Source organism: Chitinophaga rhizosphaerae (assembly GCF_003958645.1).
GTDB classification, from domain to species: Bacteria; Bacteroidota; Bacteroidia; order Chitinophagales; family Chitinophagaceae; genus Chitinophaga; species Chitinophaga rhizosphaerae.
Genome location: NZ_RXLO01000018.1, coordinates 1 through 57,671, shown reverse-complemented (window position 1 = coordinate 57,671; position 57,671 = coordinate 1). Strand labels below are relative to the sequence as shown.

52 protein-coding genes and 1 riboswitch (1 of these 53 running past the window's edge) are annotated in these 57,671 nt (G+C 55.7%); of the genes, 23 read left to right on the top strand and 29 right to left on the bottom strand.

Annotated elements, in window-relative coordinates:
- The 3 genes in view from EJ361_RS24730 to EJ361_RS24720 are tightly spaced (at most 45 nt apart) and all read right to left on the bottom strand, a layout consistent with a single transcriptional unit that may run on beyond the window.
- Window positions 1–706, bottom strand: partial view of a BamA/TamA family outer membrane protein gene (locus tag EJ361_RS24730; protein WP_126249261.1) — the 5' portion only. It extends 440 nt beyond the left edge of the window; only the first 706 of its 1,146 coding nucleotides appear in the window; it begins with the start codon at window positions 704–706; its stop codon lies beyond the left edge, outside the window.
- 45 nt (window positions 707–751) lie between these two features.
- On the bottom strand, window positions 752–1,231 hold the full coding sequence (locus EJ361_RS24725) for a hypothetical protein (RefSeq protein WP_126249260.1): 480 nt from the start codon (window positions 1,229–1,231) through the stop codon (window positions 752–754).
- Window positions 1,228–1,464, bottom strand: coding sequence for a hypothetical protein (locus EJ361_RS24720; RefSeq protein ID WP_126249259.1), 237 nt, complete (start codon window positions 1,462–1,464; stop codon window positions 1,228–1,230). The genes EJ361_RS24725 and EJ361_RS24720 overlap by 4 nt, the downstream gene beginning before the upstream one ends.
- Between EJ361_RS24720 and EJ361_RS24715 the strand changes: the two genes are divergently transcribed.
- Window positions 1,465–1,719, top strand: a complete 255-nt coding sequence (locus EJ361_RS24715; protein WP_126249258.1) for a hypothetical protein — start codon at window positions 1,465–1,467, stop codon at window positions 1,717–1,719.
- On the opposite strand, the gene EJ361_RS24710 is transcribed toward EJ361_RS24715, so the two are convergent.
- The 5 genes from EJ361_RS24710 to EJ361_RS24690 all read right to left on the bottom strand — a co-directional run bounded on the left by EJ361_RS24710 (window position 1,689) and on the right by EJ361_RS24690 (window position 5,841).
- Window positions 1,689–2,171: a hypothetical protein gene (locus tag EJ361_RS24710; RefSeq protein ID WP_126249257.1), complete on the bottom strand. Its 483-nt coding sequence runs from the start codon at window positions 2,169–2,171 to the stop codon at window positions 1,689–1,691. The two genes, EJ361_RS24715 and EJ361_RS24710, sit on opposite strands and share 31 nt — an antisense overlap.
- A 161-nt stretch (window positions 2,172–2,332) precedes the next feature.
- Window positions 2,333–2,767 carry a hypothetical protein gene (locus tag EJ361_RS24705; protein ID WP_126249256.1) on the bottom strand — a complete coding sequence of 145 codons (435 nt, stop codon included), beginning with the start codon at window positions 2,765–2,767 and terminating at the stop codon, window positions 2,333–2,335.
- 285 nt (window positions 2,768–3,052) lie between these two features.
- Window positions 3,053–3,739 carry an NUDIX hydrolase gene (locus EJ361_RS24700; protein WP_240646732.1) on the bottom strand — a complete coding sequence of 229 codons (687 nt, stop codon included), beginning with the start codon at window positions 3,737–3,739 and terminating at the stop codon, window positions 3,053–3,055.
- 72 nt (window positions 3,740–3,811) lie between these two features.
- Window positions 3,812–4,195 (bottom strand): hypothetical protein, encoded by a 384-nt coding sequence (locus tag EJ361_RS24695; protein ID WP_126249254.1) that lies wholly within the window; start codon window positions 4,193–4,195, stop codon window positions 3,812–3,814.
- 23 nt (window positions 4,196–4,218) lie between these two features.
- Complete coding sequence (locus EJ361_RS24690; RefSeq protein ID WP_126249253.1) at window positions 4,219–5,841, bottom strand: M20/M25/M40 family metallo-hydrolase; 1,623 nt, start codon at window positions 5,839–5,841, stop codon at window positions 4,219–4,221.
- A 160-nt stretch (window positions 5,842–6,001) separates the two neighbouring features.
- Between EJ361_RS24690 and gcvT the strand changes: the two genes are divergently transcribed.
- From gcvT to EJ361_RS24675, 3 genes are all read left to right on the top strand, one after another.
- Window positions 6,002–7,090: a glycine cleavage system aminomethyltransferase GcvT gene (gene gcvT, locus EJ361_RS24685; RefSeq protein WP_126249252.1), complete on the top strand. Its 1,089-nt coding sequence runs from the start codon at window positions 6,002–6,004 to the stop codon at window positions 7,088–7,090.
- An 87-nt stretch (window positions 7,091–7,177) separates the two neighbouring features.
- Window positions 7,178–7,651, top strand: coding sequence for an SRPBCC family protein (locus EJ361_RS24680; RefSeq protein ID WP_126249251.1), 474 nt, complete (start codon window positions 7,178–7,180; stop codon window positions 7,649–7,651).
- 14 nt (window positions 7,652–7,665) lie between these two features.
- On the top strand, window positions 7,666–8,391 hold the full coding sequence (locus tag EJ361_RS24675) for a 2-phosphosulfolactate phosphatase (protein WP_126249250.1): 726 nt from the start codon (window positions 7,666–7,668) through the stop codon (window positions 8,389–8,391).
- A 79-nt stretch (window positions 8,392–8,470) separates the two neighbouring features.
- On the opposite strand, the gene EJ361_RS24670 is transcribed toward EJ361_RS24675, so the two are convergent.
- On the bottom strand, window positions 8,471–8,917 hold the full coding sequence (locus tag EJ361_RS24670; RefSeq protein ID WP_126249249.1) for a DoxX family protein: 447 nt from the start codon (window positions 8,915–8,917) through the stop codon (window positions 8,471–8,473).
- A gap of 274 nt (window positions 8,918–9,191) precedes the next feature.
- Between EJ361_RS24670 and EJ361_RS24665 the strand changes: the two genes are divergently transcribed.
- Window positions 9,192–12,926, top strand: coding sequence for a DEAD/DEAH box helicase (locus tag EJ361_RS24665; protein WP_126249248.1), 3,735 nt, complete (start codon window positions 9,192–9,194; stop codon window positions 12,924–12,926).
- On the opposite strand, the gene EJ361_RS24660 is transcribed toward EJ361_RS24665, so the two are convergent.
- Both EJ361_RS24660 and EJ361_RS24655 read right to left on the bottom strand, forming a co-directional pair.
- On the bottom strand, window positions 12,919–13,617 hold the full coding sequence (locus EJ361_RS24660) for a response regulator transcription factor (protein WP_126249247.1): 699 nt from the start codon (window positions 13,615–13,617) through the stop codon (window positions 12,919–12,921). The genes EJ361_RS24665 and EJ361_RS24660 overlap by 8 nt on opposite strands.
- Window positions 13,614–15,101: a sensor histidine kinase gene (locus EJ361_RS24655; protein ID WP_126249246.1), complete on the bottom strand. Its 1,488-nt coding sequence runs from the start codon at window positions 15,099–15,101 to the stop codon at window positions 13,614–13,616. Before EJ361_RS24655 ends, EJ361_RS24660 begins: the two co-directional genes overlap by 4 nt.
- Window positions 15,102–15,221: 120 nt before the next feature.
- On the opposite strand from EJ361_RS24655, the gene EJ361_RS24650 reads away from it, so the two are divergent.
- A complete protein-coding gene (locus EJ361_RS24650; RefSeq protein ID WP_126249245.1) occupies window positions 15,222–16,076 on the top strand; it encodes a hypothetical protein in 855 nt (284 codons plus the stop codon).
- Window positions 16,077–16,107: 31 nt separating this feature from the next.
- A complete protein-coding gene (locus EJ361_RS24645) occupies window positions 16,108–18,834 on the top strand; it encodes an outer membrane beta-barrel protein (RefSeq protein ID WP_126249244.1) in 2,727 nt (908 codons plus the stop codon).
- Between the two features lie 64 nt (window positions 18,835–18,898).
- Here the strand turns inward: EJ361_RS24645 and EJ361_RS24640 are convergent, their stop codons facing one another.
- Window positions 18,899–19,219 (bottom strand): hypothetical protein, encoded by a 321-nt coding sequence (locus EJ361_RS24640; protein WP_205687108.1) that lies wholly within the window; start codon window positions 19,217–19,219, stop codon window positions 18,899–18,901.
- Between the two features lie 221 nt (window positions 19,220–19,440).
- Here EJ361_RS24640 and EJ361_RS24635 point away from each other — a divergent pair, with 221 nt between their 5' ends.
- Window positions 19,441–20,334 carry a hydroxypyruvate isomerase family protein gene (locus EJ361_RS24635; protein ID WP_126249243.1) on the top strand — a complete coding sequence of 298 codons (894 nt, stop codon included), beginning with the start codon at window positions 19,441–19,443 and terminating at the stop codon, window positions 20,332–20,334.
- A gap of 5 nt (window positions 20,335–20,339) precedes the next feature.
- Here EJ361_RS24635 and EJ361_RS24630 read toward each other — a convergent pair whose 3' ends face one another.
- The 3 genes from EJ361_RS24630 to mqnC all read right to left on the bottom strand — a co-directional run bounded on the left by EJ361_RS24630 (window position 20,340) and on the right by mqnC (window position 22,989).
- Complete coding sequence (locus EJ361_RS24630) at window positions 20,340–20,891, bottom strand: GNAT family N-acetyltransferase (RefSeq protein WP_126249242.1); 552 nt, start codon at window positions 20,889–20,891, stop codon at window positions 20,340–20,342.
- A gap of 105 nt (window positions 20,892–20,996) precedes the next feature.
- Window positions 20,997–21,647: a hypothetical protein gene (locus tag EJ361_RS24625; protein ID WP_126249241.1), complete on the bottom strand. Its 651-nt coding sequence runs from the start codon at window positions 21,645–21,647 to the stop codon at window positions 20,997–20,999.
- A gap of 217 nt (window positions 21,648–21,864) precedes the next feature.
- Window positions 21,865–22,989 (bottom strand): cyclic dehypoxanthinyl futalosine synthase, encoded by a 1,125-nt coding sequence (gene mqnC / locus EJ361_RS24620; protein WP_126249240.1) that lies wholly within the window; start codon window positions 22,987–22,989, stop codon window positions 21,865–21,867.
- Between the two features lie 134 nt (window positions 22,990–23,123).
- On the opposite strand from mqnC, the gene EJ361_RS24615 reads away from it, so the two are divergent.
- From EJ361_RS24615 to EJ361_RS24600, 4 genes are all read left to right on the top strand, one after another.
- Entirely contained in the window at window positions 23,124–24,344 is a 1,221-nt protein-coding gene (locus tag EJ361_RS24615) for an aspartyl protease family protein (protein ID WP_126249239.1), read from the top strand.
- A gap of 80 nt (window positions 24,345–24,424) precedes the next feature.
- Entirely contained in the window at window positions 24,425–25,663 is a 1,239-nt protein-coding gene (locus EJ361_RS24610) for a M16 family metallopeptidase (RefSeq protein WP_126249238.1), read from the top strand.
- Window positions 25,664–25,667: 4 nt separating this feature from the next.
- Window positions 25,668–26,951: a M16 family metallopeptidase gene (locus EJ361_RS24605; RefSeq protein WP_126249237.1), complete on the top strand. Its 1,284-nt coding sequence runs from the start codon at window positions 25,668–25,670 to the stop codon at window positions 26,949–26,951.
- A gap of 66 nt (window positions 26,952–27,017) precedes the next feature.
- Window positions 27,018–27,371: a phage holin family protein gene (locus EJ361_RS24600; protein ID WP_126249236.1), complete on the top strand. Its 354-nt coding sequence runs from the start codon at window positions 27,018–27,020 to the stop codon at window positions 27,369–27,371.
- A 3-nt stretch (window positions 27,372–27,374) separates the two neighbouring features.
- On the opposite strand, the gene EJ361_RS24595 is transcribed toward EJ361_RS24600, so the two are convergent.
- Both EJ361_RS24595 and EJ361_RS24590 read right to left on the bottom strand, forming a co-directional pair.
- Window positions 27,375–28,949 carry an N-acyl-D-amino-acid deacylase family protein gene (locus EJ361_RS24595; protein ID WP_126249235.1) on the bottom strand — a complete coding sequence of 525 codons (1,575 nt, stop codon included), beginning with the start codon at window positions 28,947–28,949 and terminating at the stop codon, window positions 27,375–27,377.
- A gap of 10 nt (window positions 28,950–28,959) precedes the next feature.
- The gene (locus tag EJ361_RS24590; RefSeq protein WP_126249234.1) at window positions 28,960–29,388 is read right to left on the bottom strand and encodes a YybH family protein; all 429 of its coding nucleotides are present in this window, start codon (window positions 29,386–29,388) and stop codon (window positions 28,960–28,962) included.
- 418 nt (window positions 29,389–29,806) lie between these two features.
- On the opposite strand from EJ361_RS24590, the gene EJ361_RS24585 reads away from it, so the two are divergent.
- The 10 genes from EJ361_RS24585 to EJ361_RS24540 all read left to right on the top strand — a co-directional run bounded on the left by EJ361_RS24585 (window position 29,807) and on the right by EJ361_RS24540 (window position 46,827).
- Window positions 29,807–31,000, top strand: coding sequence for a DegT/DnrJ/EryC1/StrS family aminotransferase (locus EJ361_RS24585; protein WP_126249233.1), 1,194 nt, complete (start codon window positions 29,807–29,809; stop codon window positions 30,998–31,000).
- Window positions 31,001–31,015: 15 nt separating this feature from the next.
- Window positions 31,016–31,753, top strand: coding sequence for a 3-deoxy-manno-octulosonate cytidylyltransferase (gene kdsB, locus EJ361_RS24580; protein WP_126249232.1), 738 nt, complete (start codon window positions 31,016–31,018; stop codon window positions 31,751–31,753).
- A gap of 23 nt (window positions 31,754–31,776) precedes the next feature.
- Window positions 31,777–32,853 carry an iron-containing alcohol dehydrogenase family protein gene (locus tag EJ361_RS24575; RefSeq protein ID WP_126249231.1) on the top strand — a complete coding sequence of 359 codons (1,077 nt, stop codon included), beginning with the start codon at window positions 31,777–31,779 and terminating at the stop codon, window positions 32,851–32,853.
- A 76-nt stretch (window positions 32,854–32,929) separates the two neighbouring features.
- Window positions 32,930–33,427 (top strand): hypothetical protein, encoded by a 498-nt coding sequence (locus EJ361_RS24570; RefSeq protein ID WP_126249230.1) that lies wholly within the window; start codon window positions 32,930–32,932, stop codon window positions 33,425–33,427.
- A 44-nt stretch (window positions 33,428–33,471) separates the two neighbouring features.
- Window positions 33,472–33,852, top strand: a complete 381-nt coding sequence (locus EJ361_RS24565; RefSeq protein ID WP_126249229.1) for a group III truncated hemoglobin — start codon at window positions 33,472–33,474, stop codon at window positions 33,850–33,852.
- 334 nt (window positions 33,853–34,186) lie between these two features.
- On the top strand, window positions 34,187–34,699 hold the full coding sequence (locus EJ361_RS24560; protein WP_126249228.1) for a DUF4402 domain-containing protein: 513 nt from the start codon (window positions 34,187–34,189) through the stop codon (window positions 34,697–34,699).
- Window positions 34,700–34,826: 127 nt separating this feature from the next.
- Window positions 34,827–35,645 (top strand): fimbrial biogenesis chaperone, encoded by an 819-nt coding sequence (locus tag EJ361_RS24555; RefSeq protein ID WP_126249227.1) that lies wholly within the window; start codon window positions 34,827–34,829, stop codon window positions 35,643–35,645.
- A 45-nt stretch (window positions 35,646–35,690) separates the two neighbouring features.
- Window positions 35,691–43,655, top strand: coding sequence for a hypothetical protein (locus EJ361_RS24550; RefSeq protein WP_126249226.1), 7,965 nt, complete (start codon window positions 35,691–35,693; stop codon window positions 43,653–43,655).
- 5 nt (window positions 43,656–43,660) lie between these two features.
- On the top strand, window positions 43,661–44,182 hold the full coding sequence (locus EJ361_RS24545) for a DUF4402 domain-containing protein (protein ID WP_164714415.1): 522 nt from the start codon (window positions 43,661–43,663) through the stop codon (window positions 44,180–44,182).
- Window positions 44,179–46,827, top strand: a complete 2,649-nt coding sequence (locus tag EJ361_RS24540) for a hypothetical protein (protein ID WP_126249224.1) — start codon at window positions 44,179–44,181, stop codon at window positions 46,825–46,827. Before EJ361_RS24545 ends, EJ361_RS24540 begins: the two co-directional genes overlap by 4 nt.
- Here EJ361_RS24540 and EJ361_RS24535 read toward each other — a convergent pair.
- The 9 genes from EJ361_RS24535 to thiS all read right to left on the bottom strand — a co-directional run bounded on the left by EJ361_RS24535 (window position 46,824) and on the right by thiS (window position 55,036).
- A complete protein-coding gene (locus tag EJ361_RS24535; RefSeq protein WP_126249223.1) occupies window positions 46,824–48,035 on the bottom strand; it encodes an MFS transporter in 1,212 nt (403 codons plus the stop codon). The two genes, EJ361_RS24540 and EJ361_RS24535, sit on opposite strands and share 4 nt — an antisense overlap.
- A 69-nt stretch (window positions 48,036–48,104) precedes the next feature.
- On the bottom strand, window positions 48,105–49,223 hold the full coding sequence (thiH, locus tag EJ361_RS24530) for a 2-iminoacetate synthase ThiH (RefSeq protein WP_126249222.1): 1,119 nt from the start codon (window positions 49,221–49,223) through the stop codon (window positions 48,105–48,107).
- Between the two features lie 3 nt (window positions 49,224–49,226).
- On the bottom strand, window positions 49,227–50,021 hold the full coding sequence (locus EJ361_RS24525; protein WP_126249221.1) for a thiazole synthase: 795 nt from the start codon (window positions 50,019–50,021) through the stop codon (window positions 49,227–49,229).
- The gene (locus EJ361_RS24520; protein WP_126249262.1) at window positions 50,006–50,620 is read right to left on the bottom strand and encodes a thiamine phosphate synthase; all 615 of its coding nucleotides are present in this window, start codon (window positions 50,618–50,620) and stop codon (window positions 50,006–50,008) included. Before EJ361_RS24520 ends, EJ361_RS24525 begins: the two co-directional genes overlap by 16 nt.
- A gap of 125 nt (window positions 50,621–50,745) precedes the next feature.
- Window positions 50,746–51,513, bottom strand: a complete 768-nt coding sequence (locus EJ361_RS24515; RefSeq protein WP_126249220.1) for a hydroxymethylpyrimidine/phosphomethylpyrimidine kinase — start codon at window positions 51,511–51,513, stop codon at window positions 50,746–50,748.
- Window positions 51,498–51,833 carry a hypothetical protein gene (locus tag EJ361_RS24510; protein WP_126249219.1) on the bottom strand — a complete coding sequence of 112 codons (336 nt, stop codon included), beginning with the start codon at window positions 51,831–51,833 and terminating at the stop codon, window positions 51,498–51,500. The genes EJ361_RS24515 and EJ361_RS24510 overlap by 16 nt, the downstream gene beginning before the upstream one ends.
- On the bottom strand, window positions 51,830–52,501 hold the full coding sequence (locus tag EJ361_RS24505) for a thiamine phosphate synthase (RefSeq protein WP_126249218.1): 672 nt from the start codon (window positions 52,499–52,501) through the stop codon (window positions 51,830–51,832). Before EJ361_RS24505 ends, EJ361_RS24510 begins: the two co-directional genes overlap by 4 nt.
- A complete protein-coding gene (gene thiC / locus EJ361_RS24500; RefSeq protein ID WP_126249217.1) occupies window positions 52,498–54,309 on the bottom strand; it encodes a phosphomethylpyrimidine synthase ThiC in 1,812 nt (603 codons plus the stop codon). Before thiC ends, EJ361_RS24505 begins: the two co-directional genes overlap by 4 nt.
- A gap of 523 nt (window positions 54,310–54,832) precedes the next feature.
- Window positions 54,833–55,036: a sulfur carrier protein ThiS gene (thiS, locus tag EJ361_RS24495; RefSeq protein ID WP_126249216.1), complete on the bottom strand. Its 204-nt coding sequence runs from the start codon at window positions 55,034–55,036 to the stop codon at window positions 54,833–54,835.
- Between the two features lie 50 nt (window positions 55,037–55,086).
- A riboswitch (TPP riboswitch) is annotated at window positions 55,087–55,188 on the bottom strand.
- Window positions 55,189–55,351: 163 nt separating this feature from the next.
- Here thiS and EJ361_RS24490 point away from each other — a divergent pair.
- Window positions 55,352–55,840: a lipocalin family protein gene (locus tag EJ361_RS24490; RefSeq protein ID WP_126249215.1), complete on the top strand. Its 489-nt coding sequence runs from the start codon at window positions 55,352–55,354 to the stop codon at window positions 55,838–55,840.
- Window positions 55,841–56,157: 317 nt separating this feature from the next.
- On the opposite strand, the gene EJ361_RS24485 is transcribed toward EJ361_RS24490, so the two are convergent.
- From EJ361_RS24485 to EJ361_RS24475, 3 genes are all read right to left on the bottom strand, one after another.
- Window positions 56,158–56,436: a hypothetical protein gene (locus EJ361_RS24485; protein WP_164714413.1), complete on the bottom strand. Its 279-nt coding sequence runs from the start codon at window positions 56,434–56,436 to the stop codon at window positions 56,158–56,160.
- Between the two features lie 8 nt (window positions 56,437–56,444).
- The gene (locus EJ361_RS24480) at window positions 56,445–57,284 is read right to left on the bottom strand and encodes a sterol desaturase family protein (RefSeq protein ID WP_126249213.1); all 840 of its coding nucleotides are present in this window, start codon (window positions 57,282–57,284) and stop codon (window positions 56,445–56,447) included.
- 293 nt (window positions 57,285–57,577) lie between these two features.
- Window positions 57,578–57,671 (bottom strand): IS3 family transposase (locus EJ361_RS24475; RefSeq protein WP_164714262.1); only part of this gene is annotated, 94 nt, incomplete at its 5' end.

Below are 57,671 nucleotides of genomic sequence, written 5' to 3'. Positions count from 1 at the left end.
AGTGGCTGGCCTTGCCTTCGAGGCGCCAGAGGCTCCGGGTGCTGATGAATTCCGGCGCCCAGGAGATGTTCATGCGAACGAAGGAACCTTTGGTCGTATAATTCTGGTTATCGCGGTTGTCGAATATCGCGGTAGCGCCGATGAATGTATAATAGCCGCCTTCTTTGTCGATCAGGTTCGACGCCGGGTACACGCCCTTCGGGTCGTCGGAATCGTAGGTGTCGTGCTGGAACAGCAAAGACATCCCGGCGTAGAAGTGCCGGGAAACGCGGCGTTCCGCTTCGGCAGACACTTTATACCGCCGGTTGCCGACAAGGCTGCGGTTATCGTAATGGGTGGTATCGCCGATCCCGAAGAAATACAGCGGGAAATCGTGGTACCGGAAGTTGGTGCGGATGTGCCAAAGGTTGTCGCGCGTCCAGTTTTCGAAGCGGAGATCGAGTTTGAACTGGCTGTTGGTCGTAAAGGTGGAAAGGAGGCTGGCGGTGGAGTTGCGGGTAGCGGGTGCCGGGTCCTTTTTATCGCCATAATAGCTGTAAAGCGCCACTACGCCAAATTCCAGGCCTTTTTCGGGGGAATAACCCAGGATGGGGACCGGCAGGAAGGATCGTCTTCTTGCGGCCAGCAGCGAATCTATCGGGGCATCCTGGGCCTGGAGGCCGGAGGCCAGTAAGCACAATGTCAGGGCAGAAACAACTTTACGCATAAGCCCGCAAGATGCAAAAAAATCGGACACCGCGGCGCAATTGCGTTATTGTTGGGGAACAGCGCTTTTTTTGCCGCGAATGAACCCGGCGATGATGTTGACGAGGAATGCCACTTGCCCAAGAACGAAAATGAGGGCCACCGCCAAAGTGAGCAAATTGGCGGATTTCATGCGCCCGAAATCGGCTTCCGGTGAGGATGGATAGTAACTCATCTGGAAATCCGTCGAATGAAGGTATAGCAATACCGGGATCATCCCCAAACTAAGCAGATGGAGGTATTTCAATACGGTCCACTGCCGGAAATTCCGCGTCAAAAAATAGATGACCGCGGCGAAAGCAAAAGGAACCGACAGTAGCATACACATGTGGGGAATTGCGATCACGTAATAGGTGTCGTGCAAGTGGATGTCGATCGAGTTGTTGATATCCCACGGAAATAGCGCTGCCGTAGCCAGGCCCAGCGCCAGCAGGATGAGGATAACCTCCGGCCGGAGGAACCCCCGGATAATATTCGGCTTTTTCATGCAATTGTTTTTTTACCCCGGATGAAACCGGCAATAATATTTACCACAAACGCCAACTGACCCCCAAAAACGAAAATCGCCGCAGGCAAAATCAAAACATCCACCACTGCCTGGGAAAATTCCCACCGATGCCGGCTGGCCGTATCAGGAAGAACAAGGGTTGCTTCCGGCAGATTGCCCACTGTTACCGCCCAATGAAACATCCACACCGGGAAAATAATCAAACTCGCCACATGAAAATAATGCAAAGCGCGCCACTGCCGGAAACCCCGCGTGAAATAATATGCCGCGGCAAACACAAACAACGCCAAAGGCTACAGCAGCGTGGGTTCTGGCCAGATGCCGAAGTAATCGTTTCCCAAGGCGGCATTGATACTATAAATAATCATCCAGCAAACGATCATCAACGCGATCAAACCCTCCGGCCGCAACAAGCGCCGGAAAGAGAAACGAACTTTCATGCATTGAATGTAACGTCTTTCACATAAGTTGCCGCCAGTTTCACCACATAAATTATCTGTCCGATGACGAACGCCGCAAAAACAGCTACCAGCATCGCATTCAGCAACTGCTTGTAAAAATCCGTTCCTGCAATGTAGAACGAAGGATTCCCCGTAAAATACCCCACACGATAAATTGACGCGATCTTATACGTGATTAACGGCGCCGCCAGCACGCTCACGAAACACACATACGGCAACATCCTCTTTTCCTGGTACCGCCGCGCCAGCCAGAACGCCCCCGCGAAACCCAGCGCCACCATTGAAAACGGCGCATACCAGCTGTCGAAAACGATCGTGGTCACATAATCGGAGGTATCTCCCCGGAGGCGGAGCCCGTGGCTTTCGAGGCTCCAGTGTTTCACCTGGAGAAGGGCCGCCAGTAAGGAAAGTAGCGCCTCCGGGCGGAGGAGCCTTCGATGCAACTTCAAACTATACATGCTGAAAAATTTTTCTGCCGCGCATACATCCGGCAGCCAGGTAACTGCCCGGACGGAGATACCGGGGGATTTGGTGCAGGCGTTTCATAGGCATCGCGAAAATAGGGAAACACGATTGCCCGAACGTTCCTCCAACCCCCAAAGTTTGCACAGTGGAAAAATCATGCGGCCGACTTCGCACCCACAAACACCCCGATCGAAATATGCGCGAAGAAGGCAAGATGCCCCGCCAGCAGGAAGTACTCGGAAAAACACTGCAAAGCATGGGAAAGCGGGCGCATGTTAACACCCGGCACATCGCCGGAAACTTCGATCGTCCACATCGCCACGGCAAAAAAGTACATCGACGCTACATGGACGTGCGACAGCCAGGGCCAGCACAACAACCGGGAAACCAGCCTGTAAATGATCGCTTCCCCGATCAGCACCACGATCATATAAACATATACGTGTGGCCAGTACCAGTGAGTGCCCCAATCGGTGATAAACGCTTCCCGCGAAGCGAAAAAATTTCCCCAGGTGAAACAAGCCAGGGCCAGCAGTAAAAATTGTATGTGCGGACGGAAAAGGAACGGAAGGTTGCGAGCGGTATGCATGAATAGGGATTTTGATCGAATGATATTAAAGTTCGGGATAAAAAGCGTTTTCAAAAGTGAGCGCCGTCATAACCCGGGATGATTCGGGACGTTAAATTATCCGGACCTTCCGTGTCTTTAATGGCCTCATCACGGCAAACACACCCATTTCGGTGAATGCTCCCCAAACCCGCTGCCGGCAAGGGATTTCGTCTATTTGGGTGAATTATACACAAAACAACGGTATTTCGATAAATCCTGATTTTTAATTTGTGTATATGCGCATTTAAATTGATTATAAGCAAATTATGAGAAAATCTCCACCGGCGCCCCGCTTTCCTTCAATTCCCGGAATTTATCGCGGTTGAAGCTGTATAATTGAGCCGGGCGACCCTGTAATGGGTGCTTCAGTTTCTCCGGACGGGCAGCCAGCAACCCGAGCCCGTTGATCTTTTTCTGGAAATTCCGGCGGTCGACCGACCGGTCGTATACCCATTCGTACAACTTCTCCAATTCCGAAACCGGGAACTTTTCGTCGAGCATCTCGAACGCCAGCGGTTCGGTATGCAACCGCACCCGCAAGTGTTCGATGGCTGCCGCCACGATCTCGGCATGGTCGAACGCCGTGACGGGCAACTCGCGGACCGGGTACCACTTCGCTTCTTTCGTCCCCATTCCCAGCACGATCTTGCTGGCCGAATGGCGGATAAGCGCCAGGTGCGCCACGCAAAGCACGCGGCCGCGGGGATCGCGGTCCGGGTGGCCCCAGGTGCTCATTTGTTCGAGGTAATTGGCCTTCAGGCCGGTTTCATCTTTCAATTCGCGGTGCACGCAAGCCTCCAAAGGCTCATCGTTATGAACGAATCCGCCCGGCAAGCCCCATTTAAATATATGCGGCGGGATGGTCCGCTTGGTAAGGAGCACCATCATGCCTTCTTTGGATGAGTACCGGAGTACGACGGCCTCCGCCGTCACACGGATGTGTTGATGCATGGTCAGGGATTAGGATATTCTAAGGATTAATAAGTCGGCTACTGTCTGTTACTGTTGTCTCCAGGGATGATATTACTGTCCGGCCACGTATTGCTGTACCTGCGCCGTGCCCTTGTGAAGGTTCACGAAAAAGGGATTCTTCTGCGGATCGAAAACGATGATCGCGTTGGATTCCCATGCATTTTGCGCGGAGGGCAGCACGATCTCCACCTGCAGGCCGTTGGCCCGGCGAAACATCAAACTGTCTTTCTCGATGAATTTGGCGGCAAAACCTTTCCCTTCCAGGAATTGAACGATACTGTCTTTGGCGATCTTCACCACACTGTCCTGCATCGGATGCTGGCGCAGCACGTAACATTTCTCCCCGATCACCTGGTAATTGGAGGTGTCCGTCCGCTCACGAACGGGGTTACACGCAATTGCCAGCAGGGCCGCGGCCATAATTAAATAACGCATGGCGCAAGTTATAAATAAAGGATTTAAAATTGGATGTCAAATACTTTCTCTTCGGCCCCGCGTTTCACCTTCACCGAGGTTTTATCGCCTTTCTTGAAAGTGCCCAGCGCTTTGGTATAGCTCATGGCATCGGTCACGGCGTAATTCCCCAGCCGAACGATCACGTCTCCCGCTTCAACGCCCGCGGCCTTGGCGGGTTTCCCATCCCGGACGGATTCCACTTTCGCGCCGCCCCTGAACGTATAGTCGAGCATAACGCCCAAAGTTACCGTGAAGCCGGTTCCAGACATCGGCGGCGGATCACTGGTTTGGGAGAACGCCAGTTTCGGGCGGCCGTTCGTTTTTTCGATGATGCGGTAGACGAGTTTCACGATGGTCAGTTCTCCGGCGAAATTGATTTTTTCGGTATCGTCGCCGGGTTTATGGTAATCGCCATGGGTGCCGGTGAAGAAAAACAGCACGGGCACGTTTTTCAGGTAGAACGAAGCATGATCGGAAGGCCCCAGCCCGGAGGAGTCATAACTCACCTTCAGTCCTTTCGGGACCACGTCCGGCACCACTTCGCCCCAAACGGGGGAAGTGCCGTATCCGCCGATCTGCAACCCTTTTTCCGCAGAAAGCCGGCCCACCATGTCCATATTCAGCATGAAATTCACCTGTTGCATGGGCACGGGCCCTTTTCCCGCGAAATATTTACTGCCGAAGAGCCCCAGCTCTTCGCCCGAAAAGGCGACGAAGGCGTAATTGGCATTTTTGAGTTTGGATTCTTTCAGCAACCGCGCCACTTCCAGCAGCGCGGCGGTCCCGGAGGCATTGTCGTCTGCCCCGTTATGCACCGCTTTTTCGTTGGGTGCGAGGGAGTTATGGTCTTCCCCGTATCCCAGGTGGTCGAAATGTGCGCCGATGACCACCGTGACGGGGGCGCCATTGTCGATAAAGCCGACCACGTTGGTTCCCGTGCGTTTGAACGGCACCAGGTCCGCCTGCAGCTCGATCTGGAATCCGTTGGCATCGTCGGCCGAGAGGGTTTTGCTCCCTTCCTCCCCTACCCATATCGCCGGGATGGCGAGGGTTTCGTGGGGAAGGTCGAGCCAGTTGGCGACCGTTTGCAGCTCTTCGCCGCCGTTGAAGAACACGATGCCGGTGGCGCCGCTTTCTTTGGCTTCCCTGGTCTTTTTAATATAGAAATCCAGCGGTGCGCCATGGGGGTTTATCTCATCTTTCGCATCTTTTACATTGATGAGCCAGACATTGTCTACTTCGTTCACACCGGGCAATACTTCGCCTTTGGCGCTTTTTTCCGCGCTGAACGGGAGCGGCACGAATTGTTCGCCGGCCTTCAGTGGCTGGCTGTTGATGGAAAGGCGCGCCTGCGGCCCGGATTCCAGTCCTTCGCGAACGAGGAACGGCTGGAGGAAACCGTCGGTCCCTTTCGGGCTGAGCCCGATCGCCTGCATTTGGCCGGCGATATAGGCGGCGGCGAGCTGTTCGCCCGGGGTGCCGGTGCGGCGGCCTTCGAGCTTGTCGGAGGCGAGATAGGCTACATGCGCCTGGAGATTGCCGAGCGTTTTCTTGTCGGCTTTTTTCTGGGGGTATGCCGTGAGGGCCATACCCGCCAGGGGCAGGATGAGATAAAGCTTTTTCACTCCGGGGGTATTTTGGGGCAAAAATAAGACGAATAGCCGGGATGAACTGATTATTTATCACGGGATTGTCTGACGGGAAGCCTCCGATTGTCCAATCCATAAATTATGTACTAAATTTGCCCGGCCCGAAAGCCGGTTACAACAAAAAATGAATAAACACATGAAAAACACGCCATTTACGCACAAACACATTGCGCTGGGAGCCAAGATGGCCCCGTTTGCGGGATACAACATGCCCATTTCCTATTCGGGTATCAACGATGAACATGCCGCCGTGCGCAACAGTGTAGGCGTATTTGACGTCAGCCACATGGGCGAATTCATCCTCAAGGGCGACAATGCGCTCGACCTTATCCAGCGCGTAACGAGCAACGATGCGTCGAAGCTCACTGCCGGCAAGGCGCAGTATTCCTGCCTGCCGAACAACGAAGGCGGGATCGTGGACGACCTCCTCGTGTATTGCATCGAAGAGAACAAGACCTATATGCTGGTGGTGAACGCGAGCAATATCGGGAAAGACTGGAACTGGATCAGCCAGTTCAATACCAATAATGTAGACATGCAGGACATTTCCGACAAAACCTGCCTGCTGGCCATCCAGGGCCCTAACGCCACGAGTGTGCTGCAGACTTTGACGGACGTAGACATCGTCAACATGAAATATTACACCTTCGCGAAGGGGACCTTCGCCGGGGTAGGCAACGTGCTCATCAGCGCCACCGGCTATACCGGCGCAGGCGGTGTTGAAATCTATTTCGAAGACAAAGACGGCGCGGCAGACAAGATCTGGGACGCGATTTTCGAAGCAGGCGCATCCAAAGGCATCAAGCCCGTGGGCCTCGGCGCGCGCGACACGCTCCGCCTCGAAATGGGTTTCTGCCTCTACGGGAACGATATCGACGACCGAACCAGCCCCATGGAAGCCGGTTTGGGATGGATCACCAAGTTCACCAAAGACTTCCCTTCCCGCGCGATCTTCGAAAAACAGAAAGCGGAAGGCATCCAGCAAAAACTGGTAGGTTTTGAAATGGTGGACAAAGGCATCCCCCGCCACGACTACGAAATCAGGGACGCGGAAGGCAACGTGATCGGACGGGTTACCTCCGGCACCCAATCTCCCTCCCTCCAGAAGGCCGTTGGCCTCGGATATGTAAAAACTGCGTTTGCAGCATTGGATTCCGATATCTATATTGCCGTGCGCGATAAACTGCTGAAGGCAAAAGTGGTGAAAGTGCCCTTCCTCGGATAATTCCGCGGAGCGCATACCAATTCTGCCCGGCGCAGCGTTACAGCAGCACACCCACGACGACCATATCTTTTAAACTGTATAACCGCTATGCCAAGTATTCATCTGACCACGGTCATTCATGCACCGTTGCAAAGGGTTTTCGACCTGAGCCGGAGCATCACCCTGCATAAACGAAGTATGTCGCACCTGAAAGAGGAAGCCATACGAGGGCGGACCAACGGGCTGATCGAGTACGACGAAACCGTGACCTGGCGCGCCCGGCACCTGGGTAAAAACAGGGAGCTGACCACCCGGATCACCGCCATGAACAAACATGGGCATTTTACCGACGAAATGGAAAAAGGCGATTTCACCCACATGAAACACGACCATTTCTTCAGGGAAATCGATAACGGAACGGTGATGATCGACGTTTTCGAGTTTGGCGTACCTTACGGCGTTTTCGGGAAATGGCTCGAAAAACTGTACCTGCGGAAATACATGTGCCGGCTGCTGGAATTACGCAATCAAATCATCAAGGAATACGCAGAGAGCGAAAAGTGGCGTGTGATCCTTGATTAATATATAAAGAAAGAATGAGCGAGATTAACAAACCCAGGCTGGAAGTATGCCTGTCTCCCGCACTGCTGCACCTGTTCGACGTAAAGAACAGCATCGTGGTGATCATCGACGTACTGCGGGCCACCTCTACCATCTGTACCGCGCTCCATAACGGCGCCGCCAAAGTGATCCCCGTGGCTACGGTGGAAGAATGCGTGAACATCGGCCGCCAGCTCAACGCCATTACCGCCGGAGAGCGCGACGGCAAGATCGCGGACGGGCTGCTGCACGGCAATTCCCCTTTCGAATACCCGGCAGCGTTCATCGAAGGAAAGGTGCTGGTGCTGACTACCACCAACGGTACCAAGCTGCTGCACATGGCCAAAGACGCCGTGCAGATCATCACCGGATCGTTCCCGAACATTTCTTCCGTATGCGAATACCTCATCTCACAGGGTCAGAACGTGATTTTGGGGTGCGCGGCGTGGAAAGACCGGGTAAATATGGAAGACACGCTGTTCGCCGGTGCGGTGGTAAGCCGTATCAAGGAGCATTTCGACGTCAACTGCGATTCCGCACTGGCCGCCGAAACCCTGTACCACAGCGCGAAGAGCGATCTTTTCGGGTTCATGAAAAAAGCTTCGCACTTCCAGCGGCTGGCCCGTTACGGCCTGGAGGAAGACATCCGCTTCTGCCTCACGCCCGATGGCGCCAATGTGCTGCCCATTCTGTACAATGGCGAGTTGGTGAAAGAGAAATAATTGCAGCTACGCATACACGTAAAAGGGTGAGTTTCACAATGAAAACTCACCCTTTTTTCCTTTGTTCCGGTGATGGGTTTTAAGCCAGCGCGCCGGATGATTTCTTTTGTTTCAGTACATTGTCTACCGACCATGCACCTCCGCCGCCAAGGGCAAACGCCAGGGTGATGAGGAGGGCGAAGAGCGGAGAGGCTACATCCACCATCCCGTTACCCGTATTGGCTTTGAGGATCACAGCCACGACCATCGTGATCACGAGCGACCAGGATGCCCAGCGGGTGAAAAGACCGAGCGCCAGGAGCAATCCGCCGGCGAATTCGGCTATGGTAGCGAGCAGCCCGAAAAAAGTGGGTGCGAACGAAATGCCGAGGAAGTTCATGGCTCCGCCGATCATGGCCCACAATTGCGCGCCACCGGCCAGCTTCTGCCAACCAAAGTAGAAGAACAGTACGCCCACGCCAACGCGGAGAATGGTAAGGCCGAGGTCCTGGCCTTTTGAATTGCTGATAGAAAGGGTGTTTCCCATAGAAAGATTTTATACAAAAGTACAGCAGGAGCCCCCCGGGACTCAATGGATATTTTTCCATTTGAGGTGTACATTTTTTTGCGGGAGCGGCAGGATTTAGGACCCGTTTCAGCGATTCTTATTGAATTTTTTTGCTTACTTTTGTGGATTGCCTTTTTTTGAGCCGTCATTGTATGGAATAACGAAGAAAAACAGAAGAATCGAGTGAAGATCCCGACAGCGCCAAATGTCATAAAACCCCGGCTCAAACAAAAGAAGGCATCACAAGGAAAGCATGTCGCTACCCCATTTATTAAAATATGTATATAATAACGGCACCGACGAGGTGATCCGAAGGGGGAAACGCATATTCGCAACTGGCGGCGTAGAGCTGCTCGAAGGCGATCCCGTACTGCGCTCGGCCTCGTTCCGGGTGAAGAGCGACACACATGCGAATTTCTATAAGGTTACCATCAGCAAATACAACGAACCGGCTACAATGAGCGTGCGATGCCAATGCCCCTATAACCTGGGAGACATTTGCCGCCACGAAGCCGCCGCCCTTTTCCAGCTGCAGGAAATGCTGGACAGGAACCATTTCGATGCGTTCGACACGCAATACGACCAGCAACATACGCTGATCAAGATGAAGTCGATCGATCTCAAAACCATCAAACTCCTTACTTCCAATACCATCATCTCCGAGGCAGACCGCATCCTGCGCAAAACGCAGGCCGTCATCAAATCCGCCAAAGACGAGAAGGTGGAAGCCGAACTGCGGACCGACGGGAAGAAATATCCCCTCATCCTCCAGCGGAACGAAGAACGCAATTTCGACACGCATTGTACCTGCGACGAGCATGAGCATCCGCTTTGCGTCCACAAAACTGCGCTGTTCCTGCAGCTCCTCACCGCCCACGGGCCCTTCTATTTCGATACGCTCCGCAACTGGGACAAAGAGAAGAACAAACTCCTCTCCTCCTACGGCTACTCGCTCAGCGACGATCTCGAAGGCAAATTCGCGTTCTCTTACATGAACGGGAAACCCTTCCTGCGCGTGCTCGACCCCACCATCAAAAAAGTGGAGACCGTTGCCGCCGCCAAAACTGAATCGGCCCCGGAACCGGAAGAAACTCTCACCGTTGCACGCCGACTGGGCGTGGTGCTGAATGCCAACGACAAACTGTTCCCCTATTTCCAGATGGAACTGGTGAGCGGAGACGCGAACGAAGATGAAACGGAATTCGTGTCGCTGGTAAACCGCATCGACCTCGGCAAATACGTCGACTTTTACCTTTTCAAAGAGAAAGACCGCGATCTCATTTCGCCCATCCGCAAGCTCCAGCACACCGAAGTCAACAAGTTCCTCAACAAGAACTCCCCCTTCGCCGGCATCTGGGAAAACATCATGCACGAAAGCGAAAGCGGCCTGCCCATGGAAACCATGGAGCTGATCGTGGAATACCTCCAGCCCAAACTCGCCAAGCTGTTCCCGCTGCTGACCGACCACAGGCTCGTGTTCCTCCTGCGCGACGGGCAGTTGTTCAAAACCAAGAACCTGCAACAAATCCAGGTATCCGGATATCCGCTCAAACCTTACTTCAAAGCCGGCAACGGCGGCGATCATGTGGAAGTAACCGCCTGGGTAGACATCGACGGCGAAGCCGTGAACGTATCGGCCAACCAGTGGGCCAGCCCGCTGTTGTTCCTGTACAACGGCACCCTGCACTACTTCAACAATCCGAAAGATTCCATCCACCTCCTCCAATACCAGGAGCATAACGCCGTGCGCGTGCCTACCAACGAATGGCAGGATTTCCTCAAGGAATCCATCCTCCCGCTGGGAAAGGAATACGCCGTTCAGTACGATGCCTCGCTGCTGGCCGAAGTGGACGACGTGATCCCGGAAAACCGCGTCTACCTGAAAGAAATGGGCGAAACCTTCGTGATCCAGCCCGCGTTCTCCTATCATGGGCACGATGTGGAGTGGAACGAGGAAACCCGCATCACCGTCCAGGAAGGTAATAAAGTACTGGTGATCCACCGGAACAAGGAAGCGGAAGATAATTTCGTAAACAGCATCCGCGCGCTGCACACCAACTTCTCCGTCAACAGCAATTACAACTATTTCTTCCTCCGCGCAAAAGAAGCCCTGAAGAACAACTGGTTCTTCCTCTTCTTCGACGCGCTGAAGGAAATGGACGTACGCGTTTTCGGCTTCGAGCAACTGCGGAACTTCCGATTCTCGGCGCAGAAACCCGTCACCAACCTGCAGATCAGCTCCGGCATCGACTGGTTCGACGCGCAGATCGAAGTGGTGTATGGCGATCAGAAAGTCGGGATACGCGACATCAAGCGCGCGCTCGCCAACAAACAGAATTACGTGCAGCTGGCAGACGGCTCCCTGGGCCTGCTGCCGGAAGAATGGCTGAAAAAATATTCCCTACTTTTCAAGATAGGGGAAGAAAAAGATAAAGGCGCCGGCCTCAAACTGAGCAAATACAACTTCTCGGTGATCGACGAACTGTACGAGTTCATCGACGACGAGGCCATCCTTGTAGAGCTCGACGAAAAGCGGCGCAAACTGCTCCAGTTCGACGAGATCCGCAGCGTAGACCTGCCCGGCAATCTCAACGCCAACCTGCGGCCTTACCAGGAAAGCGGCTTCCAGTGGCTCAATTACCTCGACGAAGTGAAGTGGGGCGGGATTTTGGCAGACGATATGGGTCTTGGTAAAACCGTGCAGGCGCTTACGTTCATCCAGCATTACAAGAACGTGCACGAACAATGCACCATGCTGGTGGTTTGCCCCACCACGCTGATCTACAACTGGGAGAACGAGATCCGGAAATTTACACCGGGCATTACCTATCACATCCATCACGGCCCGCAACGCCTCCGCATTCCGGAGGAACTGGGCGCCTTCGACGTCATCATCACCACCTACGGCACCCTGCGCAGCGATGTGCAACTGCTCATGAAGATCGATTTCGACTACGTGATACTCGATGAATCGCAGGCGATCAAAAACCCGCAGTCGAAGGTGACCAAAGCCGCACAGCTGCTCAACACCCGCAACCGCATCGCGCTGTCGGGCACGCCCATGCAAAACAATACCTTCGATATCTACGCCCAGATGAACTTCCTCAACCCGGGGATGCTCGGCAGCGTAGACTTCTTCCGTAACGAATTCGCCACGCCGATAGACAAGTTCCAGGACGAGGAAAGGAAAGAGCACCTGAAAAAGCTCATCTATCCCTTCATCCTCCGCAGAACGAAAGAACAGGTGGCCAAAGACCTGCCGGAGAAAATCGAGACCGTCATCTTCTGCGAAATGGACCCGGAACAGCGCCATATCTACGACGCTTACCGCAACTCCTACCGCTCCAAAATCCTGGGCGTCATCGAAGACCAGGGGATGGAACGCAGCCAGCTCACGATTTTGCAGGGCCTCATGAAGCTCCGCCAGATCTGCGACTCGCCCGCCATCCTCAACGAAGCGGAAAAATACCCCAACCACTCCGTAAAGCTGCATGAGCTCACGCGCGAAATCTCTGAAAACATCAGTAACCACAAAGTGCTGGTATTCAGTCAATTCCTCGGCATGCTCGGCCTCATTAAAGACCGCCTCGCCCATCAGAAGATCCCGTATGAATATTTCGACGGCTCCACCAGCACAATGGACCGCGAAAAAGCCATCCAGAACTTCCAGAACAACGAGGAATGCCGCGTGTTCCTCATTTCCCTCAAAGCCGGTGGCGTAGGTCTCAACCTCACCGCGGCCGACTACGTTTACATTGTTGACCCCTGGTGGAACCCCGCGGTGGAACAACAGGCCATCGACCGGACGCACCGTATCGGGCAGACGAAGAACATCTTCGCCTACCGCATGATCTGTAAAGACACCGTGGAGGAAAAAATCCTGGAACTGCAGGAGCGGAAGAAATCGCTGGTGAAAGACATCATCGCCGACGATTCCGGCTTCATCAAAAAACTCACGAAAGAAGACGTGCTCTACCTCTTCAGCTAATCAACTTATATCCCACCCCGCGAATATTGACGATCTGGATCTTCGGATCGTCTTTCAGATACCTGCGCAGTTTTGTGATGAAAACGTCCATGCTGCGGGCGTTGAAGAAGTTATCGTCGCCCCAGAGGTCGAGCAGTACGGGCCGGCGCTCCATGACCTGGTTTCTGTGCCGGCAAAGGCGCAGCAGTACTTCGGACTCGCGGTGCGAGAGGTACTCCGTGTACCCGTTTCGCGTGAGTGTCTGCCTGTAGGGCTGGAAAAGGAACTGGCCGATGAGGATTTCGTCTTCGGATGGCGGAGGCGGCGCCGCATGTCCGCCGAAACGGGCCAGCAGCGAGCGTATGCGGACGATGAGCTCGTCCATGCTGAAGGGTTTTTTCAGATAATCGTTCCCGCCGGATTCAAATCCCTTTACCACATCCGCGGTTTGCGATTTGGCGGTGAGGAAGATGATGGGTACGTGCTTGTCAGTTTTCCGGATTTCGGTGGTGAGCGAGAAACCGTCGAGGTTGGGCATCATGACGTCCATCACGATGGCATCCGGCTTGTGCTGGCGGAACAGGCGGAGGCCTTCCACGCCGTCTGCCGCGCAGATCATCATAAAACCGCGGGTTTCGAGGCTGTCTTTCACGATCTGGGCGAGTTGCCATTCGTCTTCGATGAGTAATATGACGGGTTGGGATGGGCTCATGCTGCGGGGATTTCCAGTTGAAATTCGCTGCCCTTGTCGGGCTCGCTTTTTACTTTGATGCTGCCGCCGTGTTTTTCGGCGATCTTCTTCACATAACTCAATCCAAGCCCGAAACCTTTCACGTTATGCAGGTTACCGGACGGTACGCGGAAGAATTTATCGAAAATGCTGTTGTGATAGCTGTGCGGAATGCCGATGCCATTGTCTTTCACCGAAATGCGCACCCATCCCGGCCGGCGGGCCACATGCACGGAAATCTCCGCCGGATCGTTGGAGTATTTGATGGCATTGTCGACGAGGTTGTTGATGGCGTGGGAAAGATGGGTGGGATCGGCGAGCACGAGCGGATCGGCGAGCAAGGTATAGCTGAAATCGATTTTTTTACCGGATTTGAGGCGGTGGTTGGAAATGATGTCGGCGATGATATCGTTGAGGTCCACCATTTCGGGTTGGAGCGTCACATCTTCTTTTTCTTCCGCGGCGATGTGGAGCACTTTTTCGACGAGGTCGCCCAGGCGCTGGAGCTCCTGCCGGGAAATGCGGAGGTAATTGGCGGTTTTCTGCGGATCGGCGAGGGCGTTGAACCGTTCGAGCGCCTCCACGGCCGCGGATACCGTGGCGATGGGGGTTTTCAGCTCGTGGGTCATGTTATTGATGAAATCGTTGCGGACTTCCGAGAGTCTTTTTTGCCGGAGGATCGTGCGGAGCATATACAGGAACGAACCCACCGTCAGCAGCAGCAAAACGCCCGTAGCGGCGAGGCTGCCGGTCATCCGGCCGAGAATATGCGGCATGGGGCTCGCGAAATTCGCCGTCACAAAGATGTTGTTGATGGGATTGAAGGGGATGACGGTGGTGCGGAACGGCGATTTGGGGAGGGATTGAAAGGTTTCGTGGCTGAGTGCGAGCGTATCCAGTTGGAAGCCGGTGTTGATCCCCCGGTTCCCGAGCTCTATCCGGTATAGGCTGTCTAACTGATTGATCGTAAGCGAAGTACGATAAAAATCCCTTCTCACCAGCACTTCCGAAATTTTCCGCGACAGCGTGTCCGTCAGCTGCCGGAGTTGGGTGTCGCGGCGTACCATGTGCGGTTCCACATTTTCTCCTGTCGGCGGCCCGAACTCGTCGGCCGGAAAAACCGGGCGCGCGGGGGCCGCAAGGAAGTACGCGTTTTTGACCACGGCGCCGGAGGCTGCGGCGGCGGAATCCAGGTCGCTCACGATGCGGGTAACCTGGCCCATGGGCGAGGTGCTGTCTGCCATGGTGGAGGTGAACGTCAGGTTGAATTTGGACAGGCCGAGCACTTTGCCGGCGTCGCCGAACTGTTTGTGAAAAACAGCCGTGCGGAGGGCGTCGTTGATATCGCGCTGGAATTCCTGCAGGCGGATCTGGTACGCCTGGTACAGCCAGTACCCCTGGAGGGCGAGGATGCCGAGGATGCAGGCGGTCATGAGCACGAGTATGTTTCTGATGCGGTTGCGCATGATGTAAAGCTATTCAATCTGATCCAACAGCCGCGAGACGCTTAACACTAATTAACAAACGTTATGAGTGGTTAACCATTTTCACCGCCCGGCTGCGTCATCTTTACGGAAAAAAAAGCCATGAAAACGTACCTGATTCTTTGTGCCGGACTGTTGACAGCCGCTGCCGTGCGGGCGCAGCAGCCGTCTGGCGTGATCGAATATGAAGTGAACTCCAAGCTCGAGAAGGGCCAGTTCAGGATGGTGATGCGCGGGCCAGACGGATCTGTGACCACGAGCGACACGCCTCCGCCCGACATGCCGAACCTTATTACTTTCAGCCAGACGTTCACCTTCGCAGGGGGAATGGGCCGGCTGGAAACGGAGAATGGCGGTAACGTGATGCGGAAAATGACATTGGGCCTCCCTGCAGGCGGCGGGCCTCCGGGCGGTGCTTCCTTTTCGGCTGGTGTAGCCGGGGCGACGGCGGCTGCCGGGCCGGTTGGCCGGTCATCATCACTGCGCCCCCCTGTCACCAACGCAACGTATATTGACTTGCTAAACAAGCGGTATTTATCGGTGCTCACGCAAAATAAAGATAGCGGGGTGGCCGGGGTTTGGTATTCGGAAGAAGATTACAAACCTGCCGCGGAAATAAAAACTTCCGGGAGAACGAAGACCATCGCGGGATTCCGCTGCCAGCGGGCTACGGCCGTTGTGGGAGAAGAATCTTTCGTGATCTGGTATACGACCGATATCCCGATGCTGTTTTCGCCGGTGAACGGGGTATGGCCGCCGCAGGGCGTAGTGCTGGCGCTGGAAAGCGAGAAGCGCTCGTATACGGCGAAGAAAGTGGAGCTTAAACCCGTACCCGACGCGCCGATGTTGCCCGCAGGCGCTGAAAAGCTAACGGCGGTGCAGATGAAGGAGAAACAAAGAAGTATCCTGGAAGCGTTTCAAAACGAACAACTGAAAAAATTACAGGAAGCGGAATAATTAACCCATTAGAAAAGACACAGCGCCCCTCATGAAGAAGATCCGGCAGATATGCCTGTTGACCATATGGCTGGTGCTCGGGATTGCCACCGCATCCCGCGCCCAGCTCCGCGAATTCCGCGTAACCGGCCGCATTACCGACCAGGCTACCCGCGAAGCGCTCCCTAATGCCCCCGTGGCCCTGCTGGGCAAGGATTCCGTGACGGCCGCCCATGCCGTGACGGATTCCCTCGGGCGGTTTACCCTTACGGCTACCCAGCGGGGCTACCTGCGCCTGGTGATCGCTTATATGGGTTACACGCAATATACCCGTGAGCTCCAGGTGTCGGACACCGTCACTTCCATTTCCGCAGGAACCATTGCCATGGCGCCGAAAGGCATCAACCTCGCGCGGATCGATGTGGAAGGGTTCCGCCAACCGATCACGTTGAAAGAAGATACCATCGAATACAACGCCAGCTCGTTCAAAACAAAGGAAAACGCCGTGGTGGAAGATCTGCTGAAGAAATTGCCGGGCATCACCGTAGAGCGCGACGGCACCATCAAAGCCGGCGGAGAAACGGTCTCGAAAGTGTTGGTGGACGGAAAACCGTTCTTCGGGAACGACCCTAAAATGGCCACGCGCAACCTCCCCGCGGATATCCTGGAAAAAGTACAGCTCATCGACCAGAAAAGCGAACAGGCGCAGTTTACGGGCATCCCCGACGGTCAAACCCAAAAGGTGCTCAACTTCACCGTGAAGGAAAACAAGCGCAGAGGGTTTTTCGGGCGGGCAACGGCGGGATACGGCACCGGTGCGCGGTTCTCCGGCAACGCCAATATCAACGCTTTCCGGAAAGAAAAACAGTACTCCTTCATCGGCAGCGCCAACAACACCAACGGCACCAGCAATCCGGAAGGCGGATTGGGCAATATGGGCGGGGCATCGGGCATCTCGCGGAACTGGTTCGGCGGCCTCCAGTACAACAACAGCACCTCACAGAAACTTAAAGTCAACGGCAGTTACCACGTCAACGACGGGCGAACGGAAACGGAAACCACCGGCAGCCGGCAGCATATTTTCAGGAAAGATTCATCCAGCTACGTCCAGGACGCGAATAATGGCCTCAATTCGGCCACCACACACAATATGAATATGCGGCTGGAAGGCGAGATCGATTCGTTCTACTCGTTCATAATAACACCGAACGTCGTGTATTCCAACAACGATAGTTATTCCCAACGCTTCAGCACTACGCTCAATAATGACCGCGACACGGTCAATACCAACCGCAGCAGCGCGATATCTTCGTCCAAAACGCCCAACATTTCCACCCATGCCCTGCTTCGCCGGAAGTTCAGGAAAAAGGGACGGACGCTCAGCGCCAATCTCACCTTTAATTACAATAACAGCGCCGTCACCAATTTCAACGAAGCCTACACCCGGTTTTCGCTGAACGGGCAGTCGCGGCTGGATACGATCGACCAGAAAGTGCAATCCGAAAATTCATCGCGGCAATACAACATCCGGCTCGCTTATACCGAGCCCGTTTTCCGCAACCGGTTACTGGAAATCAATTATTCGTACAATAACGGCCTGAACTCGTCTGACCGCTACACCTGGGACCGTAGCAAGCCCGGCGGGGAATACGATCAGCTGAACGACAGCCTCACCAATCATTTCAACAACATCACCGAGTACCACCAGGCGGGCCTCAACCTGCGGACGGATAAGCTGAAATACAACTATACCATCGGCTTCAACGTGCAGCGGAACCTGCTGGAAAGCCGCAACCTGACGAAAGGGGAAACGATCGCGCAGACTACCACCAACTTCTCGCCGACGGCGCAATTCGCCTATAATTTTTCGCAGCACAAGCGGTTTAAAATGACGTACCGGGGCAATACCTCCCAGCCTTCGCTCGACCAGTTGCAGCCCGTTCCCGATCTCTCGAACCCGCTGCTGATCCGGCTGGGGAACCCCGACCTGAAACCTTTTTTTCAAAACATGGTCAACATTTCCTACAATACGTTTAACAAGGAGAATTACCGGAGCTGGTTTTTGGGGTTGTCGGGGATGGTCAACCTCAACAAAATCGTGAACGGGACTACGCTGCGCCAGGACGGCGTGCAGGTGACGCAACCGGTGAATATGAACGGGAGTTACAACCTGAATGCGTTTTCGGTGGTTGGCCTGCCGTTGGACAAATCCCAGAAAGCGGCCTTCAACTTCACCACGGAAGCGGGCTACCGCCGCGATCCCAGCCTGGTGAACGGTGCGAAGAATTTCGCCAACAACCTGACTTTGGGGCAAGTGGTAAACTTCAACTATTCGATGCCGGACAAATTTTTTATGGGAACGGAAGCCAGGATAACGTTCAACGACGCGAGTTTTTCCGCGAACCCGCAGAACAATGCCAAATATTTCAATTACGATCTCAGCCTGGATGCGGCGGTTACCCTGCCCTGGGATGTGGTGGTGAACGCGCAAACGCTGTATACCGCTACTACCGGCCGTGGAGAAGGGTTTGACCAGCAGTTTACCCGTATTAACGCGTCTATCGCCAAAACATTCCTGCCCCGGCGCCAGGGTGTGCTGCGGTTGCATGTGTACGATCTGCTGAACCAAAGCGTGAGCGTTAACCGGACGGTGGCCGACAACTATATCGAAGACACCCGGAATATGGTGCTCCGCCGCTATTTTATGCTTTCCTTCACCTGGATTTTCAACCGGTTCGGCGGGAAAAACGGCGCACCCCCGCCCCCTATCATCCGCTGACGGCCGGGAAAAAAGCCTGCCGGGATGCCGGACTCCGTCCGGGTAGACGCTGGCTGGTCGGCCCTTAGGCTCGTCTGGCGCCTTTCAAATCGTTAACGACACGTTTCTTGCCTTGCGCTGCCCAGTGGTTCGAAAGGTAAACCACGAGCCGCGCGATGGTGAAGGTCGGGATGAAATCCAGGCCGGGGAACAGCTCTTCGATGAAATTGAAGGCGCCGCCGAAAAGGCCTACCGGGCCACCGAACAGGCGGTAGAACACCACCGCCGAAATAGGCGCCCAGATCACATCGCTCACCTCCCCCAGCAAAGGCACCGCATAGCTGGCCAGGCCTATCAGGTCCATCACCACGCAAACGATCAGGCTGGGAGTAGATTTTCTTTCCATACGCACGGGTTTATATCTATATAATCAAATTACCCGCCAAAAAGTTACATGGCAGGGCGCCATCATCCCCCAATTTCCTCCAAAACCCTTGACCATGCTGCATGTATATACGAATGCGACTGGTCATTTGGATGCGCACCGCCGTGCTTTCGCAGCCCGTTCAAAACTTGCATTCCGTCGGAAAAAGCCATATTTTCATGTCCGGTAAAATCATCCACGTTATGACATCACCTTCATCCCGCAGAGATGCGATCAAAAAAGTAGCGACTATGGCACTGGCCGGCACAGCCCTTTCCTCCCTCAGCGAACGTGTTTCCGCACACGAAAGCGCCGTGGGTACCGCCCTCAAAGGCAAAGTGAACCACTCCGTTTGCGCCTGGTGTTACGGCGGCATTCCGCTGGAAACCCTCAGCCAGGCGGCCCGCGACATGGGCATCAAAAGCATCGAGATCATTTCGCCCGAACAGTTCGAAACCATCAAGAAGTACGACCTCACCTGCGCGATGGTGGGCTCCATTTCCAAAGACTGGGGCATTTCCCGGGGCTGGAACCGGAAAGAGCATCATGCGCCGCTGGCGGAGTTTTACCGCGACCTGATCGATAAAACGGCGGCAGCCGGGTTCACCAATCTCATCTGCTTCTCCGGCAACCGCGCCGGCCTTAGCGACGAGCAGGGGATCATCAATTGCGCCGAAGGCCTCAAACAGGTGATCGGCTACGCAGAAAAGAAAAAAGTGACGCTGGTGATGGAACTGCTCAACAGCAAGGTGGACCATAAAGATTACCAGTGCGATCATACCAGTTGGGGAGTGGAGCTTTGCAAGGCCGTGGGGTCGGATCGCTTCAAGCTGCTCTATGACATCTACCACATGCAGATCATGGAGGGCGACGTAATCCGCACGATCCGTGAAAACCAGCAATTCATCGCACATTACCATACCGGCGGCGTGCCGGGGCGCAACGAAATCGACGAAACCCAGGAACTTTTCTACCCCGCCATCATGCAGGCCATAGTGGACACCGGTTTTAAAGGTTTCGTGGCGCAGGAGTTTGTGCCCAAGCGGCCCGACAAGCTGGCGTCTCTCCGCCAGGGTGTTCAGATTTGTGACGTGTAAGGAGGTCAGGTGCGGGATTTCTGCCAGTCGTGGCGCAACATCCCCATCACCACCATGTCTACATATTGCCCATGCAGCTTGGCGCTCTCCCGGAGAATGCCTTCGCGCGTAAAGCCCAGTTTAATGGGTATTTGCGCGCTTTTTTCGTTTTGGAGGACGAAGCGGACTTCCAGCTTGTTGAGCCGGAGGGTCGAGAAAGCGTATTCCACCAAACCGCGGCAGGCTTCCGTGACGATGCCTTTTCCCTGGTGGACGTTGCCGAGCCAGTATCCTATTTCGGCTTTCTGGAGGATGTGGTCCCAGCCATGAAGGTCGATCACGCCGCAAAGCGCGTCGTTGTACCATATCCCGAAAGCGACGGCTTCCTGCCCGTCTGCTTTTTGAAGCATCAGTTCGATGAACCGGAGGGAATGTTCTTCGGAAGTATTGTAATCGACCCAGGGCAGAAAGCGCCGGAGCGTTTTGCGGGAATCATGGATCAGCCGGAACAGGGCCGGCGCATCTTCCGTTTGCAGCTGGCGCAGCCGGATTTCGGTGTTGACAGGTATCTCTAGCATATGGTCGGGCAGGTAAACATAATAAAACCCTGCTAAAACACCAACAGGCAACCTACCCGGAGGCAAGTCACCTGTTGATTTGATTATGACGGTACTGTACTACACTTAATTTCTGCCGATCAGCTGCTGCCGGGTCATATCAGCCACAACCTTGTTGGTGTACACCACTGCCATCCGCTCGGCGGACGCGGGGTCGAAGGTTTCTGTCTGGATAGAGTAGAGCAGTTGCTTGTCGCTGATGCTATACAGGTTCGATTCGAGGAAGTAGCGGGTGTTGGTGGTGTAATAGCCGGGATCGTATACCCTGCCGTACATCCAGTTGTAATATCCCCACCAGCGGCCGTAAAATGGGCTACCGAACGGACCGTAAAAGTTATTGCCGGGTACGTAGCTCTTTTCTTTCGATTTATCCAGCATCACGATCGTAAGTACCTTGTCGATATCGCCTTTCCGGAGTTTGTTCAGCGCCTGTTCTTCCTTCAGCCCCCTGAATGCTTTGGGCCCGAATTCATCGTATGCGGAAACTGCCTGGTATCCCTGCTTTTTGAGTGCCAGTACCATTTCTTTTTCCATTTGTCCACGCAATCTCCCTTCGCGGTCGTTCACGAGGCCGAGCACCATGATTTTCTGGTCTTTCTGCAATGAGGTTTCCGGTTCCTTCCACGAAGAGGTCACTTTCGTGCTGGAACAGGCTCCGAGGAACAACACCAGTCCGGTCAATATCCCTGTGGTCAAAAGTTTCATCTTGATCTTCATCGTATTGGTGTTTTTATACCTGTTAGACGTTGGATGAGGTCCAAATGATACACGCGATATCCCGATTTAACATTCTTTTCACCGAACTGTTAAGGTATTGCAAATGCTTGCCATACAAGGATTTGACACAATAAAAATGCATGTATTGCGTTGATGGTTTCCCAAATGCAAACTGCCGGCGCGATGGCCGGCAGTTGCTATATTCCTTTCGATACGATTAGTAAGTGATGACCTGTTCCTGGATGGATTCGGGGATGTCGCGGTATTCGTAGAGCTGGTTGCGGAGCTGCGGTTCGAAGCCGGCTTCGCGGATGGCGTCTTGCATGGATTTGTAGGTGAACCGGTGCGGGGCGCCGGCGGCGCTCACTACGTTTTCTTCGATCATGATCGACCCGAAATCGTTGGCGCCGGCATGGAGGCACAATTGCGCAACCTGTTTGCCTACGGTGAGCCAGGAAGCCTGGATGTTTTTGATATTGGGCAGCATGATGCGGCACATGGCGATCATACGGATGTATTCTTCTGCGGTGGACGTGTTGTGGACGCCGCGGATGCGCGCCAGCAGGGTGTCTACGTCCTGGAACGTCCAGGGGATGAAGGCGGTGAAGCCGTAGTGCCCTTGGGGCTTTTCGGACTGTACCTGCCGGATGTCTACCAGGTGCTCGAACCTTTCGGGCAGGGTTTCCACGTGGCCGAACATCATGGTGGCGGAGGATGCGATGTTGAGTTTATGTGCTGCGCGCATCACATCGAGCCACTCTGCGGCGCCGCATTTGCCTTTGGAGATGAGCCGGCGGACGCGGTCGTTGAGGATTTCGGCGCCAGCGCCGGGCAGGGAGTCCATCCCTGCTTCCTTCAGCGCGCGGAGCACTTCGATATGCGTGCTTTTTTCGAGCTTGGTGATGTGCGCCACTTCCGGGGGCCCGAGGGTGTGGAGGCGGAGGTGGGGATACAGCTGTTTGAGCTGGCGGAAGAGGTCTACATAGAATTTCAGCCCCAGTTCCGGGTGGTGGCCGCCCTGCAGGAGGAGCTGGTCGCCGCCGTATTTGAAGGTTTCTTCTATTTTGACTTTATATTCTTCAATATCAGTGATATAGGCTTCTTTATGCCCGGGGATCCGGTAGAAGTTGCAGAACTTGCAATTGGCGGTGCATACGTTCGTGGTATTCACGTTCCGGTCTATCTGCCAGGTCACCTTGCCGGAGGGTACCTGTTGCTTCCTCAGTTCATTGGCGATTTCCATCAATTCGGCCAGGGGCGCGTTCTGGAACATGAAAACGCCTTCTTCCGCCGTGAGAAATTCAAACTGCTGTGCTTTCCTGTATAAATCCTGTAATTGCATCTTGTCAGCAAAGGTAGGGTATCCCCATAAATTATTTTGCCGCTTGTAAGATTTCGGAGCGCGGGGTATCGGAGGAAATGTTAAATTTAAGTGGGAGAGACGGGTGCGGTCGCCCGTCTGTTCCGCAAACTAATATGGGAGCCAAATCCATTTTTCACGTTATCATCCTGATCCTGAGCCTGCTGTATGCCCCGTGTGAAACCTGTGCACAGGGGACCGAAGTCGCCCACAACGAGCCGGAAGCCCGGCTCATCACCCGCTTTCCTTTCAAACAGTTCTACGGAGGCGTTGTGGTCGTATACGCCCGCCTCAACGATCATCCGGACACCCTCCAGTTTTTGCTGGACACCGGCAGCGCCGGCATTTCGCTGGACACGGCCACCTGCGTGCGCCTCGGCCTGAAAGTAACCCCGTCGGACAAAGTGGTCCGCGGCCTCGCCGCCAGCAAGAACATTTCCTACGCGGCGGATAACACCCTTCACCTGCCGGGCCTCAGCGTAGACAGTCTCGATTTTCATATCAATGATTACGAACTGATCAGCCAGGTATATGGCATCCAGATAGACGGCATCATCGGCTACAGCCTCCTCCACCGCTACATCATGCAGGTGGATTATGACAAGGAGGAAATCGCCATGTGGTCTAACGGCGCGTTCAAATATCCCCGCGGCGGACAGGTCCTCAAGCCCAACCTGACCTTCATTCCCGTTGTGAGCGCCCCGCTCCGCAGCGGCAAGCGTAACGTGAACCACCGGTATTATTTCGATACCGGCGCCGGGATGTGCCTGCTGCTCACCACGCAGTTCGTGAAAGACAGCTCCCTGCTCGTGAGGCGCAAGGTCAAAGTGATCCCTACGGAAGCACAGGGCCTCGGCGGGAAAATGCAGATGTACATCACCACCATGAACGAATTCCGCGTCGGGAATTATACTTTCCGGAATGTGCCCACCTACCTGTTCGACGATATCACCAACATCACCTCCTACCCTTCGCTGGCGGGGATGATCGGCAATGATCTACTGCGGCGCTTCAATCTTACCCTCAATTACGCCAGGAAAGAAATCCATCTCATCCCCAACACCCACTTCCGCGACCATTTCGATTATTCCTACACCGGCCTCATCATTTACCTGATCGATAACCGGATCGAGGTGACGGACGTGATCCGCAATTCGCCGGCGGAAAAAGCCGGCTTCAAGGTGGGAGACGTGATCCTGGCCATCAATAACAATTTCTCCACCAATCTCCAGCTCTACCGCGACATTCTCAAGAACATCGGTACCCGCCCCAAACTGCTGCTCATGCGCAACAATGAGCTCATGGTAAAGCAGTTGCCCATCCGCAGCATATTGTAAGGAACGGCTTTTGTCGTAGATTTGCATGTTTCGGTCCGCCACTCCGGCGGTTGCCGGCAATTATTTTATATATTCGGCATATGGTTCATTTTTCAAAGTTTACGCTGGATAACGGATTGCGCGTGATCGTGCACGAAGACGCCACCACGCCCATGGCGGTGGTGAATGTGCTGTACGATGTGGGCGCGAGGGACGAAGATCCCCGCCAGACCGGTTTCGCGCATTTATTCGAGCACCTCATGTTCGGCGGGAGCATCAATATCCCCGAGTACGACGAGCCCCTGCAAATGGCAGGCGGCGAAAACAACGCATACACGACCAACGACCTTACCAATTACTACATAGAACTGCCGGCAGAAAACCTCGAAACGGCTTTCTGGCTGGAAAGTGACCGCATGCTTTCCCTCGCGTTCTCCGAAAAATCGCTCGAAGTGCAACGGAAAGTGGTCGTGGAAGAATACAAGGAACATTATATCAACAAACCTTACGGCGACGTTTGGCATAAAATGCGCGAACTGGCCTACTCCACGCATCCCTACCGCTGGATGACCATCGGCAAGGAGCTGAAGCATATCGAAGACGCGAAGCTGGAAGACGTGAAGTCGTTCTTCTTCCGCCATTACCGCCCGCAGAACGCGATCCTCGTTGTGGCTGGCAAGGTGACGGAAGCGCAGGTGAAAGCGCTGGCCCAAAAATGGTTCGGCGATATCCCGAGCGGCGAGCGTTATGTCCGCCATCTGCCGCAGGAGCCCGTGCAGGATGCGCCGCATTTCCTGGAGATCAAGTCGAAAGTGCCGCTGGACGCGCTGTACAAGGCGTACCACATGCCTTCCCGGATCGATCCGAAGTACTATGCGGCCGACCTCGTGAGCGATGTGCTCAGCGGCGGAGGTTCTTCGCGCCTGCACCAGGTGCTGGTAAAGGAAAAGAAACTTTTCAGCAACATCGAATGCTATCACTTCGGCAGTCTCGACGCAGGCCTGATGGCCATCGAAGGCAAACTGGTAAAGGGCGTGAAGATGAAAGACGCAGAAAAAGCCGTGGAAGAGGAGCTGGACAAACTCCGCAGCGAGCTCATCTCCGAGCGCGAATTGCAGAAGGTGAAGAACCGCGTGGAAAGCATGCTGGCTTTTGAAGACATGGGGCTGCTGTCCCGCGCCAACAACCTCGCATTCTACGAACTGATCGGCGATGCCGCCGATATGAATACGGAGTTCGCCAAATACGAGGCGGTAACCGTGGCCGACATCCAGGAGCAGGCGAGGGCGATCTTCTCTCCCGCCAACGCCAACACGATCCATTATTACGCAGGAAATTAAGATTATGATCAACAGAAGACAGGCACCCGCAATAAAAGACGCAGTAAATTTCGACATACAGCTCAAGCCGCTGGAGCAGTTCCGGCTCGACAACGGCATACCCGTGTACGTGGTGCGTTCCACCGAGCAGGAAACCCTCCAGCTGGAACTGGTATTCCCGGCAGGCAGCTGGTACGAATCGGAGAACCTCGTGGCCTCCGCCACCAACTTCCTCATGAAGAACGGCACCTCGAAGCATTCGGCACTCGAGATCAACGAGATGATCGAATACTACGGCGCTTATCTCAACCGCGGCGCCTACCATGAAAACGCCACCTACACGCTCCATTGCCTCAGCAAGCACATCACCGAACTGTTGCCCACGCTCCAGGAAGTGATCCAGGACCCGGTGTTCCCCGAACAGGAACTGGCCATCTTCATCCAGAACATGAAGCAGAAGCTGGCCGTAAACCTGCAGAAAAGCGAGTTCGTCGCCAACCGGCACATCGATAAATACCTCTTCGGCGAATTCCATCCCTACGGCCGGGTGAGCAGCATGATGGCGTACGATGCGCTGCAAACAGAGAGTTTACGCGCGTTTTATCAACAGCATTATACCTACAATAATTGCAAGATCTTCCTGGCGGGCAACCTGCCGGATAACATGGTCCCCCTGTTGAACCAGTATTTCGGATCCACGAAATGGAACGGCGAACGGCACAACCTCCGCCCGGAAATGCCGGTCCTGCCTGCGGAAGAAAAGAAATACCGCATCTTCAACGATGAAAACGGCGTGCAGGGAAGCATCCGCGTTGCTAGGGCGTTCCCGAACCGCTACCATCCCGATTTTCCGAAGATGCTGGTGCTGAACACCATATTTGGCGGGTATTTCGGCTCGAGGCTGATGAGCAATATCCGGGAAGAGAAAGGCTATACTTACGGCATCCATTCGCAACTCTACAATTTCAGGCAGGCAGGCGCGCTCAACATCCAGACCGAAGCCGGACGGGATGTTTGCGAAAAAGCGATCGCGGAAATTTATCTTGAAATGAACCGGCTGCGCGAAGAGCCGATCCCGGAAGAAGAACTGAGCCTGGTGCGGAATTTCATGATCGGGTCTATCCTGGGCGACCTCGACGGCGCCTTCCAGGTGATACAGCGGTGGAAAAACCTTATCCTCAACGATCTCGACGAAAATTACTTCTACAACAACATCCGTACGATCAAAACCATATCCGCGGAAGAGTTGCAGCAGATGGCGCGCCTGTACCTGGTTCCGGAAGATTTTTACGAGCTGATCGTGATCTGATACCGCAGCGGCTAAACATTCCGCGTGCTTTTTGTGTATTTTGTAAAAGCACTAACAATTTATCCGATGTTAGGAATTCTTATCCGGATCCTCGTGACGGCGCTCGCCGCACTGTTGACCGCATACCTTTTACCGGGCGTTAAGCTCCAGGATTTTACGACGGCCCTGCTGCTCGCCATCGTGCTGGGTTTGCTCAACCTGATCGTAAAGCCCATCCTCGTCATCCTCACCCTGCCGGTGACCGTGGTGACCCTCGGCCTTTTCCTGCTCGTGATCAACGCGCTGATCGTGCTGTGGGCCAGCAGCCTGGTGAAAGGTTTCAAGGTAGACAACTTCTGGTGGGCGCTCCTGTTCAGCGTGGTGCTGTCGCTCATCAGCAGTTTCATGATGTCTCTCGGGCCCGAAGACCGTGTAGACTGATCCTTACCGGCCCAAACGCACCACCTGCCCCTTGCGGGTGCCGTTGTGCTGTCCGTCCTCGATCGTCAGCACGCCGTTTACGATCACGTGGCTGAAACCGGTGGAATACTGGTGGGGGTGTGTGAAGGTAGACAGGTCTTTGACGGTGGCGGGGTCGAAGATCACGATGTCTGCCGCGTAACCCGGTACGAGCAGGCCCCGTTGCGCCAGTCTGAACTTTTGTGCAGGCAGCGAGGTCATCCGGCGGATGGCTTCCTCCAGCCCCAGCACCTTTTCTTCCCGCACGTATTTGCCCAGCACACGTGCGTTGGTGCCGTAGCCCCGCGGGTGCGGTACGCCCACACCGAATTCGCGGATACTCGCGTCGGACGCGAACATGTTGAAAGGATATTTCATGATCCGCTTCACATCTTCTTCACTCATCCCGTGGAATACCATGCCTGCGCTGCCCTGTTGCACCAGGTCGAGGATGGTTTCCACTTCGTTGGTCAGCGTGCTTTTCTTTCCCTTTAACTTATTGATCTCGGAGATGTTCTTCCCGTTGAGCGTGGTGTCTGCCTCGAAATACGCGACTACGGCGTAGTCCAGGTTTTTGAGGCGCCGTTTTTTATAAATGCCTGTCATTTCCTTCACGATCTTTTTACGGATGTCGGGCGTAGTGAGGCGATACACGACGGAATCGTACCCGCCGGAAAGCGCCCAGTCGGGCAGCATCGTTTTGAGGCTGGTGCTGCTGGCGGTGTAGGGGTATTGGTCGATGGTGACTTCCAGTCCATCGCGCCGCGCTTTTTCGATCATGGCCAATGTTACGGTGGAGCGGCCCCAGTTCTGTTTCCCGCCGATCTTGAAATGTGAGATCTCGACGGGGATATTGGCTTCCCTGCCGATGGTGAGCGCCTCGTTGATGGCGGTTTCCACGGCGTCGCCTTCGTTGCGCATGTGCGTGGCGTAGACGCCGCCGTATTTCGCGGCGGCTTTGGCGAGGCCAACTACTTCAGGCGTTTGCGCATAGTTGCCGGGCACGTAGATAAGCCCCGTGCTGAGGCCTACCGCGCCGTCCTGCATCGCCTTTTCGACGAGGGATTCCATTTTCCGCTGCTCTTCCGCGGTGGGGGCGCGGTTGGTGCTGCCCATCACGGCGCGGCGCACGTCGTTATGCCCGATCAGAGATGCCACGTTGATGGAAATGGTCATACTGTCGAGCTGGTGAAAGTAACGCGCGAGGTCGGTATTGGAGGAGCCGCAATTCCCGGTGACGACGGTCGTAACGCCGTCCATGAGGAAACTTTCGGCCGTGGGTACTTTGAATTCATCGTCTTCGATATGGGTATGCACATCGATGAACCCCGGTGCCACGATGCGCCCGCCGGCATCTATGATTTTTGCGGCCCGGAGGGATTGCGGGAGGCGCGTTACGGCGAGGATGCGCCCGTCTTTCACCGACACTTCGCCGTAATACCAGGAGTTGCCGGTGCCGTCTGCGATGCGTGCATTGCGGATGAGGATGTCGGCACCGGATTGGGCGCGGCCGGCCAGTGCGGCCAGCAGTGCGGGGAGCAGGAGCAGTTTTCTTTTCATGGTTCGGGGTTTAGCTGGAGTGGTCTGCCACGATCTTCCATTCGCCGTTCATGCGGCGGAGCAGGATGGAGAAATGCCCGTCGAGATTGCCGATGGTGCGCGTGAGTTGCCACTTGCCGACTACAAAATAGGCATCGTCCGCCAGTTTTTTGAATTCGAGCAGATTGAAGGCCAGCTGGCCCATGCCCTCCTTGCCGGGATAGGCTTTTTTGTAATTGTCGAGCGTAGCCTGCCATCCGTACGTCAAGCCTTTACTGCCGATGAACAGCAGCGAGTCGGATTTCCAGTAGGTGTCCATAAACGCCACGATATCGCCGCGGTTCCAGGCTTCGAGCTGGGTTTGCATGACTTGCCGGATGCGGGTTTCGGCCGGGTCTTGCGCGGAAACGGCGGCGCTGGTCGTAAGGAGGATGGCGGTGGCCAGGAAGAGTTTTCGCATGTGATGGTTATTGATGACATGAAAATAAGCAAATCCCCGACGGTGCGTATTTTTTTGCCGGGAAAGCAGATTGGTACGCTTTGATCGTGGTGCGCTGGTCCCGCCGGTCCCAACGGCAACACGGGCATCGCGGCGCCAGCGGTGCGCCGGGAAATGCGTTGCCTCCGCTACCGAACGTTGCCCGTGTCGCCGAATACATCTTCGCCGCCCCGGGCATCCATATTCCGGGGCCGGGAGATTCCGGCTTTTTTGTAGCGGGTTTCCGCGGTTTCCGGATTAAAAATCTATATAAACCGTTGATATTCATATATAAATAATTCAATTCCGTTATATCTCACCAGGAAAAAGTTTAACGCTTTTTATCGAAATTCCATTCCGGGATTGTTCTACCTTTGCACCACTACAAAAATTTTGCATTATGCCCGGATTTGAACTATTTGGCGCCGAAGAAAAAAAGGAAGTGAACGACGTCCTCGAGACAGGAATTTACATGCGTTACGGATTCGACGGTCCCCGCAAAGGGATCTATAAAGCGAAAGAACTGGAACAGGCGCTTTGCGAGCGTTTTAACGTGCAATACGCGCAGCTGACATCGAGCGGTACCACCGCGCTCACGACCGCCATGGCCGCTTTGGGCATTGGTGCGGGAGACGAGATCATCATGCCCACCTTTACTTTCGTGGCCAGCTTCGAAGCGGTGCTGTCTGTAGGCGCAACACCCGTGCTGGTAGATGTGGACGATACGCTGACGCTGGCCCCCGCCGCCGTTCGCGCCGCCATCACGCCGCGCACCAAATGCGTGATGCCCGTTCATATGTGCGGCTCCATGGCCGATATGGATGCGCTGATGGAGATCTGCCGCGAGCATAACCTCATTTTGCTGGAAGATGCCTGCCAGTCTACCGGTGCCACCTACAAAGGCCAGGCCCTGGGTTCCATCGGCCACGCCGGGACTTTCTCCTTCGACTTCGTGAAAACGATCACCTGCGCAGAAGGCGGGGCGATCATCACCAACGATAAAGATGTTTATACGAAAGCAGACGCTTACTCCGACCATGGTCACGACCATCTCGGCGGGGCAGACCGGGGTGCCGACGACCATCCGCACCTGGGCTTCAACTTCCGTATCTCCGAATTGCATGCAGCCGTGGGCCTCGCGCAGGTCCGCAAGCTGGATAAATTCCTCGCGATCCTGCGCAACAACTACGAAATCGTGAAAGAAGCGCTGGCGGCCGTTCCGCAGGTGGAATTCCGCCGGATACCCGATCCCTCGGGCGACAGCTGCACCCATCTTTCCTTCTTCCTCCCCGACCTGGATACCGCACGCGCAGCCGCCAGGGCCATGAAAGCCGCCGGCCTGCCCGCGTTCCACTGGTTCGACAATAACTGGCATTACTTCCGCAAGTGGCATCACCTGCAATCGGGCGCTACCCTTACGAAGTTCCCCGAACAACTCGCGAAAGACCTCGCCGCTTATCAAACCAAACAATTCCCCGCTTCCGACGCTATCATCGGCCGCTGCATCTCCTTCCCCATCAGCCTCGCATGGACTGACGCGGAGGTGCGGGAACGTGCCGGAAAACTGGCGGCTGCCGTGAAAAGCGTACTGTAATCACAAATTCCCGTCATGAAGAAAATCGCATTGATCCCGGCGCGCTACGCCGCCAGCCGGTTTCCCGGCAAAATGATGGCAGTGCTGGCAGGTAAAACCATCATCTGGCGGACCTACGAGTCTACCAGAGACACCGGCGTGTTCGACGAAGTAATGGTGGTGACCGACAGCGAAGTCATTTTCGAAGAGATCACCCGCAACGGCGGAAAGGCCATTATGAGCAAACGCGAGCACGAAAGCGGATCCGACCGCATCGCCGAAGCCGTGGAAGATATGGACGACGTGGAAATCGTGGTGAACGTACAGGGCGATACGCCTTTCACCCGGAAAGAACCGCTGGAAAAACTCCTGCAGGTTTTTGAAGGGGAAGCAGGAAAAAATGTGCAGGTGGCATCGCTCATGCAGGAACTGAAAGACTGGAAAGACATTGAAGACCCCAACTTCGTGAAAGTTGCGGTAGACAAGGATTTCAACTCGCTCATGTTCTCCCGCTCCGTGATCCCCTACCCGCGCGACAAAAACGTGCCTACCGTGTACTACGAGCATATCGGCATATATGCCTTCCGCCGCCAGGCGCTGCTCCGGTTCACGCAAACGCCCATGACGCCGCTCGAAGCCGCCGAAAAAGTAGAATGTTTGCGATATCTTGAAATGGGAATCCCCTTGAAGATGGTCGTAACCGACTATATGGGCGTGGAAATCGATACGCCGGAAGACCTGGAAAGAGCTTCCCGCCTGCTGGACCAACCGTAAACACAAAAAATCCGGGATATAACATGAAATTCAGAAATTTTAAACTGGTAGGATACGTCATTTTCGGACGAGGTGCGTTTAACCAGCTCGACGAGATCATTGCGCCGCGCCGCAAAGGTGATGCGCCGATGATATTTTTTGTGGACCATTTCTTCGAAGGCAACGAGCCTTTCCTTTCCCGCATTCCCTTGCGCGGGAAAGACAAGGTCGTTTTCATAGACGTGACCCATGAGCCGAAAACCACTTACGTAGACCGCCTGCGCGACGAGCTGAAGGCCGGGTTCGGCGAAGTGAGCGGCATCATCGGCATCGGTGGCGGTTCTACCATGGACATGGCCAAGGCCGTGGCCCTGATGATGACCAACCCCGGCTCTTCCGCCGATTACCAGGGTTGGGACCTCGTGAAACAGCCTGCAGTGTATAAAGTAGGCATCCCCACCCTGTCGGGCACCGGCGCCGAAGTGAGCCGCACCACCGTGCTCACCGGGCCTACCCGTAAACTGGGCATGAATTCCGACTTCACACCGTTCGACCAGATCGTGCTCGACCCCGCGCTCATCCACAACGCGCCGGTGAACCAGCGGTTCTACACTGCGATGGATTGCTACATCCATTGCATCGAATCCCTGGAAGGTACGTTCCTCAATGCTTTCAGCCGTTCTTACGGTGAAAAGGCGCTGGAGCTTTGCCAGGAAATTTATTTGAAGAAAGACCGCTGGGACGAAGACTCCGACGAAAAACTCATGATGGCCTCCTACGCCGGCGGCATGAGCATCGCATATTCGCAGGTAGGCGTGGCCCACGCGGTGAGCTACGGCCTCAGTTATCTCCTCGGCACCAAACACGGCGTGGGCAACTGCATCGTGTTCGATAAACTGGAAGAATTCTATCCCGCCGGTGTGAAAGAATTCAAGCAGATGGTAGACAAACACCAGGTCGAAATCCCGCAGCATATCACCAAAGGCCTCAGCGACGCTGATTTCGAAACGATGATCGACGTATCCATGGGCCTGGCGCCGCTTTGGGAAAACGCACTGGGTAAAGACTGGCAAACACAAATGACCCGCGACCGCCTGCGCAAGCTGTACGAAAAACTGTAAGCTGCACGAGCAAAAACATATCCCAAGAGGCTGCAGGCGCTCCGGCGATGCAGCCTCTTTTTTCAAAACCGAACACATGGACAAACTCGAAAAACTCACCCGGGATTATGCCGCCGTGCTGGAAAAAGTGAAAGAACGCCGCGCCGCCTGGCAGCAGAAGGCCAAGCCGTTCCTCATCCAGTACCTGAACGAAGTGACGGCCCGCTTCCCGCTTAAATGGAAAGCCGGCGCCAACGAAATGATGCAAAGCCTCGAGGCCGTATACCTCGTGTTCGATCATGAGCCCAGCGGCATCGTGGAACAGTCGCCCTTCAGCGTAGTACAAAAGATGAAAATCGGGGGCTTTTTATCGTTTTCCCAGACCCGCAACGGGCAGATCGTGGTGTGGATCAGCTTTCCGTTCATCGACGGGATGTCTGAAGAAAAGCCGCGCAACGAAACATTGGAAACCATTGAACCTGAAGAGCTTATCCCCGAAACGATCGACCGTTTCATCGGGAAGTTCCTCGATGAGATGATTCAGTGGGAAGACGATGCGCGGGACGAGATCGGGTTTATCCGGCAGCGGGATTGACCTTCGTCATCGTTTAATCACACCTGTTGACCGAACTTTGCGATATGGAAGACATCAGAAGCATAGACGATATCAAGCTGCTGGTAAACAGTTTTTACGACAAGATCCGTCTGGATGAAGTATTGGGGCCGATTTTCAATGAGCGCATCGCTCCGGATGCGTGGCCCGCGCACCTGGAAACCATGTATAAATTCTGGGGCACGCAGCTGCTCGGGGAAAAGGAATATTTCGGTGCGCCCTACGCCAAGCACCGCACCTTGCCGGTAGACCAGCCGCATTTCGAACGCTGGGTGGGGCTTTGGCATGGTGCCGTGGATTCGCTGTTCCAGGGGCCGCGTGCATCCACCGCAAAAGTGAAAGGCGCCTCCATCGCCCAGATTTTCTTAGGGAAAATCCGTTTCGAAAGAGGGATTTTCGGGGAATAACGTAGCCCTTTTACACACCCCGGCGCACTGACTTCTGATAACCTTTGCAGTGTGTATATTTATTTTATCAATTTAGCGACTTTTGTTATGTGAGGCATTGGCCTGTCCTGCCATTGTTGTTTTGACCGTTTTCACATCTCCCCGCCGGCGCTCCGCCGGCTATGTCCTGCATTTTGGCCCGCAGATTGAGGGCTCGTATGTCCGGGCATTTTGTACCCGCAACCTTTCCAGGGAACGATTGTTAATGAAAATAAGATCAACTATGCTTTGAAATCGACTGATGGGTTGTTTCCCTTAACCGCTACCCTCATGTATTAACCGAAAAACTGGAATTATGAAAACGTCCACGCTTTTATTCACCATTTCAGCTGTTGCGGTCCTTTCCCTGCCTTCCCGCGCGCAGGAATCGGCTACCGCCACCGTAACAGCTACGATCGTAGCACCGATCACGATCACGAAAGATATCGACATGAATTTCGGGAATGTGGCTGTGCAGTCTTCTACCGGCGGAACCGTGTTGATGACCCCGGCGGGCGTGCGGAGTACCACGGGCGGAGTGACCCTCCCCACCACCACCGGTACCGTAGCCGCCGCATCTTTTACCGTAACGGGCGTGGATGGCTATACGTACAGCATCACCCTCCCTACCGCAGCGGTTACCATTACCAACACCGGCGGCAACACGATGACCGTGACGGACTTTACCAGCTCTCCCTCCAGCCAGGGAACCCTGAGCGGCGGATCGGAAACGCTGACCGTTGGCGCCACGCTGAACGTGACCGCCGCGCAAGCTCCCGGTACTTATGTTTCCGCAACTCCATTCACCGTGACGGTGAATTATGATTGATTTTTTCCTGTAACAGCCTGTCTATAACCGAACCGTCTTTGAAAAACCTGTGACCGCAAACCGCCGGTCTGGGCCTTGTTTTTTCTAAACCCGGGAACGAATGTCCACCAACAATCACCAAAATTCAATGCGCTTATTTTTCGTAGGCCTGTTTTCCTGCATATTTATTCTACCCCCCGCGCTCCGGGCCCAGGGCAACCTCCTGATCACCCCGATGCGCATCGTATTTGACGGTAAAAAGAAAGTGCAGGAAGTGAACCTCGCCAATACCGGAGATGATACGGCACGGTACCTTATTTCGCTGATCGAGATCCGCATGAAAGATAACGGAACGTTCGAGCAGATCACCAGTGCCGATACCGGGCAGCGTTTCGCCAGCCCTTTCGTCCGTTATTTCCCCCGAAGCGTTGTTTTGCCACCCCGCGAAGCGCAGGTAGTAAAGCTGCAGTTGTACAATACGAGCGAACTGGACAACGGCGAATACCGTTCCCATCTCTATTTACGCGCGGAGCCCAACCAGCCCGCGCTCGGTGAGCCGGAAGACCCTCCGGGCGATCCGGAAGGGATTTCCATCAAACTGACGCCGGTATTCGGCATTTCCATCCCCGTCATCGTCCGGAACGGCGACCAGCATGCGGATGTAACTATCGACAGCCTGGGCATTATCGGGAAGGGCGATACCGCGAAACTGAAAGTCATTTTCAAAAGAAGCGGGAATATTTCCGTGTATGGCGATATACGGGTGGAACATATCAGTCCGGACGGGAAGCGCAGCGGCGCGGGGCTCGCGAAAGGGGTGGCGGTATATACGCCTAATGAGCGGCGGAGCATCCTGTTGCCGCTCAAAAAAGGGCCCGATTACTCGAAAGGCCGGCTGGAAGTAAGTTATGGACCGGAAGAAACCACGGACCCGCCGCTGGCGCGGGCGGCGCTTCCCCTGCGATAGTATCAACGGCTGTGCGGCCCGCCTGCAGGCAATTAACTCCATGGAATGAAAACCGTTTACAATAAGGTAATTTTAGCGATCGTATTCTTGGCCGGCATGGCCTGGCCGAGCTTTGCCCATGCGCAAACCACCAGTTGGAAAGGGACGGTCAGCACCAGCTGGTCGAACGCCTCTAACTGGACGAACGGTGTGCCCAACGCCACTACGGATGCGGTGATCGGGGATGCGAGCTTCACCGGTCTGTGGGACCCTTTCATCAATGCGAGCGCCGCCACGAAAAACCTCACGATCGGTGCCACGAACGTACCCATTCTGACGATCGCCAAAGCATTGACGGTAAACGGAAACCTGACGATCAATTCAGGCGGATCGGTGTCGCACCGCGGCGTTACGCTAACGGTAAAAGGCAACTGGACGAACGGGGGATCCTATACCGGAACTTCTACATCTACCCGTGTCAATTTCGCCGGAACGGCACAGGTTATCAGCGCCACGGTTACCCCCACTTTCCGGCGGATCAGTATCAACGCCGGCAGCACGGTAACGCTTCAGTCGAACATCGCGGTGAATGTGGCCATGACGGTCAGCGGCACTTTCATGCCCGCGGAGGCCGTGCCTCCCGCGGTTTCCGGTAGCGGCACGCTGACGGTAGACGCTACCGGCATCCTGAACGTGACGGCGGCTACCTACGCGGGCAACTACGCGAATACCGGCACCACTACCCTTTCTGCGGGGGCGGTTGTTGCCTATAGCGCCACCACGCGCGCGCAGACGGTCAGGAATAACCTCTCCTACTCTACGTTGCGGATCAGCGGCGCATCCACCGTCAAAACGCTGGCGGGCAATCTCAACAACCTGAACGCCACAACGGCGGCGGCGGGGCGCATAGAGGTGCAGTCCGGCACGCTCGACCTTTCCACGTTTACCGCCAACCGCGGCACCACTGTGACCGGCGGAAGCCTGACGGTATTCAACGGAGCGATGCTCCGGTTATCGGGTTCCAGCAACTACCCAACCGGTTTCGCGTCGAGCGATCTGCGACTGACCAGCACGGTAGAATATTACGGCGGCGCGCAAACCGTGCCGGCCCAAACTTATGGTAATCTATCGCTAACGGGCAATTCCGGTGCGGCGGTAAAAATGATGCCGGGCACGGCTTTCACGGTGGAAGGGAACCTCAGCAGTTCGCAGGGCACGGCCACCTCGGTTTCCTTTACCGCGGCATCCGCCATTACGGTGAACGGAAGCGTGAGTATCGGAACGGGGACCACTTTCAACGGCGGGAGCTTCATCCATAATTTTTCCGGGAGCCTTACCGTAACCGGGGTGCTGACGGGTAGTACCAGTACCATCCGGTTGGCGGGAGCAGGCAGCGTGATCGGCGGTGCGGGCACGCATAATTATTTCAATCTCACCATCGCGGCAACGGGCATTACCGTCGGGGCCGAGGCCGCGGTGAATGTTTCGGGGGATTTGACGAGCGTGGAGCCAGGTGCGTTCACGCATGCCGCCGGCGGCACTTTTACCATGTCGGGCACCGGCAGATCGATCACCGGTTCCAACTTTATTTTCGACAATCTTGCAGTGACGGGAACCGTCAGCAGCGCAGCCACCATAGAAGTGAGGGGCAATTTGACGGTGAACGGGACGTTCACGGGAACCGGCGGGAACATCCTCATGCCGGGCACGTCGAAATCCATCGCGGGAACGGGCAGTATAGTATTCGGGAGCCTTTCTTTATCGGGGACCATTTCCACCGCCATTTCTTTCACCGTCAACACCGCGCTGGACGTGAGCGGAACATTTACGGCCACCGCAGGAACGGTGACCTTCGCGGGAACGAGCAGTTTGCGCGGCACGGCGAACCTTTTCAACGCTACGGTAAACGGCACATCTTTCACCATGAACTCCAACGCGGTGCTGGGCGTGGCCGGCGCCTACACGGTAACGGCGGGAACGGTGGACGTGACGGCCAACATCCCCAATACCATAATTTACAACGGCACCGGCGCGCAGAACGTACGGGCCGGCACCTATCATCACCTGACGCTGGGGGGCGGGGGAACGAAGACGGCGCAGGGCGCCACTACGGCCAATGGGAACCTCAGCATCCTCAACGGCAGCACCTTCAGCAGCGGGGCCAATACGCATACGGTTTTCGGGAACTGGTCGAACCTCGGAACTTTCACGGCCGGAAGCGGCACCGTTTCCCTGAACGGGACGCAGACCGCAAACGTGAGCGGCAACAATACGTTCAACATCCTCACCATCAACAAAGCCGCCGCCACCACGGCCGTCAATCTCCTGAGCAACACCACCGTGGCCACGGTGAACATGACAAGCGGCTGGATGAATACCGGCACCAATACGGTCACGATCACCACAACCCGCAACAATTCCGGCATCATCCTCGGTTCCATCAAGCGGCAGCATAATTTCTCGATCGGAACGGCTTATGCCTTCGAAAGCCCGAATAACCTCATCACCCTGACCGGCCTCAATTCCCTTTCGTCTATCACCGTTACCGTCCGCCGCACCACGGTTTCCGACTTCCCGGCCGGTGCGAGCATCAACCGCGAATACACCGTCACTTCCGAAGGACTCCTCAACCTTTCGCTGGTGTCCATGCGGCTGCATTACGAAGACGATGAGCTGAACGGCAACCCCGAAGCCGTGCTGGGTATTTGGCGGAATGCCGGCGGCTCCTGGGCGGCATTGGGAAAAAGCGGCAACAGCACCACGAGCAATTACGTGGAACAGACCAGCCTGCTGACGCTGAACGGGCGGTACACGCTTTCCGGCACCGTGAACATCGCGCGGTGGAACGGAAAGATCAGCAACGACTGGCATACGGCGGGCAATTGGTCGATCTTGCAAGGTACGCCGACATTACCGCCCGGCCCCAACGATATTGCGGTGGTGGGCGATACCAATTTCGTGAACCAGCCGGTGATTTCGGCGGCGGTAAACATACAGGGGCTTTACTTCGGCAGCGTAAAAGCGGCCACCCTCAATATGACGGGCGGATCTTTGACCACAAGCGGCAACATCGCCGGCGTATGGACGCTCAACGCGATACACACCATCAATGCGGGGGACCAGAACATCACCGTGAACGGCGATCTTCAGCTGTCTGACGGTACGGCCGGCCATTCCATCAACATGAATGTCGGCAACGGCAACCTGGCGGTGACGGGCGGTGTTGCGCAGGCTGGCGATGCGGCGGTGAATGTTACCGGAAGCGGCAATTTCTCGATCGGGGGAAGTTATACGTATACGGGCGGAACGTTCACGGCGGGGACAGGAACGGTTACTTACAACGGCGCAGCCACGCAGACGGTGGCGGGATTGAATTATAATAACCTCACCATACTAAAGACCGCAGGCACAGCGCTGCTGGCGGCACCTGCCACGCTTGCCGGCGACCTGGCGGTCAATTCCGGGGAGTTCAATTTGAACGGGTCCAGCATCACCGCGCAAAACGTAACGATCGCCACAGGAGCCACCATGCAGGGAAGCACCGCCACCATCACGGCTTTTGGCAACTGGAGCAACTCCGGGACGTTCGTGCCCGGTTCGGGAACGGTGGTGCTCGCCGGCGCCAATCCGCAGACCATTTCGGCGACGGCCTTCAATAATCTTACGATCAATAAATCTTCCGGCGTTGCGGCATTGACGGGAAACACCACCCTGGGCGGAGACCTTTCAATTACGAGCGGAGGGCTCGCCTTGGGAACTTTCACCGCAAACCGGACCGCCGCCGGCGGATCGATGACCATGGCCAGCGGTACCACGCTGAATGCCGGCGGTGCGAACAATTTCCCATCCGGATTCTCTTCCTACTCGCTGCATGCGGCGAGCTCCGTGACTTACGATGGAACCGTAGCGCAAAGCGTGGCGGGGAACATCGCTTACGGGAATCTGCTGTTCAGCAACGGCGGCGGTGCGGCCAAGACGTTGCTGAATACCATTTCCGTGGGCGGGAACCTGACGATCAACAGCGGTGCCACCCTGGCCGGGAGTACTTATACCATCAACCTTTCCGGGAACTGGATCAACGGCGGCACCTTCTCGCCCGGTTCCAGCACGCTCACCCTGGACGGTGCCGGCAAAACCATTTCGGGAAACAACGTTTTCAACCGCGTAACCGTAAACGGCAGTTATACCGTGGCAGGCGGAGATATCACCTATAACGGATTGCTCAACATCACTTCCACCGGTTCCTACGACGCGGGGGGCGGAACGGCCATCGTGAACGGAGACCTGACCAACAGCGGATCGCTCGTCAGCGACGGAACTACCACGTTCTCCGGCACCCAATTGCAAACGATCCGGTTCATAAATGCCGTAACCTCCAGTTCCACGGGCATCATCAATTTTAACGGCAACGTGGCGCCGGTCCTCAATTCCACCAGCCGGCCATCCTATGCAACGCTCAATATCAATAACACGGCCGGCGTGACGGCGAGCGTTGGGTGGGATGTGTTCGTCGCCTTCAACATCTCCAGCGGCGCCACCTGGAATTCGGGAGGCGGCACGCACAACATTTACGGCAGCTTTACCAACGATGGGACCGTGACCAGCGGCGGTACGATCAATTTCCTGCCTGCCGTGCCGCGTACCATTCAATTAGCCGGCACCGGGTTTTCCAGCACCGGCACCGTGGTTTTCGGCGGTACGGGCGCCACCACCGTAACCGGATCGCCCACTTCGATGAACAACGTCGTTATCTCGAATTCCGCCGGTGTAACGCCGTCTGCCAATTGGGGCATGACAGGCAGTTTCCAGATCGCCAACGCCGCCATCTTCAACGCGGGCAGTTATACCTTCACCGTAGGCGAAGACCTCGAGAGCAACGGCACCCTCAACGGCGGAACGTCTACCTTCGACCTGACTTCCACCTCCGGCGAGGGCAGTTTATCCGGCTCGCCCGGCACCACTTTTTACGACCTCGTCATCTCCGGGACCATTTCGGCCGGGTCGGACTACAACGTCAGTCATGACTTTACCAATAATGGCACCTACGACGGCGAGCCCGGTACGCTGACCATGACCGGCCCCATTACGGGTACCATCACCAGCGCTTCCCTCGCTTCCTTCGACCTCGCTTATTTTACGATCGCGAAAGACCCCGGCGGCATCGTGACCCTCGGCAAACCGTTGACGGGCGTTGTGGCGATGGACGTGTCGCAGGGGATTTTCGATATCGGCGCCAATACCATTACCGAAAATGCGGGATTGATGACGCTGGAAAACGGCGGCCGCCTCATTATCCGCGGCACCAACTCGCTGCCGGCATTTACGGATTACAGTGTAGACACGCTCAGTACCGTGGAGTACGCGGGCAGTACACAGGCGATATCTTCCGCCACCGAATACGGCAACCTCGTGATTTCCGCGGCCGGTAACAAAACGGCTTCCGCCATCCTCAATATCCTGAACGATTTTACGTTGACGGCCGGCACTTTCATTCCCGGCGCTTTCGCTGATACAATAGGCGGCAACTGGACCATGTCTGGCGGAACGTTCACCAATACCGGGTCTACCATGGTGTTTGCCGGGACCGGGACGCAGCAGGTGTCTGCCATCGCGCCATTCAATCATTTCACGGTGAATAAAACTGCCGGGTTCGTGCAATTGGCGACCGACGTCACAGTGAACGGAACGCTGAATTTCCTGGCCAAGAACATCCGGACGGGAGACATGACCGTTGTTATGCCCACGGGCAGCAATGTTTCCGGCGCCGCCCAGGCCACGGGATGGGTTTTCGGCAATCTGCGGAAACAGGTGGCCACCGGCACGGGCGTTGCGCGCACGTTCGAAGTAGGCGACAGTCTCCGGTACGCCCCCGCAACGCTCACTTTCGCCAGCGTGGGCACGGCAGGAACGGTAACCGCCAGAACGGTGGGCGCCGATCTGCCAGATCTGAATCTATCCGGCATGGACGCCGCGAAGAGCGTGAACCGGTATTGGGATTTTACGAACGCGGGCACCGTTTTTACCACCACCGCCGCCACGCTCAACTGGAACGCCGCCGATGTAGACGCGGGCGTCAACACTTCGAACCTGCGGGTGACGAACGTAGCCGGGGCGGTACGCACTTTGCCGACGGTGAATTCAACAACAGCCACGTCCATTGCGGTGTCTGGCGTGGGCACTTTGGGAATGATGGCCGTGGCGGAACTGATCGCCAGCATCAACTGGTCGGGCGATCTCAGCACCAACTGGTATACCACCGGCAACTGGACGGGCGGAGTGGTGCCCTTGCAAACGAGCAACGTCGTCATCCCCACCGGCAGGCCCAATTATCCGAATGTTACCACCGGCACCGCCACCGCGAACGATCTGTCCATCCAAACCGGCGCGTCTGTGACGGTAAGTACCGGGCTGCTGCGGATCAGCGGCGCGATGACTTCCTCAGGAACATTCACCGTGAACGACGGCAGCATCGAGTTGAACGGGGCCGCGGCGCAATCCATCCCGGCAGGCATCTTCGCCGGCAACGAAATCCGGAACCTGACGGTCAATAATACCGCGGGCGTTTCCCTCGGCGGAACGCTCCTCGTCAACGGCATCCTGAAAATCACGACAGGGCAACTATCTGCCGGAAGCTTCCTCACGCTCGGTTCCTCCTCGGCCCGGACGGCGCTCATCGACGGGGCGGGCGGCGGAACGGTTACCGGCACCGTTACCATGCAACGGTATGTGCCAACCGGCTTCGGATACAAATACCTCGCATCCCCCTTCCAGGCTGCTACCGTCAATGAACTGGCCGACGAAGTGAACCTTGCTTCCACGTTCCCGCTATTGTACCGGTACGATGAGAATAAAATTTCTTCCGGCTGGACGGCCTATACGACCGCCGCATCACCCCTGGTGCCGATGCGCGGGTATACCGCCAATCTCGGAACGTCTGCCTCGCCCGTGACGATCGATATGGCGGGAACGGTGAACGACGGGGCGGTGAACCTCACGCTGGAAAACAATAACCAGCCATATACCAAAGGGTTCCAGCTTGCTGGCAATCCCTACCCCTCGCCTATCGACTGGAATGCGGCGACAGGGTGGACCAAAACCAATATCGACGATGCGGTTTATTACTTCAACGCCAGCGCCACCGATCAATACGGGGGCACGTATAGTTCGTTCATCAACGGGATTTCCAGCGATGGGGTGGCGAACAACGTGATCGCATCCATGCAGGCCTTCTTCGTACATGTCAGCGACGGGACCTATCCGGTGACGGGGACATTGGGTGTCACCAACGCGGTGAGGATCAACAACCTGACGCCCGTTTTCCACCGGAAATACCCGAAAAACGCTCCGTTGCTGCGGTTGTCGGCCGGCTTTGCCGACGAAGGGCAGCCGTCTGACCCGGCGGTCCTGTATTTCGATACGGCCGGCGTTCGCCGGTTCGACAAGGAGCAGGACGCGCTGAAGATTTACAATACCGACAAGCGTGTGCCCAACCTGTTCGTGCAGATGGCAGACAGGCGGGAAGTTTCCGTGAAATCCTGGCCCGTGTTCATCGATACGGCAGACGTGATCGCGTTGCGGCTCGTTACCGAGCGAAGCGGTATGATCACCTTCCGGGTCGAAAACCTGGAACGGATGCCGGCAGGCAGGAATATCTATCTCTACGATTCGGCCATGAAACGCAGTCTGCAACTGGTTCCGGGCGCGCAGTACCGGCTCGATCTGCCTTCGGGCGACCATAAAGATCGTTTTTACCTGTTGTTCGCGCCGCGAGGAGCGGTGGGGGCGAGCGAGCCCGAAGGAGAATATTACGCTTATGTTTCCGGCGGACAGCTGTTTGGATATTTCGCTCACGCGCCGGGAGACCGTTGTACCGTTACCGTTACGAACATGCTGGGCCAGGAGCTGTACCGGAAAGCGTTTTCCGGTGCGGGCCGCCATGCGCTTGGCAGCGGGTACAGCGGAGGGGTGTACATCGTCAGTTTCCGGACCGGCGAAAAAACGGAGAACAGAAAAGTATTGATCAAAAAATGACCGGCATGAAAAGGGCAATCGGCAATATACGGCAATTGTTTACCGCGATGGGGATCATGATATCCCAACTGGCCATGATGGCGAATGCGCGGGCGCAGGAGCCGCCGCCCCGGCCAATTTCCGTGCACGTTGACCCCGGTCAGGGGCTCATCTTCGGCGCGTTTTTCCTCGGTACGAGCGGCGGAACGGTCACCATCAACCCAGACGGGTCGCGGGTGATCATGGGCAGCATCGTGGGCGCCAACCTGGGCTACCCGTTTTCTCCCGCTATTTTTGAAGTGCTGGCGAACCAGGGGACGCTCATCCAGGTGATGCGCGGGCCGGACGCCATCCTTACCGGCAGCAACGGCGGAACCATGACGATGCAGATCGGTACGCTCAGCACCGGCGATCAATTCATCACAACGGCGCAGCCGCCGACGAGGAACCTCGTGCGGGTAGGCGGCATCCTGACCGTAGGCAGCCCCTCGGCCAACCCGGTTGGCGCCTACAGCGGAACGTTTCAATTAACCTTTATCCAGGAATGACCGGTTGCCGTCATATCGTTTTGCTGTTTAGGGCGCTACGGCGCCTGGGGTACCTCCTTCCGGTATGGCTCGCATTGCCGGCCGTGGGGCTGGATAAGGAGAAAGACGATCCGCCGGTACTGTACGAAACGTCCGTTTACCTCGTGGTGCAAGGGATTGGGGGGATAGAAGTGCCGGCGCTGGTGAATGAAGACACCGCTTACCTTTCCGTTACCGACGTGTTTGATTTTCTCAAGGTCAAACATGTTTATTCTTCGATGAAGGATTCGCTGACAGGGTATTTCGTTTCGGAAAACAATCCCTACGTCATCGATATGACTGGCCAGCGGATTCATTACCAGGACAAACATTTCCTCCTCCGTCAATACGACGTGATCCGCTCCGAAACGGGGTTTTACCTGCGCCTGGAGTTTTTCGGTTCCGTGTTCGGCCTTCCCTCGAAATTCAATTTCCGCAACCTGTCCGTTCACATGAACGCGACGGTGGAGCTGCCGGCCGTCAGGGAGCTGAAGCGGCAGCAAATGCGGGAAAACATGCGGCAGTTGCGGGGCGAGCTGAAGGCGGATACGGTCATTAAACGGTCCTGGCCCCTGTTCCGGTTCGGAATGGCCGACTGGTCGGTCATCACCAATCAGCGAGACCCCGGCGGCAACGATACCTGGCTCAACCTCCGCGCGGGCGCAACAGTGGCTGGCGGCGAAGCTACCGTTTCCCTCAATTACAATAACTATGCAAAACAGCAGGGCGGCGATTTCAAGAACAGCAACATCATCAAGCCCTTCGATCACCGGCAGCAATTTTACCGCTGGCGATACGTAGACAACGACCGGCGCGCCCTCCGGCAGGTGGTGCTGGGCAAAATATTCATTCCCGCCATTTCCTCGCTGTTCGACCCCGTGGTCGGCGTGCAGGTGACGAACGCACCCACTACTTACCGCCGCTCTTTCGGAACGTATACCCTTTCCAACGTCACCGAACCGGGGTGGACGGTGGAGCTTTACGTCAACAATGCTTTGGTGGATTACACGACCGCCGATGCCAATGGATTATATTCCTTCCAGGTGCCGCTGGTGTATGGGAATTCGCAGGTGAGGCTGCGATTTTACGGTCCCTGGGGCGAAGAAAGGATGCTGGAAGAAAACGTGAGCATCCCCTTCAGCTTCCTTCCCAAAAACGAATTCGAATACACCGCCAGCGCGGGATATGTGGAAGATTCCGTCCACAGTTTCCTCACCCGCGCACAGGGCGGATATGGCGTCACGAAATTCCTCACGATGGGCGCTGGCGTGGAATATAAAAGCACCATTCCCGGGAACAATACCATCCCGTTCGTGACTACCTCCGTGCGGCTGGCCAATAACCTGCTGCTGAGCGGGGAATATGCGCACGAAGTGCGCGGAAAGGGCCTGCTGTCGTGGAGATTGCCCGCCAGCATCCAGATAGACGCGGAATTTACGCGCTACAAAAAAGACCAACGCGCGATCATTTACAATTTCCGGGAAGAAAGGAAACTCTCGGTCGCGAAGCCGTTTTTCACCAAAGGCATGTCCATTTTTTCACGCATCACTTTCAACCAGCTTATTTCTGAATATACCCGATATGCAACCACTGAACTGCTGCTTTCCGGCGCGGTGGGAAAAGTGGGCGTGAGCGTTTCGAACTATGCCGTTTGGGTGCGGGATACCGATCCTTTCATCTACAGCAACTTCGGCCTGTCGCTCCGCCTACCGGGCAATTTGCTGGTGATGCCGCAGGTCCAGTATGGCTATACAGACGGCCGGTTTATTTCCGCACGCTGCGAAGTGGGCCGTTACATTTTCAAACGGGGATATCTCAACATGGCGTACGAAGAGAATTTCCGCGGAGGCGTTCGCCTGTTCCAGGCGGGCTTGCGGTGGGATTTTGCTTTCGGGCAGATGGGCCTGTCCGTTTTAAAAGGCAATAAATCCACCACGGGTGTGGCATCCATGCGGGGCAGTTTCGTGCATGAAGGAAAAACGGGCTATACGGCTTTCAGCAACCGCAGCCAGGTGGGAACGGGCGGTCTGCTCCTTTGCGCTTTCCTCGACCTGAACGGCAACAACAAAAGGGATAACGGGGAACCGCGCGTGCAGGGGCTCCGAATGTCGGTAAACGGCGGCAGGCTCATCCCGCGGCTGGAAGACACGGCCGTTCTTATCATGGAAATGGAGCCCTATGCGCGGTACGTGATGGACCTCGGCAGAAGCAGTTTCGACAATATTTCCTGGAGGATCCGGAACCCCGTCATCAGCGTCATGCCCGAGCCTAATCAGGTGAAACTCGTAGAAGTGCCCGTGGTGGTGGTGGGTGAAGTGACGGGGCATGTGTTGTTCCAGGACCACGACCGGCGCCGGGGCATGGGCCGCATCCGGGTGGATTTCGTCCGGGAAGACGGGACCGTTTTCACGTCGGTGCTATCCGAGCAGGACGGGTTCTACAATTTCCTCGGCCTGCCGCCCGGCAATTACATCGTTAGGCCAGACCCCGGGCAACTAAAGAAGCTCGGCCTGGCGGCCGTTCCCGCCCAGATTCCCGTGCATATCGACGCAGGCCGCGAAGGCGATGTGGTAGACAAAGTGAAGTTCGTGCTCCAGCGGGTCTCGGAATCGGCCGTCCGGTTTTAGCGGTTGCGGTAGTGGGATTTGATGGATTTCCGGGCGAAACGGACGTATTTGTTGCGATAGACGAAAAACAGGTAAATGGTGGCGAGGAAAGTAACGCCGGCCATGATGTAGAATACTTTGGAGAAGTGCGCCGGATCGTTGCCGTACCATTCGGCGGAGAAGAACGCCCCCAGCCCGATGCCCGCCTCCAGGGCTATGTACATGCTGCCCAGCGCGCGGCCCCTGTGCTCGGGCAGCCCCAGGTCGATCGTCCAGGCCGTTACGGCCGGAGAATTCAATCCCAGCGAAACCCCGTACAGCAAAGCGCCCGTTAACAGCACCGCAGGCGTATGCGCCACCCCGATCACCACCATGGAAATGGCCATGAGCGTGGCCGAGATTTTCAATATGGGAACGCGGCCAAACCGGTCGGAAGTTTTGCCGGCCAGCAGCCGGATGCCGATGGAACTGGCAGTGAAGAAAGTGAAGAAAAGCCCCTTGTTCTGCAATCCCAGGAAAGCACTGAAATCCGGAATAATGGTCAGCAACGCGCCGTAACTGAAATAAGTGAGGAAAGTGATGACCACAGGCGCCATCACAGCCGGTTCGAAGATTTCGTGACGGGAAATTTTGAGCAGCGCCGGGCGGAAGCTCTGCCGGTTGTGCAGCGTTTCCTTCATACCGATGAGAATCACGACCGACAATAACGCGAAAACCGCCGAGATCTGGAACATGGTCACGATGCCCCAGGCATTGGCGATGGAACCACCGATGGAAGGCCCCAGCGACAATCCGATGGTACTGGCCAGCCCTACCATGCCCATGGCCTCGCCCCGGCGGTTGAAAGGAACCATGTCTGCCACATAGGCCGACGTGCCGGTGGGCTTGAAGCCGGTCGAAAAGCCGTGGAAGAAGCGCAGCAGCAGGAAAGCGCCCACACCGCTTACCAGCGGGTACAACAGGCTGCAGATCACACAAACCACGGAACCGAAAACCATCACGGGGATCCGGCCGATGGTGTCTGTCAGCTTCCCGGAAAAAGGCCGGCTCAGACCGGCCATGAGGGTGAAAAGCCCGATGATGTAACCTTTATAGTCGGCGCCGCCCAAACTGGTCAGGTAGGCCGGCAATTCGGGGATCATCATGTTGAAACTGGCGGAGAAAAGCAGGTTGCTCAGGCAAAGCAACCCGAATTGAAGCGTGTAAATCTTCCCACTCGACTGGTCCATACCGCAAAGTTAGCCTCCGGAAAGCAATTCCAACCGGTTGTCAAAGAAAATTGTCCACTGCCCCGCTTTTCACGCCCCAAAGTCGTCCCAATCCTTCCAGACCGGGCTGTAGCCGTGGCTTCTGATCATATCGGCGACCACGGCTGGACTGCGCTCGTCAGAAATCTCGAATTGCTCCAGCGACGAGGGTGCTGCCGCATAGCCTCCCGGGTTGGTCTTGCTGCCGGCGCTCATGGTGGTGATCCCGAGCGGAACGAGGTGGTCGCGGAAGCGGGGGCTTTCGCGGGTGGAAAGGCTGAGTTCCACGTCCGGGTTGAAAAGGCGGTAGGCGCAGATGAGTTGCAGCAGTTGCCGGTCGCTCATGATGGATTTTGGCGGGAGCCCGCCGGAAAAGGGCCGCAGCCGCGGGAAAGAAATGCTGTAGCGGGTTTGCCAGTACGTCCGCTGGAGGTAATCGAGGTGCAATGCGGTGAAAAAGCTGTCCGTCCGCCAGTCTTCCAGCCCGATCAGCACACCCAGCCCGATTTTATGGATACCCGCGCGCCCAAGCCTGTCGGGTGTTTCGAGGCGCCATCCGAAGTTGGATTTTCGACCTTTCGGGTGATGTTTTTTATAATCTTCTTCGTGATAGGTTTCCTGGTAAACGAGCACGGAATGCAGGCCCAGGGGTTTCAGCGCACGGTAATCTTCTTCTTCCATCGGCTGCACTTCGATCGACAATTGCGGGAAATGCTGCCTGAATATGGGAAGCGCCCGTGAAAAATAATCCATGCCCACGGTTTGCCAGGCTTCGCCGGTCACGAGCAGCACATGTCCGAACCCCATGGCTTTCACCACTTCTATTTCGCGGAGCATTTCGGCGCCGGTGAGGGTTTTGCGGCGAAGGGGGTTGTTCAGGCTGAAACCGCAATACGTACAAATGTTCTGGCACTCGTTGGAGAGGTACACGGGTGCATACAGTTGAATGGTTTTGCCGAAGCGTTGCTGTGTGAGCTGCATGCTGAGCGCCGCCATGCGCTCGAGGTAAGGCGCGGCGGCGGGAGACACCAGGGCCATGAAATCGTCCAGTCCGCGGCGGGGCCGGTTCAGGGCGTTTTCCACGTCAGCCGGCGTTTTGGCGTAAATGGCGTTTTTAACTGCGTCCCAATCGTACCGCCGGAAAATATTTTCGAAAGAATGTATGTGCATCGTTTAGTCGGCTACGTTAGTTTCCAATGCTTCATCCAGGAACGCGAGAACCGGACTGCTGGCTTGTGCACGGGTTCCGGCCGCGGGCAGGCCTGCGAGGTAGGCGTTCCTTCCTGCTTGTACTGCGGCTGCGAAAGCAGCGGCCATGGCCACGGGATTTCCCGCTATGGCGATGGCGGTGTTCACCAGCACGGCGTCTGCCCCGAGCTCCATGGCGGCGGCGGCGTGGCTGGGTGCGCCGATGCCGGCGTCTACCACCACCGGTACCTTGCTTTGCGCTATGATGATTTCGAGGAAATCTTTCGTCCGCAGCCCCCTGTTCGACCCGATGGGCGCTCCCAGCGGCATAACGGCCGCGGCCCCGGCAGCTTCCAGGCGTTTGCAGAGTACCGGGTCGGCATGGATGTAGGGCAATACGATGAATCCTTTGGCGGCGAGGGCTTCCGTGGCGGCGAGGGTTTCAATGGGGTCGGGCAAAAGGTAGCGTGGGTCTGGATGGATTTCCAGTTTCAACCAGTTTGTTTCCAGGGCTTCGCGTGCAAGTTCGGCGGCGTACACGGCTTCGCGGGCGTTGCGGACGCCGGAGGTGTTGGGCAACAGCCGGAATTGCGGGTGACGGAGGTGTGCGAGCAGATTGTCGGGTTGATGGCCGGCGTCTACGCGCTTGAGGGCAACGGTCACGAGTTGGGAGCCTGATGCGAGAAGGGCTTCCTCCATGGTGGCGAGGTCGCCGAATTTTCCGGTGCCGGTGAAGAGGCGGCTGGAGAAGGCCTGGCCGGCGATTATGAGTTCGTCCATATGCTATCGAGTATTTGTTGCACGAGGGATTTTTTATCCGGTGCATGGGTGATCAATCCGGATACGGCGATGCCGTAAACGCCGGTGTCAAGGAGCGCAGGAATGTCTGCCAGCAGAATGCCGCCGATGGCGATGATGGGCACGTTGGGCCGGGTGGCCATCAGCCTGTTGTAGCCGGCCAAACCGAGAACAGGACTGAGCTTTTCTTTGGTGGTGGTGAACCGGAAGGGGCCGTAGCCGACGTAGTCCGCACCTGCTGCGGCGTGGGCGAGCACATCTTCGGGCGTATTGGCGGTGCCGCCGATGATGGCCTGTGGCCCGGCGATGGCGCGGGCTTCGGCAACGGGCATATCCTGCAACCCAACATGGACGCCATGTGCGCCAACGGTTTTTGCGATGTCGGGATGATCGTTGATGGTGAGCATGGCGCCGTATTGGCGGCAGATGTCCATCGCCTGGAATGCCGCGGCGGAAGCATCGCCGCTTTTCACGCGGAGCTGAATCCAGCGGCAGCCGGCTTCACAGGCGGCGAGGATATTATCGGCGTGTGATGCGGTGGCCGTTTGTTGCGAGATGTAAAGTAATCGTTCCAACTTCATCATGTTTTCGGAGAATTTCTCGGTTTTTATAATCGGGCGAAATGTTTAAAACCCTGTTCTGCATTTGTTTTCAAGTGTATTATGGTGACCTCCGTTTTTCGGAGCATATAGCCTCCCCTGATTTTTCAACCGGGATTTTGTCTAATATGCTCTCGTTCCGGTGAATGCCATCCTACGAGTTCCGGGCTGCTCATCAGGTAGCGGTAGGTGTAATCCTTTCCTGCGCTGCAGGCTGCTTCCAATGGTAGTCCGCTGGCCATGGCGGCGGTGATGGCGGCGGAGAGCACGCAACCGGAGCCATGTTTCGGAAATGCGTTGGTGGCTGACGGGGCGAAGTCTGTTGCGGAATCGGGGAGAAAGAGGGTGTCTACACCGGGTTTGTCGGGCCGGTGTCCGCCTTTGAGCAGCACTGCGCAATGTTGAGCCATTTCCCTGGCGCCGGCTTCGCCATCGGGAAGCCCGCTCATGGCCACGGCTTCGTCGTAATTCGGTGTGAGCAAAGTAAGCGATGGAAGTACGGACGCCCAATGTGCGTGAATGGCGTTATGGAAAACATAACCGGCCGATGCGCGCAGCACGGGGTCGAGCACGAATGCGATGCCGGGGCGAACGGCGCGTAGTGCGGCGATTACTTCCGCGATCGTTTCGGGGTGGGATACGATGCCGATTTTGCAGTAAACCACCGGGTATTGTTGCACGAGCGGCAATGCCTGGGCAATGATATTGTCGGCGCTGACCCATTCCACGCCGAGGAATTCGGTGTCGGTTTGAACGGTGAGTGCGGTGCAAACGCCGAGTCCGCGGAGGTGCCAGGCTTCGAAGGTTTTGATGTCGGCGAGGAGGCCCGCTCCTCCCGAGGGGTCGAGGCCGGCGAGGCTCATGGCAAAAGGCATGGTATGTGGGTTTTTAATGGGTGAAAGAAATATGGACGTACGTGGTTGTGTGGGTGCTGGCCTGTTGTGGCTGTTAAAGCCATGATGGAAGAACTGAAAGATGCAGTCAACTTGCTGTGGATGTTGAATGGCGGCGCCGTGTAGCTGCTGCGTACTGGCCGTTTTCGGCAAAGGGTGAGGCGTGCCGTAATTCGGGTGGAGATGTTTCCGGCAGCGTTTTGCGCGGAAGGATATTCCATCCGGGGATACTTTGCAATCAAACCAATAGTGATCGGTGTGATAGCATGCAGTGATCGGGTTTCCTGCTTCAAATCCTTCATACGCCAGGGTTTAATGGGTGAATTGAATTTTTTTGGAACGGCCATGCGTTGATCAAAGAGGAAATGATTTCGCGGATGCGACCGGGGTCTTTCCAGGCCGCGCCCAATACAGCTGCGCCGCAGAACCCTTTTGCCTGGGCTTCTGCTATGTTTCCGGCATGAATACCGCCGATGGCAATGGCGTTCGGAGGGATCGAATAGAAGGGCCGGGCATTGTAGCCGGGTTTGGAGATGCTGTCGAACACGGGGCCCATCAGCACGAAGTCGAATCCGGAAATGTCCATTGAATCGTCGTGAATGGAAGTGCTGACCCATTTGCCGGACTCGCGGAGTTTCCGGATTTCGTAGGGCGCTGTATTTGCGCGGGCGTCTTCGCTGAGGTGGACGCCTTTCAGCATGAAAGTTTCCACCAGCGAGGGGAAAGTAGCGACGATCACTTTGGCGCGAAGTTGTTTGGGTAAGCATTCCAACCACCGGGCATAGTCGCTTTCGTGCCAGCCGGGTTTACGGAGCAGGAGGGTTTCCAATCCGGCTTCGAATGCGGATTGGACGACCTCGTGTTCTGACAGCGCTTGACCGGCTGGTTCGGGGAGCGGCGTTATCAGGTTTTCCCGATCCCCGTGCTTTTCCGGAAAAGGAAACTCAGGTGCTGTGATGAGCCAGATCATGCGTAGATCTCCCCTCCCCTGGCGGTGAAATCTTTCGCTTTTTCGGCCATGGCCGCATCCCTTTCCGCATGCTCGCGGACTTCCTGCGAAATCTTCATGGAGCAGAACTGCGGTCCGCACATGGAGCAGAAATGCGCCACCTTCGCACCTTCCGCCGGAAGCGTGGCGTCGTGGTAACTACGGGCGGTATCGGGGTCGAGCGATAAGTTGAACTGATCTTCCCACCGGAACTCGAAGCGCGCCTGGCTGAGCGCGTTGTCCCGATGCTGCGCGCCCGGATGCCCTTTCGCCAGGTCTGCCGCATGTGCCGCCAGCTTGTAGGTGATCACGCCCTGTTTTACGTCATCACGGTCAGGAAGGCCCAGGTGTTCTTTCGGTGTAACGTAACACAGCATGGCCGTGCCGTACCAGCCGATCATCGCCGCGCCGATAGCGGAAGTAATATGGTCGTAGCCAGGGGCAATGTCGGTAGTGAGGGGGCCGAGGGTATAGAAAGGCGCTTCGTGGCAATGTTCCAGCTGCTTGTCCATGTTCTCCTTGATCAGGTGCATGGGCACGTGCCCCGGTCCTTCGATCATTACCTGCACATCCTGCTTCCAGGCGCGGTGGGTCAGTTCGCCGAGGGTTTCCAGTTCCCCGAACTGCGCCGCATCATTGGCATCCGCGATAGAGCCGGGGCGCAGGCCATCGCCCAGGGAAAAGGAGACGTCGTACGCTTTCATGATTTCACAGATCTCGTCGAAATGCGTATAGAGGAAGTTTTCCTGGTGATGGGCGAGGCACCATTTCGCCATAATGGAGCCCCCGCGCGAAACGATGCCCGTCATCCTTTTGGCGGTCAATGGAACGTAACGGAGCAACACGCCGGCGTGAATCGTGAAATAATCGACGCCCTGTTCGGCCTGTTCGATCAATGTGTCGCGGAAGATTTCCCAGTTGAGCGCTTCGGCTTTGCCGTTCACTTTTTCCAGCGCCTGGTAAATAGGAACGGTCCCGAGCGGGACAGGACAGTTACGGATGATCCATTCGCGGGTTTCGTGGATATTTTTGCCGGTGCTGAGGTCCATAATGGTGTCTGCACCCCAGCGACAAGCCCATACCGCTTTTTCCACCTCCTCTTCGATAGAGGAGCTGACGGCGGAATTGCCGATGTTGGCGTTGATCTTGACGAGAAAGTTGCGCCCGATGATCATGGGTTCGCTTTCCGGGTGATTGATGTTGGCGGGGATGATGGCCCTGCCTGCGGCGATTTCGCTGCGGACGAACTCCGGCGTAATGAGCCTGGGCGCATTGCCCGTGCCGCGATGTTGTTGCCAAAGCGGGTCGCCTTCCCGGAAAGCGGCGTCTGCCCGTTGATTTTCCCGGATGGCGATGTATTCCATTTCGGGGGTGATGATGCCTTTGCGCGCGTAGTGCAGTTGGGTGACGTTGGCGCCGGGGCGCGCCTTGCGCGGCAATGGCGGTTCTCCCGTGCGCAGGTGCGCCAGTGCGGGATCGGCGAGCCGGGCACGGCCGTAGTCAGAAGTCAGTGCCGGGAGTGTCGTGACGTCTCCCCTTTCGTCGATCCAGTTTTCGCGGAACCGGGGCAGCCCTTTCGCGGGGTCTATGAAAATGGAAGGGTCTGTATAGGGACCGCTGGTATCGTACACGGTAACGGAAGGATTGGGTGTAGCAGCGCCGTGGCGGCCATGAGCGCGTGTGTCTGTCTGGGAGATTTCGCGCATGGCTACCTGGATGTCTGGCCTGGAGCCTTCTACATAAATCTTCTGCGAGGCAGGAAATGGTGTGCGGGTAATACGGTATTGCATGTTGAAAAAGATAAAAGGTTACGAATGGGCATGAGTAGGGCCTTACGTCCCGGAAGGGCGCAAAAGCGCGTTCGGCACCTTGCGATTAAGCGCGGATGCCGGTAAATAATAATTGATGTGCCGTGATCAGCGATTGCGGATCGCTACGCCGGAAACATTGTTGCTGCTTAGCTTTCAGTAGTTGGCGATGACGATGCGGATGCCTGTGTAAGCCAGCGATGGTGGATTGCCCGGTGGGAAAGCATTCCGGCGGTTGCCGGTTGTTGTTGCCAATGGTGCGTGTCCATGCCTGGCCTGCCAAACAATTCCCCGCAATGGAACATGGAAGCATCTCCGTTTACTATTGCCAAAGTAATCAGCAATGAAGATGCGTATGCCGGTTCAAATCATGAATGGCGATTTACCAGATGATTGTGTTCCTGTGCACGCGGGCAAAAAGCAGCACCAGCCCATGGAACGCGGCCCCGTCCAGAATATCTGCTGAAAACCGTATCGGCAATGCGCATCGCTGGGGGCAATCCCGTTATCCGCCCTGCGTGGCCTGGATAATGGTCACCTGATCGTCTGGCACTAGCAGGGTACTGGGCCAGTCTGGCCTCGGTATGACCCTTCGGTTCACCGCTACGGCGATACCTTTTCCGGTTGAAAGCTGAATAAACTGTAAGAGCGCAGTAACGGAGGTTTCCGGCTGCACCGCATAAAGTTTATTGTTTACAAGCACTTCCATGTTTGCAAGGAATTTAAGTGAAACAATAAACTTTAAGGATGTGAGAGAAGGAGTTCAGTATTACTTTTCCCTACGGCAGTGTGAACTGCATCAGGTACTGAGGGTATCATCTCAGTTTTCCCGTTTCCGGAAAAACACCCCTAAAGTGATTACAAATCTAAGCGTTGATGAAACAATTTCCAAATGCTTCCCTGATCCGGCAGCTTTTGCCCAATTCCCAGGTTGGCGGAAATCCTGCACGGATAATTCGCGCTATCGAGACACAACCACCTGTTTAGCATTATCTTTGATAGGATTTATTAAACAACCATTCGTATGACCCGCATCCTCCTGCCAGCGATCCTCCTCCTCGCCGCCGCGTGCAACAACGGCGAAGGTGAAGCGCATAAAGACAGTGTAGCCGTCACCGGAAGCGACACCATCTTCATCGAACGGCCGCTGGAGCCCGCCGTGGCATTGGATCCCGTGCATATCGACTCCTCCATCCTCCCCGGCCGATGGGTACAGCCCGCTGAAGGGGTAGACACGCTCCTCCTCGGGTTTCAACTCAAAAAAGGCGGCAAAGCCTCCTCCATCCAGCTGGAATCCCTCAAATACCAATCCTGGAGCCTCCGCAACGATACGCTCCTCCTCCACGGCCTCGCCGGCTATTCCAAAGCCGACACCACTTTCCTGCAGACAGACACCCTCCTCATCCGGGAGCTCTCCGACACCGCCCTCCGCGTACACCCCGTCAACGCCGCCGAAGGCCATATTGAAACCTTCAAACGACAAACCCCTTCCTCCTCAAAGAAACGCAGGTAATCAAGTTAAGGTGGCCGCGTCTGGAAGCAAAAACAGGCCATTCCGGCGAAACCTCGCCGGAAAATCTCCGTTTGCTCATAAATAGAAAGAAAATCATCCGCCGGCTACCTTTCCGGGTAACGGCTGCATCATCAGCGTTGTTTCATGGATATCGGGATAGGAGGACCGGCCATTCGGGTTACACATGGTCGTTTCGGCCAGGGCGTCAACAGGATAGTAACGCAAGTTCCCCGTTCAGGATTCGGGAGGTTCTTCATCAGGCGGGTATGGTTTTCACCATCGCCTAAGAGAGGAACTTGCGGTGCAGCTTGCGCTGTTTACAGGTTATACATTTGCCAGATTCCGATCGCAGTGGCTACGATAGCCAAAAACAAACCGGCAACGGTCATCTGCAATTCATCAATATTCTTGCGGGCAATAACGGCCGAAACCACGCAAAGCGTAACCCCCGCCGAGCCCATGTAAACCGATGCTTCGGGCGATTTAGTGATGAAAGCGAACGCAGCGGCAACTACGCCGATGAAAATGGATGCAAAACCTGCAATCTTGGGCAGACTTGTTGGGTGGTGCATTGTGTACGTATTATAAGTGATCAAAAAATTGGCTATTGGTGCAATCCTGTCTGTTGATGCTGCGGGTCCGCGACCGGCACATCTTCCCACGGTGTCTTCAGCAAGGGCCCGATCTGCTGATATCGTTCATCCAGGTACTCATCCAACCCGTATCGAAGGCTGGCCGTATCTTTCACGGTCACGAACGTGCCAAATAGGCGGTCCCAGATAGAAAATATATTGGCGTAATTCGAATCGGTCTCCGGTTGATAACGGCTGTGATGCACCTTGTGCATGTCTGGCGAAACGATCACCCAGCTCAGCGCCCTGTCTACCGCCTGCGGCAAATGGATGTTGGCGTGGTTGAACTGGCTCATGAAGGCGGAGATCGACTGGTAGAACATTACCATCCACATCGGCACGCCCATCGTGAAAATGGCCAACAGCAACGCGCCAACCCTGAAAACACTCTCCACCGGGTGATGCCGCAAAGCCGTGGTGGCGTCTACCGCCGTGTCTGTATGGTGGATTTTGTGGAAATGCCACATCCACGGGGTTTTGTGTTGTACCCAATGCACCAGCCAGGCCCCGATGAAATCCATCATCATTACCGCCAGCAGGCAATGCAGCCAAACCGGCATCCCGATGAGATATAACAGCCCGAATGGCTCACGGGCCGTCCAGTCAGACACTTTTACGATTACAAAGGCGAACCCCAGGTTTACCAGCGCTGTCGTCAGCGTGAAAAAAAGGTTCGTCCCCGCATGTTTGAACCGGTTATTCCGGAACCGCATCCTCGGGATCACGCCTTCGATCACCCAGAGGAGCACCAGCCCTGCTACCAGCATTGCGGTGCGGTAGTGAGATGGTATATGTTCGAAAAACTCCATCATTCATACCAGGGTTTCAGGTCGTGTAAGCGGACCAGTTATGAATTCTTACAGTTGTTCGCACTTAGAAATTACGACATTTTGCCCAATAGTGGCGGGTTTCAGCCCATATATTTCTTACAGCTGAAGGAAGGTTTTCATTCATAGATTTATTTATATAACAAGAAAAAATTAAGCGTGAAGGGAAAATGGGGTTTGGGAGAAAAATGCCGGAATTGTTTAATATATAATGGTTTTTCATGGGAAAATAAAAAGCCGCCTTTTTGTAGTGCTCCCAAAAGGTTGGACTTTTTAGATTAAGCGGCTTGAGTTCGATATTGTATTGGACTCAAGCCGTTTAGTTTTAATTTGATTCTGTGGTTATTGTAATAGTTTATGTACTCAATGATT

Coding starts and splice junctions, on each gene's coding strand:
- EJ361_RS24630 (WP_126249242.1), bottom strand. CDS start 20,891: ATGCTAGAGATACCTGTCAACACCGAAATCCGGCTGCGCCAGCTGCAA.
- EJ361_RS24725 (WP_126249260.1), bottom strand. CDS start 1,231: ATGAAAAAGCCGAATATTATCCGGGGGTTCCTCCGGCCGGAGGTTATC.
- EJ361_RS24515 (WP_126249220.1), bottom strand. CDS start 51,513: ATGCCTTTTGCCATGAGCCTCGCCGGCCTCGACCCCTCGGGAGGAGCG.
- EJ361_RS24625 (WP_126249241.1), bottom strand. CDS start 21,647: ATGAAGATCAAGATGAAACTTTTGACCACAGGGATATTGACCGGACTG.
- thiH (WP_126249222.1), bottom strand. CDS start 49,223: ATGCACATACATTCTTTCGAAAATATTTTCCGGCGGTACGATTGGGAC.
- gcvT (WP_126249252.1), top strand. CDS start 6,002: ATGAAAAACACGCCATTTACGCACAAACACATTGCGCTGGGAGCCAAG.
- EJ361_RS24655 (WP_126249246.1), bottom strand. CDS start 15,101: ATGCGCAACCGCATCAGAAACATACTCGTGCTCATGACCGCCTGCATC.
- EJ361_RS24605 (WP_126249237.1), top strand. CDS start 25,668: ATGATCAACAGAAGACAGGCACCCGCAATAAAAGACGCAGTAAATTTC.
- thiS (WP_126249216.1), bottom strand. CDS start 55,036: ATGGAAGTGCTTGTAAACAATAAACTTTATGCGGTGCAGCCGGAAACC.
- EJ361_RS24610 (WP_126249238.1), top strand. CDS start 24,425: ATGGTTCATTTTTCAAAGTTTACGCTGGATAACGGATTGCGCGTGATC.
- mqnC (WP_126249240.1), bottom strand. CDS start 22,989: ATGCAATTACAGGATTTATACAGGAAAGCACAGCAGTTTGAATTTCTC.
- EJ361_RS24665 (WP_126249248.1), top strand. CDS start 9,192: ATGTCGCTACCCCATTTATTAAAATATGTATATAATAACGGCACCGAC.
- EJ361_RS24715 (WP_126249258.1), top strand. CDS start 1,465: ATGAAAATAATGCAAAGCGCGCCACTGCCGGAAACCCCGCGTGAAATA.
- EJ361_RS24670 (WP_126249249.1), bottom strand. CDS start 8,917: ATGGGAAACACCCTTTCTATCAGCAATTCAAAAGGCCAGGACCTCGGC.
- EJ361_RS24570 (WP_126249230.1), top strand. CDS start 32,930: ATGGACAAACTCGAAAAACTCACCCGGGATTATGCCGCCGTGCTGGAA.
- EJ361_RS24705 (WP_126249256.1), bottom strand. CDS start 2,767: ATGCATACCGCTCGCAACCTTCCGTTCCTTTTCCGTCCGCACATACAA.
- EJ361_RS24525 (WP_126249221.1), bottom strand. CDS start 50,021: ATGGACGAACTCATAATCGCCGGCCAGGCCTTCTCCAGCCGCCTCTTC.
- EJ361_RS24700 (WP_240646732.1), bottom strand. CDS start 3,739: ATGCATCAACACATCCGTGTGACGGCGGAGGCCGTCGTACTCCGGTAC.
- EJ361_RS24550 (WP_126249226.1), top strand. CDS start 35,691: ATGAAAACCGTTTACAATAAGGTAATTTTAGCGATCGTATTCTTGGCC.
- EJ361_RS24710 (WP_126249257.1), bottom strand. CDS start 2,171: ATGTATAGTTTGAAGTTGCATCGAAGGCTCCTCCGCCCGGAGGCGCTA.
- EJ361_RS24595 (WP_126249235.1), bottom strand. CDS start 28,949: ATGAAAAGAAAACTGCTCCTGCTCCCCGCACTGCTGGCCGCACTGGCC.
- EJ361_RS24575 (WP_126249231.1), top strand. CDS start 31,777: ATGAAATTCAGAAATTTTAAACTGGTAGGATACGTCATTTTCGGACGA.
- EJ361_RS24585 (WP_126249233.1), top strand. CDS start 29,807: ATGCCCGGATTTGAACTATTTGGCGCCGAAGAAAAAAAGGAAGTGAAC.
- thiC (WP_126249217.1), bottom strand. CDS start 54,309: ATGCAATACCGTATTACCCGCACACCATTTCCTGCCTCGCAGAAGATT.
- EJ361_RS24560 (WP_126249228.1), top strand. CDS start 34,187: ATGAAAACGTCCACGCTTTTATTCACCATTTCAGCTGTTGCGGTCCTT.
- kdsB (WP_126249232.1), top strand. CDS start 31,016: ATGAAGAAAATCGCATTGATCCCGGCGCGCTACGCCGCCAGCCGGTTT.
- EJ361_RS24490 (WP_126249215.1), top strand. CDS start 55,352: ATGACCCGCATCCTCCTGCCAGCGATCCTCCTCCTCGCCGCCGCGTGC.
- EJ361_RS24505 (WP_126249218.1), bottom strand. CDS start 52,501: ATGATCTGGCTCATCACAGCACCTGAGTTTCCTTTTCCGGAAAAGCAC.
- EJ361_RS24640 (WP_205687108.1), bottom strand. CDS start 19,219: ATGGAAAGAAAATCTACTCCCAGCCTGATCGTTTGCGTGGTGATGGAC.
- EJ361_RS24535 (WP_126249223.1), bottom strand. CDS start 48,035: ATGGACCAGTCGAGTGGGAAGATTTACACGCTTCAATTCGGGTTGCTT.
- EJ361_RS24590 (WP_126249234.1), bottom strand. CDS start 29,388: ATGCGAAAACTCTTCCTGGCCACCGCCATCCTCCTTACGACCAGCGCC.
- EJ361_RS24540 (WP_126249224.1), top strand. CDS start 44,179: ATGACCGGTTGCCGTCATATCGTTTTGCTGTTTAGGGCGCTACGGCGC.
- EJ361_RS24650 (WP_126249245.1), top strand. CDS start 15,222: ATGAAAACGTACCTGATTCTTTGTGCCGGACTGTTGACAGCCGCTGCC.
- EJ361_RS24510 (WP_126249219.1), bottom strand. CDS start 51,833: ATGAAGGATTTGAAGCAGGAAACCCGATCACTGCATGCTATCACACCG.
- EJ361_RS24545 (WP_164714415.1), top strand. CDS start 43,661: ATGAAAAGGGCAATCGGCAATATACGGCAATTGTTTACCGCGATGGGG.
- EJ361_RS24615 (WP_126249239.1), top strand. CDS start 23,124: ATGGGAGCCAAATCCATTTTTCACGTTATCATCCTGATCCTGAGCCTG.
- EJ361_RS24565 (WP_126249229.1), top strand. CDS start 33,472: ATGGAAGACATCAGAAGCATAGACGATATCAAGCTGCTGGTAAACAGT.
- EJ361_RS24520 (WP_126249262.1), bottom strand. CDS start 50,620: ATGAAGTTGGAACGATTACTTTACATCTCGCAACAAACGGCCACCGCA.
- EJ361_RS24555 (WP_126249227.1), top strand. CDS start 34,827: ATGCGCTTATTTTTCGTAGGCCTGTTTTCCTGCATATTTATTCTACCC.
- EJ361_RS24645 (WP_126249244.1), top strand. CDS start 16,108: ATGAAGAAGATCCGGCAGATATGCCTGTTGACCATATGGCTGGTGCTC.
- EJ361_RS24680 (WP_126249251.1), top strand. CDS start 7,178: ATGCCAAGTATTCATCTGACCACGGTCATTCATGCACCGTTGCAAAGG.
- EJ361_RS24480 (WP_126249213.1), bottom strand. CDS start 57,284: ATGATGGAGTTTTTCGAACATATACCATCTCACTACCGCACCGCAATG.
- EJ361_RS24660 (WP_126249247.1), bottom strand. CDS start 13,617: ATGAGCCCATCCCAACCCGTCATATTACTCATCGAAGACGAATGGCAA.
- EJ361_RS24600 (WP_126249236.1), top strand. CDS start 27,018: ATGTTAGGAATTCTTATCCGGATCCTCGTGACGGCGCTCGCCGCACTG.
- EJ361_RS24695 (WP_126249254.1), bottom strand. CDS start 4,195: ATGCGTTATTTAATTATGGCCGCGGCCCTGCTGGCAATTGCGTGTAAC.
- EJ361_RS24675 (WP_126249250.1), top strand. CDS start 7,666: ATGAGCGAGATTAACAAACCCAGGCTGGAAGTATGCCTGTCTCCCGCA.
- EJ361_RS24635 (WP_126249243.1), top strand. CDS start 19,441: ATGACATCACCTTCATCCCGCAGAGATGCGATCAAAAAAGTAGCGACT.